Raw genomic sequence first — 55787 nt, forward strand, 5'->3', positions numbered from 1 at the left:
TGCTGCTTCTCTCAGCCGAAGGAGTTCCGAAATACATGCAACCCAGTGACGTCAAGGCGCTGCTCGAGGCACGCCTCGAGGATTGCGATTTTCATATCCAGGGTGAAGGCTGCAATTTCCAGGTCATCGCCGTGGGCGATGTCTTCGAAGGCCTGTCGCCGGTCAGGCGGCAGCAACTGATCTACGGTGCGTTGTCGGAGGAGATCGCTTCCGGCGCCGTGCATGCCGTGAGTATCAAGACCTATACGCCGGCGCAGTGGGCGGATGCGCCGGAAAATGCGGCTTCGCGCCGCCAGGGCGGCTGACGGTCGAATCTCCATGGACAAGTTGATCATTACCGGCAATGGCCCCGTCGACGGCGAGGTCTGGGCCAGCGGTGCCAAGAACGCGGCGCTACCCATACTATGTGCGACCCTGCTGGCCGACGAGCCGGTAACCATCGGCAACCTGCCGCATCTTCAGGACATCACCACCACCCTCGAACTGCTGGGGCGCATGGGCGTCGAGCCGGTCATGGGCGAGAAGATGACCATCCAACTCGACGGCTCCCAGGTGCGCGATTGCCATGCTCCCTACGAGCTGGTCAAGAAGATGCGCGCCTCTATCCTGGTGCTTGGCCCGCTGCTGGCGCATTTCGGTCACGCCGATGTCTCGCTGCCGGGCGGGTGCGCCATCGGCACGCGACCGGTGGACCTGCATATCCGCGGGCTCGAGGCCATGGGGGCCGAGATTGGTGTCGAGAGCGGCTATATCCGGGCCCGCGTCGACGGTCGCCTCAGGGGGGCCACCATCTTCTTCGATACCGTCACCGTGACCGGCACCGAGAACCTGTTGATGGCCGCGGCGCTGGCGGAAGGCACCACGGTGCTGGAAAATGCGGCGCGTGAGCCCGAGGTCGTCGATCTGGCCGAGTGCCTGATCAGGATGGGGGCAAAGATTCGGGGCCATGGCAGCAACACCATCGTCATCGAGGGTGTTGAGCGCCTGCACGGCGCCTACCATGACGTGATGCCCGACCGTATCGAAACGGGGACCTTTCTGGTAGCCGCTGCGCTGTCGCGCGGCCGTGTGCGGGTGCGCAATACGCGGGCAGACATTCTCGAGGCGGTGCTGGCCAAGCTGGAGGAGGCGGGTGCCCGGATCCGCACCGGCGAGGATTGGATCGAGCTGGACATGGAGGGGCGCCGGCCGCATCCCGTCAACGTGCGCACCGCCCCTTATCCCGGTTTTCCCACCGACATGCAGGCCCAGTTCGTGGCCCTCAATGCCGTGGCCGATGGCACCTCACGAGTGGTCGAGACCATCTTCGAGAATCGCTTCATGCACGTTCAGGAACTGAACCGCATGGGCGCGAATATTGCGCTGGAAGGCAATGCGGCGCTGATTACCGGGGTCGAACGGCTATCCGGCGCGCCGGTGATGGCGACCGATCTGCGCGCCTCGGCATCGTTGGTCATCGCGGCGATGATGGCGAGTGGCGAGACCCTGGTGGATCGCATCTACCACATCGATCGCGGCTACGAATGCATAGAAGAGAAGCTGCAGCTGCTGGGAGCGAAGATTCGCCGCATTCCCGGCTGAGTGAGCCGCGCAGCGTTCCGACCATAGGCGAGACCATGAGCAAGCAACTGATCCTGGCCCTGTCGAAGGGCCGTATTCTCGACGAGACCCTGCCGCTGCTGGCCGATGCGGGTATCGCGCCGGCGGAGAACCTGAGCAAGAGCCGCAAGCTGCTTTTCGACACCAATCTGCCCGACGTCAAGCTGGTGGTCATTCGCGCTACCGACGTGCCGACCTACGTACAACTGGGGGCGGCCGACCTGGGTGTGGCGGGCAAGGACGTGTTACTCGAGCACGGCGCCGAAGGACTCTACGAGCCGCTGGACCTCGAAATCGCGAAGTGCAAGCTGATGACCGCCGGCATCGACGGCGCCAGGCCGGCACGGGCGCGGCGCCGGGTAGCCACGAAGTTCGTCAATGTGGCGCGACGCTATTATGCCGAGCAGGGAATTCAAGCCGAGGTGATAAAGCTCTACGGCGCCATGGAGTTGGCGCCGTTGATGAATCTGGCCGACGAGATCGTCGATATCGTCGATACCGGCAATACCTTGCGCGCCAATGGCATGTCGCCGCGCGAACTGATCGCACCGATCAGTACCCGGCTGGTGGTCAACAAGGCGGCCATGACCATGAAGCACTCGCGCCTCAAGCCGTTGATCGCCCGACTCGCCGAGGCGGTGGAGCGGCGCCGGCCGAGGGCGGCATCGGCAGCCGGCTGATGCCGAACGGCATGCAGCGAAACGAAAACATTTCTCTGGAGGCGAAGGGATCATGAGCGAGACTCCTGCCGTTACCGTCGACATCGCCCGGTTGTCGACAGGCGACGCCGACTTCGAGGCGCGCCTCGAGACGCTGCTGGCATGGGAGGGCGTTTCCGATGCCGACGTGCAAGCGCGTGTGGATGAGATCCTGTTCGCGGTCCGCTCGCGTGGCGATGCGGCGCTGATCGAGTTCACCAACCGTTTCGATCGTCTGTCGGTATCGACCATGGGCGAGTTGACGCTTGATGCCGAACGGCTCGAGCGGGCCTTCACCGATCTACCCGAGGAACAGCGTGAGGCCTTGGCCCACGCCGCCGAGCGTATTCGCCTCTACCACGAACGTCAGAAACCGAGCTCATGGTCCTATGTCGAGGCCGACGGAACGGTGCTTGGCCAGCAGGTCATGCCGCTCGATCGGGCCGGCATCTACGTGCCCGGCGGCAAGGCGGCCTACCCCTCATCGGTACTGATGAACGCCATTCCCGCCCATGTGGCCGGCGTGCGCGAGATCGTCATGGTGGTGCCCACCCCCGATGGCGTGGTCAACGAGCTGGTGTTGGCGGCGGCGCATCTGGCTGGTGTGGATCATGTCTTCACCGTCGGCGGTGCCCAGGCGGTGGCGGCGCTGGCCTACGGGACCGAGAGCGTGCCTCGTGTCGACAAGATCGTCGGGCCGGGCAACATCTTCGTGGCCACCGCCAAGCGCGCGGTATTCGGTCAGGTCGGTATCGACATGATCGCAGGTCCCTCGGAGATTCTCGTCGTTTCCGATGGCGGCACCGATCCCGATTGGCTGGCCATGGATCTGTTTTCCCAGGCCGAGCACGACGAGGATGCCCAGGCGTTGCTGGTGAGCTGGGACGCCAGACACTTGGCCGAGGTCGAGGCCGCGATCGCGCGGCTGCTGCCGACATTGGATCGGGAGACGATCGTGCGTGAGTCGCTGTCACGCCGGGGTGCGCTGATCCATTGCCGTGATCGGGACGAGGCGGTGGCGCTGGCCAATCGCATTGCGCCGGAGCACCTGGAACTCTCCGTGGCCGATCCGGAAGCGCTGTTGCCGCAGATCCGCCATGCGGGGGCCATCTTCATGGGACGTTACACGGCCGAGGCATTGGGCGACTACTGTGCCGGACCTAATCACGTCCTGCCAACCTCCGGCACGGCGCGCTTTTCTTCGCCGCTGGGCGTATACGACTTTCAGAAGCGCTCGTCGATCATCCACTGTTCCGAGCGGGGGGCAGCGACGCTGGGCCGTGTGGCCTCGGTGCTGGCACGCGGCGAGTCACTGACGGCGCATGCCCGTTCCGCGGAGTATCGCGGCACGCCCGAGGCCTGACGCGCCAGCCTGGGGTGTCGCCTCAGGTGGGTCATCAGCGCTCGGTTCGTCGGCTTGGCGGTAGCGGGCGCTCGCCCACTTCCAGGTTGATCGTGAGCTTTTCGCCGCTGCGAACCACGGTCAGCGGTAGGGTGGCACCGGGCTGAATGGCGGCGATGTCGCTCATTGCCGCCCTGGCGTCGAGAATCGGTCGGCCATCCACTTCCAGCAGTACGTCGCCCGGACGCAGGCCGGCATGATCGGCGGGGCCGTCGGGCACCACACCGGAGATCACCACACCCCGCGGCGTCTGCAGGCCGAACGAAGCGGCCAGGTCGGATGTCATCTCCTGGGCTTCGATGCCCAGCCAGCCGCGGATGACTCTGCCCTGGGTCACCAGCGCTTCGAGGATGGTACGCGCCAAGCGTGTGGGGATGGCGAAGCCGACGCCCTGGGAGCCTCCTGAACGGGAAAAGATGGCCGTGTTGATCCCCACCAGGGCGCCCTCGGCGTTGATCAGCGCGCCACCGGAATTACCGGGATTGATAGCGGCATCGGTCTGAATGAAGTCCTCGTAGGCGCTCAGGCCCAGATGGCTGCGTCCCGTGGCGCTGATGATGCCCATCGTGACGGTCTGCCCCACGCCGAACGGGTTGCCGATGGCCATGGCGATGTCGCCTACCGCTACGCCCTCGCTGTCGGCGATCCGGATCACCGGAAGGTCATCCAGCTCGATGCGCAGTACGGCCAGGTCGCTTTCGGGATCGGTACCGATCACTTCCGCCAGCGTCTCGCGTCCGTCGCGCAACGCCACTTGGATCTCATCGGCGCCATCGATCACATGGTGGTTGGTCAGCACATAGCCGTCTTCGCTGACGATGACCCCCGAGCCCAAGCTCGACAGCAGCCGTTGCTGACTCGGTAGGTCCTCGCCGAAGAATTGACGAAAGAAGGGGTCCGACATCATGGGATGCTCTTCACGTGCCACCACCCGTGAGGAGTAGATGTTCACCACCGCCGGGGCCGCCTTCTCGACGGCTTCCGAATAGCTGACGGGGCCTTCTCGACGGCTCAACGGGGCGGCAGGCTGTAGCTCCGGAGCAGGGCGCGCTGCGCTCTGTCGAGCCTCGTCGGGGTCCGCTGGATGGCGTAGCAGTTGAGGAAAGGTGTTCAGCAGTACGATGGCCAGCAGCACGCCGATGACGACGGGCAGGGCATAGGCAATGAGAGAACGACGCATGCGGCGCTTTCCTGGTCGGCGGACGGTCGAAGGCATCCCGCCCAGTCGGTACAATGGCAAGAAGTGTAACATTGACACCGAACCGCTGTCCGGAGGGCTGGATGATTTCGCGAGACGATCTGGTGCGAGCTTGCGACACACTGCTCGATGCCGCGACCTTCAAGGATTACACCATCAACGGCTTGCAGGTGGCGGGGCGTGACGATGTCGGCCGTATCATGACTGGCGTGACCGCTTGCCAGGCCTTGCTCGACGAGGCGGTAGCATGGGAGGCGGACCTGCTGCTGGTCCATCATGGCTATTTCTGGAAGAACGAGCCGGTTCCCATTACGGGGATCAAGCAGCGCCGCATCCGGACCCTGCTGCTCGGCGACATCAACTTGCTGGCCTACCATCTGCCGCTCGACGCTCATGCGACGCTTGGCAACAATGCCGAACTTGGCCGACTCCTTGGCTTCGAGGTGGATGGCTGTGCCGATGACGAGCTCGGCAAAGGGCTGCTCTGGTTGGGTCGGCTGCCTGCGGCACGCTCTCCTGTGGCGTTGGCCGAGCTTGTCGGCGAACGCCTGGGACGTCGACCATTGCTGATCGAAGCCCCGGGGCGAGGCGAGATTCACCGCGTCGCCTGGTGTACCGGCGGTGCCCAGGACATGATCACTCAGGCCTGGGAGGCGGGCGCCGATGCCTTCGTATCCGGTGAGATTTCCGAGCGCACCACGCACTTGGCTCGCGAGCTTGGCATCCATTACTTGGCCGCCGGCCATCACGCCACGGAGCGCTATGGCGTGCAGGCACTGGGCGAGTGGCTGGCGCGGGAGTTCGGCGTCGAGCACCGTTTCGTCGAGATCGACAATCCGGCGTGAAGAGGGCGGTCGGCCCGTAGCAGGCGTTAGTAGCGAGGCGGCTGGGGCTCCTCGGCTCTGCTGCCGCTCGGCTTGAGGCCGAAGTCCTCCGAGAGGGTGCCACCGGTGCCGTCGGCGTAGTCGCGGGGAGCAGGAAGGTCGTCCTCCTGATCGGTGAGGGCGGGGCGGTCGGCAGCGTCGAGCCGGGCGCCGCCTGGCGGCTCGCAGTGCAGCGTGCTGGCATCTTCGGTCAGACGATGTTCCAGTGTGCGCATCTCTCGTTGAAGATTGCCCACCATCATGCCGACTTGGCTGAAATGCTCGTTCATGCCTTTGCGCATCTCGCCCAGTTCACGCTCGCGCTCTGCCAGTTGGCGGCGCAGGTTTTGTAGCTGGTTCGCCGACGTTGCGAAGTGGCGATAGCTTGCCGCTCCGACACCCAGGCCGACCAGTAGGCTGACGATGGCTACAATCCAGTTCACGTTGCCGTAATCCACTTGATTCTCCTGATGCTTGATACCCGCGGTACGTTGGGTCGCGAGCCGTTGGCGATGCGCAAGCCGCCTGGCGGCCCATTATAGAAGCGTTGACGGCGGGCGGGTCAACGCCGGGGCGGGGGCGACCATTTTCCTGCGCGCTACGGGCCGGACGCGTATAATGCTTGGCTTATCGATACGAGCCAAGATGAGCAAGGATTCTGTCATGAGCGCGACTGCGACTCCCGCGGAGCCCCGTTCGGCCGGCGCCGGCACGCCGATGGCGCGCTATCGCGCCGACCTCGAGCGTGACGACTTCCAGTACGATCCGGCCCAGGAGCGGGCAGTGGAGCACCTTCAGCGGCTCTACGACCAACTCGTAGCCTCGCCGCGCACCGAGCCGCGCGCGGTGACCACCGGGCGCGGGCTCAAGTCGAAGATGGCGGGGCTGTTCGGTAAGCGCGACAGGGAGGCGCAGGAGCCGGCGCTACCGACCGTACAGGGGCTCTATTTCTGGGGAGGCGTTGGGCGAGGCAAGACCTACCTGGTCGATACCTTCCACGACTCCCTGCCGTTTCCCGACAAGATGCGCACCCATTTCCACCGCTTCATGCAGCGGGTGCACAACGAACTCGAACACTACAAGGGTGAAAAGAACCCGCTTACGCTGATTGCCGGCAAATTCGCAGCCGAGGCGCGAGTGATCTGCTTCGACGAGTTCTTCGTCAAGGACATCACCGATGCCATGATACTCGCCAACCTGCTGGAAGCGCTGTTCGAGCGCGGCGTCGTGCTGGTGGCGACCTCCAACATCGTACCCGACGATCTCTACAAGGATGGCTTGCAGCGGGCGCGTTTCCTGCCGGCCATCGATCTGCTCAAGCGGCATTGCCAGGTGGTCAACGTCGATTCGGGTATCGACTATCGTCTGCGTGCGCTGGAGCGTGCCGAAATCTTCCATGCGCCACTTGACGAGGCGGCGGAGCGTGAGCTGGCGCGCAGCTTTCGTGAGATTGCCGGTCATGACGGCGAGACCGGCGTGCCGCTCGAAATCAACCGCCGCGTGCTTCATGCCCGGCGTCTTCACGACGATGTGGTCTGGTTCGAGTTTCGCGAGCTCTGCGATGGTCCGCGTAGCCAGAACGACTACATAGAGCTGGCGCGCGAGTTCCATACCGTGCTGGTATCCAACGTGACGCGCATGGGGGCGGCGAAGGATGATCAGGCCCGGCGCTTTATCAATCTCGTTGACGAATTCTACGATCGGGGCGTCAAGTTGCTGATGTCCGCCGAGGTGCCGGCCGAGCGACTCTACGCCGACGGGCGCCTGGAGTTCGAATTCCAGCGCACCCTGTCGCGGTTGCAGGAAATGCAGTCGCAGGCGTATCTGGCGCTGCCCCACAAGCCCTAGGGCGGAGCATGTCGGCTCTCGGGTGGAGCGTGTGGCGAAGCCGATTTTTCGCCATCCTTCCCCTTACTCCGTGCGCACGAGTCGTGTAGAATGTGCGCTCCTCGACCGTTGTCGTCGTTATCGGCGCCGACAACCAAGAAAAATAGGGACGATCCCAGGTGCGTTTCGGCGCGGCGGGGTCCAATACACTTGTTTGATTTGTGGTGATTTCTCCATGAAGACGTTTACTGCCAAGCCGCAGTCAGTACAGCGTGACTGGTACGTCGTCGACGCGACGGACAAGACGCTCGGCCGCCTGGCCACCGAAATCGCGCGCCGCTTGCGCGGCAAGCACAAGCCTGAATTCACTCCTCACGTCGATACCGGCGACTATATCGTCGTGATCAATGCCGAGAAGGTTCAGGTGACCGGCAACAAGGCCAAGGCCAAGACCTATTACCGTCATACCGGCTATCCGGGCGGCCTGCGCTCCATGAATTTCGAAAAGATGATTGCCCACGCTCCTGAGCGCGTGATCGAGTCCGCCGTCAAGGGAATGCTGCCGAAGGGCCCGCTGGGGCGCGCCATGTACTCCAAGCTCAAGGTCTACGCCGGCGCCGAACATCCGCACGCCGCCCAGCAGCCGCAAGAACTGAACATCTGAGGGGAATATCACCATGGCACAGCAGTATTACGGTACCGGGCGCCGCAAGACTTCAACCGCCCGTGTCTTCCTCAAGCCGGGCACCGGCAAGATCACCGTCAACAACCGTGATCTCGATCAGTATTTCGGCCGCGTCACCGGTCGCATGGTGGTTCGCCAGCCGCTCGAGCTGACTGAAACCACCGGTCAGTTCGACGTCTACGTTACCGTCAAGGGTGGCGGTGGTTCCGCTCAGGCGGGCGCCATTCGTCACGGCATTACGCGTGCCCTGATGGAGTACAACGAGGACTTCCGCCCGGCGTTGCGCGCCGCAGGCTATGTCACTCGCGACGCTCGTCAGGTCGAGCGGAAGAAGGTCGGTCTGCGCAAGGCGCGTCGCCGTCCGCAGTTCTCCAAGCGTTGATCGCGAGCTGTCTGCGACAAAAAGCCCGGGCCATTGCCCGGGTTTTTTTATTTTTATTTCAAGAAATTGCGGCTGAGATACCACCTTGGTCAGGCCCACGTTGTCTTGTGCGAAGCGGTGCGATTCCTTAATATATGCCGGATTTGGTATCCGTGGTCGCGGGAGTCATCCCGTGCTGGATCAACGGGTAAGCTGATGGGAGAAACCAGAAAATGGCAGACAACGGCGTGAACAAAGGGCGGCGCCGTCTCCTCCTGGGTGCGACAACCGTCATGGGGGCGGTGGGCGCAGTCGGAGTAGCGGTTCCCTTTGTGTCTTCCTGGCAGCCGAGTGCCAAGGCGAGAGCGGCGGGGGCACCCGTTCAAGCGGATGTGTCGAAACTCGAGCCGGGTCAGCGCATGACCGTCGAATGGCGAGGTCGTCCGGTGTGGATCATCAATCGCACCCCGGAAATGATCGAGCGGACCGAGGGTTTCGACCCCTCCCGTCTGGCCGACCCCAATTCCGAGGAGCCGCAGCAGCCGAATTATGTCGAAGGACCGTTGCGCTCGATTCGGCCCGAGATCGGCGTGCTGATTGGCATATGTACCCACCTGGGCTGTTCGCCGCTGTTCCGCCCCGAGCCGAATGCCGAGGGCGTTGGTACCGATGACTGGCCGGGCGGTTTCTTCTGTCCTTGTCATGGCTCTCGCTTCGACCTGGCGGGACGCGTGTTCCGCAACGTGCCGGCGCCGACCAATCTCGAAGTGCCGCCGTATCGCTTTGAAAGCGACAGCGTGATCGTTGTCGGCGAAGATGAGGAGGCCGCATAATGGGTAACCCGAATCGTGTCAAGGCAGAAAGCGGGTTCATGCGCTGGGTGGACGACCGCTTCCCCGCCACGCAGATGTGGCATGAGCATCTGTCGAAATATTATGCGCCCAAGAACTTCAACGTCTGGTATTTCTTCGGTTCTCTCGCTCTGCTGGTGCTGGTCAACCAGATTCTTACCGGTGTCTGGCTGACCATGAGCTACAATCCCTCTGCCGAGGGGGCGTTCGCTTCCGTCGAGTACATCATGCGCGACGTGGAGTGGGGTTGGCTTATTCGCTACATGCACTCCACCGGCGCCTCCGCCTTCTTCGTGGTGGTCTATCTGCATATGTTCCGTGCCATGCTCTACGGCTCCTACAAGGCGCCTCGCGAGCTGGTATGGATCTTCGGCATGGCCATTTATCTGGCACTGATGGCCGAAGCCTTCATGGGTTACCTGCTGCCCTGGGGCCAGATGTCCTACTGGGGGGCTCAGGTGATCATCTCGCTGTTCTCGGCGATCCCCGGTATCGGTCCGGACCTGGCCCAGTGGGTGCGCGGCGACTATCTGATCTCCGGCATTACGCTCAACCGTTTCTTCGCTCTCCATGTGGTGGCATTGCCCATCGTGATCCTGGCGCTGGTGGTGCTGCACATCATTGCCTTGCATGAAGTCGGTTCCAACAACCCTGACGGCATCGACATCAAGGCCAAGAAGGACGAGACCGGCAAGCCGGTCGACGGGATTCCCTTCCATCCGTACTATACCGTCAAGGATATCTTCGGCGTGGCCGTGTTCCTGTTCGTGTTCTGTGCGGTGCTGTTCTATTTCCCGGAAGGCGGCGGCTACTTCCTCGAGAAGCCCAATTTCGAGCCGGCCAACCCGTTGAAAACGCCGGACCACATCGCGCCGGTATGGTACTTCACCCCCTTCTACGCCATTTTGCGGGCCATTACCTTCTCGATTTTCGGGCTGGACGCCAAGTTCCTCGGCGTGGTTTTCATGGGCGCGGCCATCGCGGTGCTGTTCGTCCTGCCCTGGCTCGACCGCAGTCCGGTGAACTCCATGCGCTACAAGGGTTGGATCTCCAAGGTAATGCTGTTGCTGTTCGCGATCAGTTTCGTGATTCTCGGCGTGCTGGGTGTCCTGCCGGCGACCGATGGCCGCACCGTGCTGGCCCAGGTCTGCACCGCGATTTACTTCGCCTTCTTCCTGCTGATGCCGTTCTACACCAGGATGGAGAAGACCAAACCCGTTCCGGAGAGGGTGACTGGCTAATGAAAAAGCAACTGTTCGCACTGCTCTTCGCGCTGGTGCCCTTCACGGCGATGGCCGCAGGCGGCGAGAGCGTGCCGTATTCAATGACGCCGGACCTCCATGACAAGGCATCGCTGCAGCGGGGCATGCAGCTCTTCGTCAACTATTGCATGGGATGTCATTCGCTTGAGCATCAGCGTTTCGCCCGGGCCGCCGAGGATCTCGATATACCGCAAGACCTTATCGAGGAAAACCTGATCTTCTCCTCGGGTCTGGCTTATAACGACCAGATGCACAATGCCATGAGTACGGACGATGCGGAGAGCTGGTTCGGGGCGCCGCCTCCCGATCTGACCCTAGAGGCGCGCCTGCGCGGTACCGATTGGATCTACTCGTACCTGTTGACCTTCTATCGTGATCCCGAGCGTCCCAACGGGGTCAACAACGAAGTGTTCGACTTGGTGGCCATGCCCAACGTGCTGGAGCCGCTGCAGGGCGTCCAGGAGAAGGTGTGCGCCGAGACGGATCGTCCCGTCCACGGGGCCGAACTCGACCCGCTGACCGGCAAGTACCAGTCTTGCGAGGTGTTGCAAGTGACGCAGCCTGGGTCCATGGAACCCGATGAGTTCGAGGAGGCGGTCTACGATCTGACCAACTTCCTGGCTTACGTGGGGGAGCCGTCCAAGCTGCATGCGCAGGTGCTGGGTCCGAAAGTGCTGATCTTCATCTTCATTTTCGGTGTGCTGGCCTATCTGCTGAAGCGTGAGTACTGGCGCGACATTCACTGATTCCCACCGAATCGGTCCGTTGCGCGACAGGGGGCGTATGGCCATTGCCATGCGCCCCCTGCGTCTTGTCCATGTCTGAGCATGCCGAAGCACATCCCGAAGGCGGGTGCGTGTTATCATGCAGGTTCGAATTGATGCGAGGATTGTTACATGGGTGTAGTGGCCAAGCGGTCATCGATGATCTTCTACTCCGGAAGCGATGATCACTTCAGTCATCGCGTGCGTATCGTGCTCGCCGAGAAGGGCGTGGCGGTCGATATCGTCGAAGTCAACGGCGATCAACGCCCCGAGGAGCTCGCGGATCTCAACCCCTACAACAGCGTGCCCACGCTTGTCGATCGCGAGCTGGTGCTCTATGAATCCAAGGTAATGATGGAATACTTGGACGAGCGTTTCCCCCATCCGCCGCTGCTGCCGGTTTATCCGGTCGCGCGGGCCCAGAGCCGGTTATGGATGCACCGCATCGAGAAGGAGTGGTGTCCGCTCGTCGAACAGATTGAGCAAGGAAGCAAGAAGGACGTGGAGAGGGCTCGAAAGGAGCTGCGCGAGAGCCTTGTCGGTATCTCGCCGATCTTCGAGGACATGCCTTACTTCATGAGCGAGGAATTCTCGCTGGTCGACTGCTGCATCGCCCCGATTCTCTGGCGCTTGCCGGTACTGGGTATCGAGCTGCCGGAAAAGCAGGTGAAGCCGCTGGTCACCTACATGGAGCGATTGTTTGAGCGCGAGGCTTTCGTGTCCTCGCTGAGCGAGGGTGAGCGCGAGATGCGCGCCTGAACCCCTTTTCGCCGGGCCGTGGCCCGGCAAACGGCATGAGGAGGGCAGAGCATGTCATCGAGCCGTCCCTATCTCGCCAGGGCCCTTTATGAGTGGCTGCTGGACAATGAGCAGACTCCCTATATCGTGGTCGACGCCGAGCAATCCGGCGTCAGCGTGCCACGCCAGTTCGTGCAGAACGGTCAGATCGTGCTGAACGTGGGGCCCTCTGCGGTCAGGGAGCTGCGCATCGAGAACGATGCGATCTCCTTCAATGCCCGCTTCAGCGGCCAGCCGATGCAAGTGGTCGTTCCTACGCCGGCATTGGTGGCGATCTACTCGCGGGAGAACGGCGTGGGGATGGTGTTCGGTCACGAGCCGACGATGCCCGAGCCCCAAGCCGAGAGCGACGCCGAGCGGCCGGAACTGACCAGCGTTACCGGAGAGGGTGACTCTGGGCGGGAAAGCGAGCCGGGCGATAAACCCTCGCAGGATCCGCCGACGAAGGGGCGACCATCGCTGCGCGTCATCAAGTGAATGCAGTGGGCGATCCGTGAACGCAAACGGCAGGCATGGGCCTGCCGTTTGCGCATGCGCGGATGCGATACCGATCAGTCGAGGTAGTCGAAGACCTTGACGATGCGCTGGATGCCGCCCACATCGGCAACCGCCTCCACGATGCGGTCGGCCTCGGCACGTGTCACCATGCCCATGATGTAGACCGTGGCATTCTCCGTGATGAAGCGCAGGCGACCGGTGTCGATGCTTTGGTCAGCGGCGAGTGTGGTACGAATGCGAGTGTTGATCCAAGTGTCGGACAGCCGCTGGCTCGCCGGAAGGTTGGCTGCCACGGAAAGTTCGTTGTGCACGTCGCGGACGTTGCGCACCGCGAGAGCCACTTCGCTGGCCTTTTCCTTGAGCTCTTCGCTGGGCACTTGGCCGGTCAACAGGACGATGCCATTGTAGCTATCGACGTTGATGCGGGCGTCACCGAGCCGGGCGTCGGTGCGGCGCAGGTTGTGGGCAATCTTGGTCTCGATGCTCTCGTCCTCGACCTGGGCGCCTAACGTACGCTTGCCGTAGTTTTCGTCGATGGTGCCGGGATTGGTCACGCCGGTCATGGTGGTACAGCCACCCAGCGCCAGGGCGATAGCGACCGGGAACCACGCGAAACGTCTGATGTAAGCCATGAGAGTTACTCGCTGCTGCCGAAGAGTTGTTCGTCGATAAGGTCGCACAGACAGTGGATCACCAGCAGGTGAACTTCCTGAATGCGCGCCGTGGAAGTGGCCGGGACGCGAATCTCGCAGTCGTCCTGGCCAAGTAGGGAGGCCATGTTGCCGCCATCGCGGCCGGTCAGCGCGACGACCGCCATGTCACGGTCATGAGCCGCCTGGATGGCCTGGATCACGTTGCCCGAATTGCCGCTGGTGGAGATCGCCAGCAGGATGTCACCCGGCTGGCCGAGCGCGCGTACCTGCTTGGAGAATACTTCGTTGTAACTGTAATCGTTGGCGATGGAAGTCAGCGTCGAGGTGTCCGTGGTCAGCGCCAGGGCCGGCAGGCTGGGGCGCTCACGCTCGAAACGATTGAGCAGCTCGGAGGAGAAGTGCTGACTGTCCCCGGCGCTACCGCCGTTGCCGCAGGCCAGGATCTTGCCTTCGCTGATCAGGCACTGAACCATCATATGGCTGGCTACTTCGATAAAGGGTGGCAGCACTTCACTGGCATAGGTCTTGGTGTCGATGCTGGCGTTGAAATGGCCGAGTATGCGTTGTTGAAAATCCATTCTGTCGAATCCGGGTCGGAGGGTGCCCAGTAGCACCGTCAATAGGCTTCGAAGGCGCTCTGCACCCAATCGAAGTCTAGCGCTGGCGGGGTACCGGTCACGGCCAGCACGTCGAAACGGCAGGGACATGATAGCCGGTTGCGCAAGAGATAAAAACGCGCCGCATGGACCAGCCGGCGCTGCTTGGTGATGGTGACGGTTTCCAACGGATGGCCATGGCGAGTGTCGGCCCGGTGGCGCACCTCGACGAAAACCAGCGTCTCGCCGTCGGCCATCACGAGATCCAATTCTCCGCCCTTGAATTGCTGATTGCTGGCAATTAGTCGCAGTCCCCGGGCGGCGAGCCAATCGGCCGCCAGCCGTTCGATACGTGCGCCGCGGGCGCGAGCGTCAGCGGAGCGGCTCACTGCGACGTATCTCGGTGGAGAGGACGGGGCGAGGGACGCCGTCCTCGAAGCGTGCCCAGGGCAGGCGTCGTTGTATGCGGCCGTCACTGCCCGGAGTGAGGGCGCCCGTGGCGCCGAACAGCTCGCTTTCGGGGAGCAGCTGGAACTGGGGCAGTCGGCGCGCTAGCTCGTAGGCGTCGACCCCCATCGCCATCAGGCGGAAGGTGGCGGGGTCGGCGCTCTCCTGCAGCTCTCGGTAGCTGTCGAGGTAGGGCAGCGCCTCGACGCCACCCACGGCGGCATCGGGAATCTGCCAGGGGATGTCGAGGAAGTAGACCTCGTCGAGATCGTGATCCAGCAATGGCTGTGACCGCCCCTCATAAAGATGGGAAGTGGCGTAGATGGGCAGATCCTCGGCATTGTAGTAGTCCAGCGTCGGGGGAACCTGGCGAGCATAGCTGGGCAGCGCCAGCAGGAACAGCATGTCGGGGCGGCCGCCGGCCAACACGCGCCGAGTGCTCTCGGTGGCGGAGCCGCGCGGGTCGTAGGCGACGACATTGGTGATGGTGCCATCGCGGTCGCGCCACTCCCGCTCGAAGGCGCGGCCGACGCGAGCCCCCCATTCGTTGTCGGGCACCAGCATGGCACTGCTGCGATGGCCATCCTCGCGCCCGCGGCGCGCGACCTGGCGCGCCTCGTCCTCCGCCGACAGGCCGTATTGGAACAATCCTTCGGCCTGGCTGGTGGCGCCGGCGCCATAATTGAGCGCCAGGGTCGGCAGCGGCACCCGATCGCGGCTCTCGAGTTCGCTGACCTGCTCCTTGTCGAGGGGCCCGATCACTACCTGCGCACCCAGGTTGCGTGCTTCCTCGTAGAGGGCGTCGATATTGCCCTGGCTGGTGTCGAGAAAGGTGAGGCGTACGCCGCCACTTCGCTCGACGCTGTTGAGGTGATGGGTCCGCAGGCCGTTGCGAATCGGCTCGGCGACACTGGTCAGAGGGCCTGAGCCCGGGAGAAAGACGGCAATGTGACGAACTTCCTTGCCGCGAAGCTCGCGTAGTGCCAACAGTTCCGCGGGTACGCGACGCGCGGCCGGGTGCTGCGAATGACGCTCGCGCCACGTCTCCAGGCGTGCGAACAGGCGCTCGATGTCGCCGTCGCTCTCGCGGACCAGATTGGCAAGTCGCAGCCAGCCCAGGGTCAGTTCGTCGGCGCCTTCGCGCAGGCTGGCCAGCTCGCTGCGATCGAGGCGCGAGAGCGACGCCCAGATGGCATCATTGAGCGCCTCACGCTCGGTCTGCGCCTGAACGTGCAAGAGCATGACCGCAGCGGCGCGATGTTCGTCGACCTGGGCCAGCGCCCGGCCCATGCGAGTACGCAGAAGAAGACCGGCGTCGCGCGGCAGATCGACCTCATCGATCAACTGCCCGGCCTGGATTACCGCCCAGGGTTCGTCGAGCTCCTCGCCGAGCTCGGAGAGCAGCATGGCCCACTGCAGCCGATAATCCTCCGATAAACGGGTATCGTCGATCTCGGTGGCAACCTTCAACGCCTGGGTGCGCTGCCCCTGGCGTGCTAGGATATCGGCCGCTTCAAGTCGGCTGAGAGCCGCCTGCTCGGGAGGTTGCTGGCGTGCCTGTTCCAGCAGGTAGCCGGGGTCATCGTCGGGGATCCGTTCGACGATGCCGGGCGGGGCGCAGCCGGCCATCAGCAAGGCGAGAAGCACGAAGGCCAGCAGGCCGCGGGGCGTTTTCAGCATGAATCCTTCCTTGTGTACAGGGCTTCGAGGAGGCCGGTCGACCTCCGCAAACGATGGAGCTGTCACGTTCGGCCAAGCCCGACAGACTCCGAGGAGCCGACATGTCTGACACTGTTATTGGCACATTGTACGTGGTCGCCACGCCGATTGGGAATCTGGAGGACCTTAGCCCCCGTGCGGCCCGGTTGCTGGGGGAGGTGGCGCTGGTGGCCGCCGAGGACACGCGGCACACGGCGGGGCTGCTGCGTCGCCTGGGGCTCAGTGTGCCGCTGCTGTCGCTGCATGAGCATAACGAGACGGCGCGGGTCGACCAACTCGACGCCCGCCTCGTGCGCGGCGAGGACATCGCCTTGGTCAGCGATGCCGGCACGCCGCTGATCAGCGACCCTGGGTTCGTGCTCGTGCGGGAATTGCGCGTCAGAGGACGTCGCATCGTACCGATCCCGGGGGCCTGCGCGCTGGTGGCCGCACTCAGTGCGGCCGGCCTGCCCACCGACCGTTTCCTGTTTCAGGGCTTCCTGCCGGCCAAGGCCGGCGCGCGGCGGCAGCGTCTCCAGGCGCTGGCGAACCGTGAGGAGACGCTGGTCTTCTACGAGTCGCCACATCGTATTCGCGATAGCCTGGCCGCCATCGCCGATGCCTTCGGGGAGCGCCGGCTGGTGCTCGCGCGAGAACTGACCAAGACCTTCGAGACCTTTCTCGACGGTAACGCGAGGGACCTGTTGGCACGCATGGATGACGACCCGGACCAGGCGCGCGGCGAGTTCGTGATCATGGTCGCCGGCGCCGTGCCGGACAACGAGGCGGAAGCCGCCCATCTGGAGGCTGATGCGCTGCTCTCCGCGCTACTTGCCGAAGGGGTCGGGGTCAAGCAGGCGGCCGCAGTGGCGGCGCGGTTGCTGGGCGGGGCCAAGAAGGCGTGGTATGGCCGTGCCCAGGCGCTCAAAGAAGCGGGCTGACCCAAGCGGAAAGCCATTGAGAGGCCACCGGCACGCTGGTATTCTTGCGCTCGGAGTCGGCCAGACAGTCGCCGCTGACATGGATTACGATCGATGTCAGGGGAGGAAAGTCCGGGCTCCACAGGGCAGGGTGCCAGGTAACGCCTGGGCGGCGCGAGCCGACGGAAAGTGCAGCAGAGAGCAGACCGCCTACGTCTCCCTCGGAGACCGGCAAGGGTGAAAGGGTGCGGTAAGAGCGCACCGCACGGCTGGTAACAGCACGTGGCATGGTAAACCCCACCCGGAGCAAGACCAAATAGGAACCCGATGGCGTGGCCCGCGCTGGGTTCGGGTAGGTTGCTTGAGGAGCGTGGTGACGCGCCCCCTAGATGAATGACTGTCCCCGACAGAACCCGGCTTACCGGCCGACTCCTCCAATTCCTGTCGTCGCCCCGGCGTAGCCGGGGCGTTCATCGGATCGTGAGCCCTGGGAAGTGCATGTCGTCATCCGCCCCTGAATCGGCCCGTCGCGGCTTTCGTCATGCCAGTGTCCTGCTGGACGGTGCCGTGGAGGCGCTCGTTCACGATCCCCGTGGCGCTTACCTGGATGGCACCTTTGGCCGCGGAGGCCACTCTCGGGCGATCCTTGCCCGTCTCGCGCCGGAAGGACGCCTGCTGGCGATAGACCGCGATCCGCAGGCCATCGCCGAGGCGCGTGCCATCGACGATACCCGCTTTACCGTCGAGCAGGGCGAATTCGCCCGCCTGGGTGAGCTGGCCGACCGACACGGCTTGCATGGTCGGCTGGCCGGCGTGCTGCTCGACGTTGGCGTATCCTCGCCGCAGCTGGACGATCCGGAGCGCGGCTTCAGCTTTCTACGCGATGGTCCGCTGGACATGCGCATGGATCCGACCCGCGGCGTGAGCGCGGCAGAATGGCTGGCCCGCGCCAGCGAGACGGAGATCGCTCGGGTGTTCAAGACCTATGGCGAGGAGCGCTTCGCCAGACGCCTGGCCCGGGCGGTGGTGTCTCGGCGCGTCGAGCGTCCACTCCTGCGCACCGGCGATCTGGCCGAGCTGCTCAAGGCCGCGCATCCTGCCTGGGAGAAGGGCAAGCACCCCGCTACACGTGCCTTCCAGGCGTTGCGCATTCACATCAACGGTGAGCTGGAGCAGCTCGATGCCGCGCTGGATGCCGCGCTGGAGGCGCTGGCTCCAGGAGGGCGTCTGGTCGTCATCAGCTTCCACTCCCTCGAGGATCGCCGGGTCAAACGCTTCATTCGCGAGCACGTGCGCGGCGATACCGACCTGCCCCGCGCGATGCCGGTACGTGAGGATCAGTTGGCCAAGCGTATGGCGGCCCTGGGCAAGGCGCAGCGGCCGACGCCCGAGGAAGTGCAGAACAACCCCCGAGCCCGTAGCGCCGTGATGCGTGTGGCGCGCAAGCTGGCCTGAGGAACGGCATGAGCCAAGGAAGAAGCCTACCCCGTACCACGAAAGCGCTGCGTGCCGCCTGGCCTCTCGCCTGGCAGCCCAGTTGGCGTCTGCTGCTGATCGTCGGTCTCGTGCTGGCGTGCCTGCTCAGCGCCATCGCGGTCATCGCCACCAGCCATCAGACGCGCGCCCAATATGCCCGTCTGCAGCAGCTCGAGCGCGAGCGCGACCAGCTCCAGACGGAGTGGGGGCAACTGCTGCTCGAGGAGAGCGCCTGGTCGTCTCCGGCGCGCATTGAACGGCTGGCCGTCGAACGACTGGAGATGCGTCTGCCCGAGGTCGACGAAGTCGAGGTCATCCGCCCATGAGTACCGAGGTTCGCAATGGCGTCACGCCCCGCCGCCGTTCGCCGATGGCGCCGATGGGGGGCGTACGCTACGGTCTGGTGCTGGGGCTGGTCATTCTTGGCATGCTGCTGCTGGCCGGACGCATCGTCACCCTGCATGTCTTCGACCGTTCCTTTCTGCAGGGGCAGGGCGACGCACGCACGCTGCGCACTGAATCGCTGACCGCGCATCGGGGCATGATCACCGATCGTCACGGCGAGCCGCTAGCCGTCTCCACACCGGTAGTGACGCTATGGGCCAATCCGCAGGAGGTGCCTGGCGATCGCATCCAGCGGCTGATGCTATCCCAGGCGCTGGGCATGTCCCTCGACGACCTCGATGCCCGCCTGGAGCGCTTTGCCGAGCGCGAGTTCATGTACCTGCGTCGACAGCTGACGCCGGCCGCTGCGCAGCGGGTGCTGGACCTGCGCGTTCCCGGGGTCTATGCCCAGCATGAATACAAGCGATACTACCCGGCCGGTGAAGTGGTGGCGCAGCTTCTGGGCGTTACCAACGTCGACGACATGGGGCAGGAGGGCATCGAGCTCGCCTACCAGTCCTATCTTGCCGGGACGCCGGGCCTGCGTCGGGTAATCAAGGATCGTCGCGGGCGCCTGGTCCGCGATCTGGCGATATTGCGTGAAGCCCAGCCTGGCGGCGACCTGACGTTGGCCATCGACCAGCGGCTGCAGTACATGGCCTATCGTGAGCTCAAGGCGGCGGTGGCCGAGCACGACGCCGATGGTGGTGTCGTGGTGATGATGGATGCGCGCACTGGCGAAGTGCTGGCCATGGCCAACCAGCCCTCGTACAACCCCAACAACCGTGCCGGCTTGGATCCGCGCGGTTTGCGCAACCAGGCGATCGTCGACGTATTCGAGCCCGGGTCGGTCATGAAGCCGCTGGCGATGGCAGCGATCATGGAGAGCGGCCGCTTCGACAGCGATGTCGTGGTCGATACCTCGCCGGGCTGGATGCGCATCGATCGTTTCACGATCCGCGACATTCGCAACTACGGTGAACTCGACTTGGCGGGCATCCTCGAGAAGTCCTCCAATATCGGCATGTCCAAGCTGGTGCTCGAGCTGGATGACCCGCTGGTGCCCGATCTGTACCGTCGCCTTGGTTTCGGCCAGAGTACCGAGACCGGTTTCCCCGGCGAGGCCGTCGGTCATCTGCCGGCGCCGGTTCGTTGGTCGCGCAGCCAGTGGGCGGCGCTCTCCTATGGCTATGGCCTGTCGGCGTCAGCGCTGCAACTGGCCAGCGCTTACACCGCGCTGGCCAATGGCGGAGTCAGGCTGTCGCCCTCGCTGCTCAAGTTGGATGAGCCCCCGGAAGGCATCCCGACCATCGATGCCGACGTGGCGCACGAACTGCTTCGCATCATGGAACGCTCCGTGCAGCCCGACACGGGGGGGCGGCGCGCCTCGGTGCCGGGCTATCGGGTCGCCGGCAAGACCGGTACAGTGCGCAAGAACTCAGCGAGCGGCTACGAGGAGAATGTCTATCGCAGCCTGTTCGCCGGCATTGCGCCGGTTTCGGATCCGCGTGTCGTCACCATCGTGATGATCGATCATCCACGGGGAGAGAGCTATTTCGGCGGTGCGGTAGCGGCACCGGTCTTCTCGCGAGTGACGGGCAGCGCCTTGCGCCTGCTCGATGTACCACCGGATCAACGCGTAAGATGAACGCCCCTTTCCTCTTTTCCGAGGTTTGCCCATGCAGGTGAGTGCTTCCCGTCTCCAGGCTGCACTGAGCCATTGCTGGCCCAACCTGACGATACCCCTGCCCGAGCTCGGAGAGCGGGTTCGCCTGGTGCTGGATAGTCGTCACCTGGCGGCGGGTGACGTCTTCGTTGCCGTTCCCGGCGTCACGGTCGACGGCCGCGACTTTCTCGAAGAGGCCCTGCGCGCGAAAGCCGCCTGGGTCCTCTACCACCTGGAGGCGGACGACTCGTTACCCGCGTCCGCCAAGGGCCGGCCAGTGCTTGGGCTGCCATTTCTACGCCAGCGCTTGGGGGAGTTTGGTCGTGAACTCTTCGCCGTTCCCGAGTCGCTCGAGTTGATCGGCGCGACCGGCACCAACGGCAAGAGCTCGGTGGCGCATTATATCGCCGAGCTCAGCGTCGCCCTCGGCCAGGAGGCGGGGCTCATCGGTACCCTAGGCGCTGGCCGTCCCGGTCGTTTGCGGGCCTCGGGGCTGACTACGCCCGGCCCGTTGAACTTGCAGGCGATGCTGGGCGAGCTGGCTGCCGACGGCGTTGCGAGAGTCGCGATGGAGGTGTCTTCGCACGCTCTGGAGCAGGGGCGTCTCGATGGATGTCGCATCAAAGCGGCGGTTTTCACCAACCTGAGCCGCGACCATCTCGACTATCATGGCAGCATGGTGGCCTATGCCGCTGCCAAGGCCAGACTGTTTCGGCGCTCGGAACTCGAACTCGCTGTGGTCAACGCCGACGACTCGTTGGCGCGACTGATGCTGGCCGGCCTCGTCGACGGGGTGCGAGTGCTGGCGGTGGGCAACGAGCCGGCAGCCACTTTGCGCGTGCTCGACTGGCAGCCTTCACGCAGCGGCCAGTTGGCCCTGGTGGCGACGCCGGAGGGGGAGTACTCGCTCGAGTTGCCTCTGATGGGGCGCTTCAACTTGAGCAACGTGTTGCTTGCGATTGCCACGTTGTATGGACTGGGTGAAGAGCTCGACGGCCTGTTCCAGGCGGCAGCGCGATTGACGCCGGTACCGGGACGCATGCAGCCCGTGCTGCGTGCGGGCGCGCCCACGGTGATTGTCGATTATGCCCATACGCCCGATGCCTTGGAGAACGCCCTGAGCGCGCTGCGCGACCACATGCCCGGTGGCGGACAGTTATGGTGTCTGTTCGGCTGTGGAGGGGACCGGGATACCGGCAAGCGGCCGCTGATGGCCACTGCCGCCGAACGCTTCGCCGATCGCCTGGTCGTCACTGATGACAACCCGCGCGGGGAAGATGCCGGCAGCATTCGCGAGCAAGTACTCGCCGGGCTGTCGCCCGAGGCTCGGCGGATAGCCTGGAATATCGAGGGTCGCGGGACGGCAATCGCCCGCACCTTGGCCGAGGCGGGTAGTCACGACGTGGTATTGATCGCCGGCAAGGGGCACGAAGACTACCAGGAGGTTGCCGGCGTGCGTCACGCCTTCAGCGACGTGGCTGAAGCCGAAGTCGCCCTGGCGGCAAGAAACGAGGTACGCGGATGAGTACGTGCGGCCTGCAGAGCCTGACCGCCGTGGCGGAAGCGCTGGGCGTCGCATCGTCCCATCCAGATCTGGCGCTGACCGATATCGTCACCGACACGCGGCGACTTTCGTCCGGCGCGTTGTTCGTGGCGCTGCGCGGCGAGCGCTTCGATGCTCATGATTTCATCGCTCAGGCTCGTGCAGCAGGTGCCGCCGCCGCTCTCGTGGAGCGTGCTGTCGACGATGCCTTGCCGCAGTTGGTCGTGCCCGATACCCGGCTGGCATTGGGACTGCTCGGCCGGGCACGACGACGAAACTGGGGCGGATCGCTTGTGGCGGTAACCGGCAACAGCGGCAAGACCAGCGTCAAGGAGCTGCTCGCCCAACTGCTCTCCCGACGTGGCCCCGTTCTGGCCACGCGGGGGAATCTCAACAATGACATCGGCGCGCCGCAGACGCTGCTGGCGCTAACGTCGGAGCATCGCCAGGCGGTGGTGGAGCTGGGTGCCAATCATCTTGGCGAGATTGCCTGGACCGCAGCACTGGCCGAACCGCAAGTGGCCGTCATCACGAACGTCACCGGGGCCCACGTGGGGGAATTCGGCGGCATGGGACAGATCGCTCAGGCCAAGGCCGAAATCTTATCCGGTCTCGCGATGGACGGAGTGGCGGTACTCAATCGCGACGACATCTATTACCCGCTGTGGTCGCAGCTCGCCGCACCGCGTGAGGTGCTCGACTTCGGCTTTTCGCCGCACGCTCGCGTACATGCCGCCGAGCTGGCCTGCGACGCCCTGGGACGCTATGCTTTCACGCTTGTCGCGGATGGCCGTCGGGTGGGCCGGGTGCAGCTGGCACTGCTCGGGCACCATAGTGTCGCTAACGCTCTGGCTGCGGCAGCCGGGGCCATGGCCCTAGGGTTGGACGATGAGCGGGTGCTCGATGGCCTGGCGGCCGCGGCGCCAATGCCGGGGCGGCTTAGCGTTGAGCAGGGCGTACGCCAGTCCCGATTGCTGGACGATACCTATAACGCCAACCCGGGGGCGGTGAAAGCCGCGTTGTCGCTATTGGCCGAACTGCCGGCCCCACGCTGGTGCCTGCTCGGCGCAATGGGGGAGCTGGGAGCGGAATCGGCGCGCCTGCACGCCGAGGTGGGGCGCTATGCACACGAACTGGGGATCGACATGCTGTTGACCTGCGGCGAAGCGGCGAGGCCTGCCAGCGAGGCCTTCGGCGGCGGTCATTACAACGACTACGAGGCGCTAACGCGCCATGTCCTGAACCATCTGCCCACCGGGGCCAGCGTCCTGGTCAAGGGATCACGTAGCGCCGGCATGGAGCGAGTCGTGGCCGCGCTACGAGCAGACGCATCAAGGTGAACGCAACACATGCTGCTTTTTCTGGCTGAACTTCTGGCGCAGTACCAGAGCGCCTTCAACGTTTTCAATTATCTGACCCTGCGCATGATCCTGGGAACCATGACGGCACTGCTGCTGTGCCTGTGGCTGGGGCCATGGATGATCCGACGCCTGGTGGAACGTCAGATCGGCCAGGCGGTGCGTGACGACGGTCCGCAATCCCACCTGTCGAAAGCCGGCACACCCACCATGGGGGGAGCGATGATTTTGATGGCCATTGCCGTCAGCACGCTGCTCTGGGCCGACCTGACCAACCGTTTCGTGTGGATCGTACTGGCGGTAACACTGGGATTCGGCGCGATCGGTTGGGTCGACGACTATCGCAAGGTGGTGGAGAAGAATCCCCGCGGGCTGCCGGCGCGATGGAAGTACCTGTGGCAATCGGTGATCGGCCTGGCCACCGCCCTGGTGCTCTATACCACGGCCACCAGCGCATTGGAAACCAGTCTGATCGTGCCTTTGTTCAAGGACATCGTCGTTCCGCTGGGTGTGTTCTACGTCGCACTGACGTATCTGGTCATCGTCGGCAGCTCCAATGCCGTCAACCTCACCGATGGCCTCGATGGCCTGGCGATCATGCCAACCGTCATGGTGGCGATGGGGCTGGCGGTCTTCGCCTATGCCAGCGGCAACGCCGTGTTCGCCAATTATCTTCAAATTCCCGGCATCGCCGGCGCCGGCGAGCTGGCGGTATTCTGCTCCACCATCGCCGGCGCGGGGCTCGGCTTCCTGTGGTTCAATACTTATCCGGCCCAGGTATTCATGGGTGACGTGGGCGCTCTGGCGCTGGGCGCTGCCCTTGGCGTGGTTGCCGTCATCGTACGCCAGGAGATCGTGCTGTTCGTCATGGGCGGCATCTTCGTCATGGAAACCGTCTCGGTGATCCTGCAGGTAGGCTCCTACAAGCTGACCGGACGGCGCATCTTCCGTATGGCGCCGCTGCATCACCATTACGAACTCAAGGGCTGGCCGGAGCCGCGCGTCATCGTGCGATTCTGGATCATTACCGTAGTGCTGGTACTGGCCGGTCTGGCCACGCTGAAGATCCGCTAACGATGCGAAGCCAGCCGTTCCCGAGGGGCGAGGAGGCGAAAATGCACAAGGTGCCGAAGGGAATGACGCTGGTCGTCGGGCTTGGCATCTCGGGGCGCGCCATTTGTCGTCATCTGGCCCGACATGCGGTGCCGTTCATGGTGGCCGACACCCGCGAGGCTCCGCCGGGCGTTGACGATTTTCGCGCAGCGCATCCCGGCGTCGCCCTCCACTGCGGGTCCCTCACGGCGCTGGATCTGAGTGAGGCGGCAGAGGTGGTGGTAAGCCCCGGGGTGGACCCGCAGGCCCACGGCCTGGCCGAACTGTCGGGCGGGAGCGATACGCCGCGCGTGGTGGGCGAAATCGCGTTGTTCGTAAGGGCGTGCCGCGGACCGATCGCAGCAATTACCGGCTCCAACGCCAAATCCACCGTGACCACGCTGCTCGGAGAGATGGCCCAGGAGGCTGGGCTCCGAGTGGCGGTCGGTGGCAACCTGGGAACGGCGGCTCTCGACCTGCTTGCCGAAGCCCCGGAGGCAGAGCTCTACGTACTCGAACTCTCCAGCTTTCAGCTCGAGACCACCCCTTGCCTAGGCGCGGAAACTGCCGCCTTCCTCAATCTCTCCGAGGATCACCTGGACCGGCACGGCAACATGCGTGGCTATCGCACCGCCAAGCTGGGCATCTTCCGTGGCGCCCGCCATGCGGTGGTCAACGCCGAGGATGCCATGACCTGGCCGGAGGCGTCGCTACCCGCCATGGACCGCTTCACTACCCGCCCGCCCGAGGGCGACGAGTGGGGAATCGCCAGGCATGAAGGAGGCGACTGGCTGATGCATGGCGCCATGCCTTTAATGCCCATCGAGGACATGGGGCTGGCCGGGCGCCATAACCAGGCCAATGCCTTGGCAGCCATGGCCATGGGACATCGGCTTGGCTTTTCCCATGAGGACATGTGCCGCGTGCTGCGGCGGTTCACCGGTCTGCCCCATCGCAGCGAAACGGTAGCGGATATCGACGGCGTGCGCTGGATCAACGACTCGAAGGGCACCAACGTGGGCGCTACGTTGGCCGCCATCGACGGTCTGGGGCCGACCCTGGCGGGGCGCATCGTCCTGCTCGCCGGCGGTCTCGGCAAGGGGGCCGATTTCTCGCCCCTGGGCGATCCCCTGGCCCGCTACGGTCGCGAGGCGATCCTATTCGGCGCCGACGCCGGGCGTCTCCAGGCGGCGCTGGCGGAACACGTGAGCACCTCTCGCGTGCCGGACCTCGATGCGGCGATGCGACGGGCGCGTGAAATCGCCCAGGCCGGCGACTGCGTACTGCTCTCGCCGGCCTGCGCCAGTCTCGATCAGTTTCCCGGTTACCAGGCGCGTGGCGAAGCCTTTCGGCGCCACGTCAGACAATACGCCGAGGAGGCGCGGCATGGCAGCCAGTGACAAGCCCTCCCGACTGCGGCGACTGCGGCGACTGCGCGAGCGACTCTCGACACGCGATCATTCGTTCGATGGCTGGCTGCTGTTCGCTGCGCTATCGCTGATCCTGATCGGCTGGGTCATGGTGACTTCGGCTTCCACCGAGGTGGCCGCCGGGCTGACCGGCAATCCCTGGTACTTCAGTCAGCGCCATGCTGCCTTCGTGCTGGTGGCGTTAGTGGCGGCGGCGTTGACTCTGCGCTCGCCACTGGCTTGGTGGCGCGCCAACGGGCCTTTGTTGCTGCTGGTGAGCATGGCGTTGCTGGTGCTGGTGCTGGTGGTGGGGCGCGAAATCAACGGCAGCAAGCGCTGGCTGTCGCTGCCATTGTTACCCTTCAATCTACAGGTTTCGGAAATCGCCAAGCTGTGCCTGATCGTCTATCTGGCCGGATATCTGGAGCGCTTCCTGCCCGATGTGCGTCGTCAATGGGGAGCCTTCTTGCGCCCGCTGATGGTCATGGGCGTTATCGCCGTGCTGCTGATACTCGAACCCGACTATGGCGCGGTGGTGGTCATGATGGGGTGTGCCATGGGCATGCTACTGCTGGCGGGCGCCCCTTGGGGACGTTTCGCGCTGATACTTGGCGGACTCGGGCTGCTGGGTTTCTATGTCGCCATTGCCGAGCCCTACCGTCTGGCGCGGCTGACGAGCTTCGCCGACCCCTGGGCGGATCAATTTGCCAGCGGTTACCAGCTGACCCAGGCGCTGATTGCCTTCGGCCGCGGACACTGGCTGGGCATGGGGCTGGGCAATAGTGTCCAGAAGCTATTCTATCTCCCCGAGGCGCACACCGATTTCGTCTTTGCCGTGCTGGCCGAGGAGCTCGGCCTGTTCGGTGCGATCGGCGTGGTCGGACTGTTCGCGCTGCTGATCTACCGCGCCCTGGCGGTAGGGCGGCGTGCGGAGCTGGCGGGGCTCGCCTTTGCCGCCTTCGTCAGCTACGGCATCGCCCTGGTGATCGGTGCTCAGGCATTCATCAACATTGCCGTCAGCACCGGCATGCTGCCGACCAAGGGGTTGACCTTGCCGCTGCTCAGCTATGGCGGCTCGAGCCTGCTCGTCAGCTCGATGATGATGGCGCTCTTGCTGCGCGTCGACATCGATACGCGCAGGACCTTGCGGCGTGCCAGCCCGGCCGCACGGCGGCAGACCGCGGGACGGCGCGAGCCACGCCTCAACGGACAGGGAGTCGCTAAGTGACACAGGCGAAATCGAGGCGAGTTCTGATCATGGCGGGCGGCACCGGGGGGCATGTCATTCCGGCCCTTTCACTTGCCCGCGGTTTGCGAGACGAGGCGCTGGAAGTTCACTGGCTAGGCAGCCCGCGGGGCATCGAGAATCGCCTGGTGCCGCAGGCCGATCTGCCGCTGCATCGGATCTCGGTGGCCGGCCTGCGTGGCAACGGTCTGGCTGGCTGGCTGCTGGCGCCGTTCAATCTGACACGCGCGGTATGGCAAGCGGCGGGCATCATTCGGCGCCTGGATCCGGCATTGGTGGTCGGCCTGGGCGGCTTTGCCAGCGGTCCCGGAGGGGTGGCTGCCTGGCTGCTGCGGCGTCCGCTAGTGATCCATGAACAGAACGCCGTGGCGGGACTGACCAATCGGCTGCTGGCACGACTGGCCCACCGTGTCTATGCCGCCTTCCCTCAGGCATTCGGCAATCGCGGCGAAGTGGTCGGCAATCCGGTGCGGGCGGATATCGCCGCCCTGGGTGTGATGCCGCGCCTGGCACAACAGATGCAGGGGCGTCGCCTGCGGTTGCTGGTGGTCGGCGGTTCGCTGGGTGCGCTGGTACTCAACCAGCGTTTGCCCGAGGCGTTGGCGGCACTGCCCGAGGCCAGGCGTCCCGAGGTGCGGCACCAGGCCGGCCGCGACAAGGATGGCCCCACCCGCGCCGCCTACGCGGCTCAGAACGTTGTCGCCGAGGTGAGCGCCTTCATCGATGACATGGCCGCTGCCTACGATTGGGCCGATCTGGTGGTGTGCCGCGCCGGCGCTTTGACGGTGGCCGAGGTGGCAGCCGCTGCCAAGCCGGCGCTGTTCGTGCCCTTTCCTCATGCGGTTGACGACCATCAGACCGCCAATGCACGCACTCTGGTGGCGGCGGGCGCGGCCGAATTGATGCCGCAGCAGGAGATGACCGCGGCGTCGCTGGCCGCGAGCCTGACGATGCTGCTCGAACCCGACACACTTGCCGCCATGGCGCGACAGGCACGGCGCTGTGCGCATCTCGATGCCGTTGAACGCCTGGTGGCCGGCTGCTTGGAGACAGCGCTTGAGCGATAGCACCTTGAGACCGGTTCCCGGTCAGGCAACGTTGCCTCGCCACGGGCGGGGCCTGGGCATGCGCCGCATACGGCACATTCATTTCGTCGGCATCGGCGGCGCCGGCATGTGCGGTATCGCCGAGGTCCTGGCCAACCAGGGCTACCGGGTCAGTGGCAGCGATCTGAAGGCGTCGCCGGTGGTGGGCCGGTTGCGCGAACACGGCATTCGCGTCGCCATCGGCCACGCCCACGGAAACGTGGCGGGTGCCGATGTGGTCGTAGTCTCCACCGCCGTGGATTCGTCGAACCCCGAGATTCGCTGGGCGCAGGAGCATCGCGTACCGGTGGTGCGTCGAGCCGAGATGCTCGCCGAGCTGATGCGTTTCCGTCATGGCATCGCCGTGGCCGGTACGCATGGCAAAACCACCACCACCAGCCTGACCGCCACGCTGCTGGCGGAGGGAGGGCTCGACCCGACCTTCGTCATCGGCGGCAAGCTCACCAGCGCCGGCACCAACGCTCGACTGGGCGAGGGCGACTATCTGGTTGCCGAGGCCGACGAGTCGGATGCTTCGTTCCTCCACCTGCAACCGATGGTGTCCATCGTCACCAACATCGACGCCGATCATATGAGCACTTACGGCGGCGATTTCGAGCGACTCAAGGGCACCTTCGTCGAGTTTCTGCACAATTTGCCCTTCTATGGCCTGGCCATTCTCTGCATCGACGACGAACATGTCCGCGGTCTGCTGGATCGCGTGCATCGCCAGTTCGTCACTTACGGCTTCAGCGAGGACGCCGACTATCGCGTCGCGGAATTCACCCAGCAGGCCGGCGAGGTGCGTTTTACCGCGCTGCGACCGGATGGACTGGCCCCGCTGGCAGTGCGCCTGGCCATGCCTGGGCGTCATAATGCGCTCAATGCGCTGGCTGCGATCGCCGTGGCGACCGATGCGGGAGTCGACGATGCCGCCATCTTGCGTGGCCTGGCCAGTTTCGCCGGCGTTGGGCGCCGCTTTCAGGTGCATGGTCATTTTGCCCCTCCCGATGGTAGCGGGGAGGTCATGCTGGTCGACGACTACGGCCACCATCCGCGCGAGGTCGAGATGGTGATTCGCGCGGTGCGTGCCGGTTGGCCGGAGCGCCGACTGGTGATGGTGTATCAGCCCCATCGCTACACTCGCACGCGAGACCTCTACGAAGATTTCGTGCGCGTGCTGGCCGAGGTCGACGTCCTGCTGTTGCTCGACGTCTACAGCGCCGGCGAGTCATCGATACCGGGCGCCGACGGGAAGACCCTGGCGGGCTCGATTCGACAGCGCGGGTCGCTCGATCCGATCTTCGTGCGTGACAAATCGGAATTGCCGAGTCTGCTATCCACCGTCTTGCGCGCCGACGACATACTCATTACCCAGGGCGCGGGGGACGTGGGCGGCATTGCACTGGCCCTGGCCGAGAGCCGGCTGAATCTCGACGAGGTGGCATTATGAGACAGGCACAGCATTTCGGGCGCGTCGCGGTGCTCTATGGCGGCGATTCCGCCGAGCGCGACGTCTCTCTCAAGAGCGGGGCGGCGGTGTTCGCGGCACTGGAACGTAGCGGTATCGACGTGGTTGGCTACGATCCGTCCGAAGGCGGCCTGGTCGGACTCGAGGCGCTGGCTCCCGATCGCGTGTTCATCGCCCTGCACGGTCGCGGCGGCGAGGACGGCAGCCTGCAAGGGGCTCTCGAACTGCTTGGCATACCCTATACCGGCAGCGGCGTGCTGGCCTCGGCGCTGGGCATGGACAAACAGCGGACCAAGCAGATCTGGCGAGCCGTCGGGCTGCCGACGCCGGAGGCCGTGACATTGAGCGACGATGCCGTTTGGGATGACGTCGTTTCACGGCTGGGGCTGCCGCTGATCGTCAAGCCGGTCCATGAAGGATCGACACTGGGCATCAGCATCGTCGACAACCGCGACGCTCTCGAGGCCGCCTATCGCGAAGCGGCCCGCTTCGACGCCCGTGTCATGGCCGAGCGTTACATCCGCGGCGAGGAGTATACCGTCTCGCTGCTGGGCGACCGCGTGCTGCCCGCCATTCGCGTCGAGGTGCCGAGCGGCTTCTACGACTACGAGGCCAAATACCTTTCCGACGACACGCGCTACCATCTGCCCTGTGGGCTCGAGGCGGCGCAGGAGGCGGCGCTTGGCGAGCTGTGTCGCCAAGCCTTCGAATCCATCGGCGGCGAAGATTGGGGGCGAGTCGACGTGATGCGCGATGCCGAGGGGCGCTTCTGGCTGATCGAGGTCAATACTTCGCCGGGCATGACCGATCACAGCCTGGTGCCGCAGGCCGCCGCACATGCCGGCATCGGGTTCGACGAACTGGTGCTGCGCATTCTCGCGACGACGCTGGAGAGCCGCCGGGTATGACAGCGCGTGGCCCCACGCTCGGTGTCCTCCTGCTATTGATCTTGTTGGGTGCGGGGGGGCGGGCCCTATGGACCTGGCTCGATCGCCCCATCGAACGAGTCTCGATTCGCGGCGAGCTCCAGCATGTCAGCGCGGATTACCTGCGCTCCCAATTGGCGCCGCTGCTGCAGGGCGAAACCTGGCTGTCGGCGGATCTGCCCGCGCTTCGCCGGCGTGCGCGCGACATCCCTTGGCTTGCCGAGGTCAGGGTGGCGCGCGAGTGGCCCTATGCGCTGGCTTTCGAGCTGGTCGAGCAAATCCCGGTGGCACGCTGGAACGACGATTATCTGCTCAACGCCGAAGGTGAACCGTTCGCCTTCGCGCCGGTCGAGCCGCCGGGGGGGCTACCCGACCTGGCCGGGCCGATCGGCAGCGGGGCCGAGGTTCTGGCCTATCTTGACCGACTGTCGCCGCGATTCGAGTCGCTGGGGTTGGCGATCAGCCAACTGCGGCTCGAACCACGCGGTGCCTGGCGGTTCCAGCTCGACGACAGCGTCTGGGTCATGCTCGGGCGCAACGATCGCGAAGCGCGCCTGGCGCGCCTGACGGCAGCCTGGCGGCGCCAGCTCGGTCCCCAGTCCACGCATATTCGTTACATCGACCTGCGCTATCCCAATGGCGTGGCCGTGGCCTGGCATGGCGAAACAGAAGTCGAGGAGAACGACGAGGGGACAGGCTGAAACGTTTTGTCACGCAAACAATTCGATAAGCGGTATCATCGGTGTTTCCTTTGCCGTCGATAACCCGTATCGTGATCTGTGTTTTCCGTATTGGACTGGTGGTTTAACGCCAGTTCTTTCTATAATGGGCGCAATGACCATTTATAGCAGAATAATGGTAGTCCCAGCGGGTCAAGTTTCAGGAGACACTCCGTCGCATGGCAGTCACTTCCAACTCATCCAATATGGTAGTCGGGCTGGATATCGGAACATCCAAAGTGGTGGCCATCGTCGGACAAGCCACCGATGACGGCAGCATCGAAATCGCCGGCATCGGATCCCATCCTTCACGCGGGATGAAGAAAGGCGTGGTGATCAATATCGAATCGACGGTACAGTCGATTCAGCGTGCCGTCGAAGAAGCCGAACTGATGGCCGGCTGTGATATTCATTCGGTCTATGTTGGCGTGGCGGGAAGCCATATCAGTTCGATGAACTCGGATGGCGTAGTGGCGATTAAAGAGCGCGAGGTCACCCCCTCGGACATTGATAGAGTCATCGATTCCGCCCGAGCCCGTGCGATTTCCGAGGGGCAACGTGTCCTGCACGTGCTTCCCCAGGAATTCGCCATCGATACCCAGGGCGGCATTCGCGAGCCGCTGGGCATGTCGGGTGTGCGTCTTGAGGCGCGCGTTCACCTCGTCACGGCCGCCCTCAATGCGGTTCAGAATATCGACAAGTGCGTGCGCCGCTGCGGCCTCGAAGTCGATGCCATCATCCTCGAACAGCTCGCCTCCAGCATGGCCGTGCTGACCGAGGACGAGCGCGAACTCGGCGTCTGCATGGTCGACATCGGCGGCGGCACCACCGATATCGCGGTCTTTACCGAGGGGGCTATTCGCCACACGGCAGTCATACCCATTGCCGGCGATCAGGTCACCAACGACATTGCCATGGCGCTGCGCACCCCGACCCAATACGCCGAGGAGATCAAGGTCAAGTACGCTTGCGCCCTGACACAGCTCGCGGCGAGCGACGAAATGATCAAGGTGCCCAGCGTCGGCGACCGGCCTTCCCGCGATCTATCGCGGCAGGCCCTTGCCGAGGTGGTCGAGCCGCGCTACGAGGAGCTGTTCACGCTCATCCGCGACGAGCTGCGGCGCAGTGGGTACGAAGACCTGGTGGCGGCCGGCGTGGTGCTGACCGGCGGTACCTCACGCATGGAGGGGGTGGTCGAGCTGGCTGAGGAGATCTTCCACATGCCGGTGCGCATCGCCTGTCCCCACAACGTGCGCGGACTCTCCGACGTGGTGCGCAACCCAATTTATTCCACCGGCGTCGGTTTGCTACATTACGCCCTTCAGGAAGCGCGCCAGGGGCATGGCCGCAAGAGCGGGGTGGCAGCGGCACCGCCACCCAGGCGTGATGACGTCTCCCAGCGTGGTGGATGGGAAGGGATTCCGGCGCTGGCAAAACTCAAGAGCTGGTTGAAAGGAAATTTTTGACAGGGCCGCGGCGCGGTCCAGGAGACGGGGCTTATGTTCGAACTGGTAGATAGCGCACCCTCGAGCAGTGCGGTCATCAAGGTCGTTGGCGTGGGCGGCGGCGGCGGTAATGCCGTCAACCACATGGTCGAGAGTAATATCGAAGGCGTGGAGTTCATCTGCGCCAACACGGATGCCCAGGCCCTCAAGCGTGTGGCCGCCAAGACGGTGCTCCAGCTCGGCAACGAGATCACCAAAGGGCTTGGTGCCGGGGCCAATCCCGACGTGGGACGACAGGCGGCCATGGAGGACCGTGAGCGCATCGCCGAGCTGATCAGCGGTGCCGACATGGTCTTCATCACCGCCGGCATGGGAGGCGGCACCGGTACCGGGGGGGCTCCCGTGGTTGCTCAGGTGGCCAAGGAGCTAGGTATCCTCACCGTGGCCGTGGTGACGCGTCCGTTCCCCTTCGAAGGGCCCAAGCGCATGCGCGTGGCCGAGGAGGGCATGAAAGAGCTCTCCGAGCATGTCGACTCGCTCATTACTATTCCCAACGAAAAACTGCTCTCGGTGTTGGGCAAGAACGCCAGTCTGCTGACCGCGTTCAGTGCCGCCAATGACGTGCTGTTGGGAGCGGTACAGGGTATTGCCGAGCTGATCACCAGCCCCGGCATCATCAACGTCGACTTCGCCGACGTGCGCACCGTGATGTCCGAGATGGGCATGGCGATGATGGGCACAGGCGGTGCCACCGGCGAAAATCGGGCTCGTGAGGCCGCTGAGAAGGCGATCCGTAGCCCGCTGCTGGAGGATATCGACCTTCACGGCGCACGCGGCATTCTGGTCAATATCACCGCAGGGCCGGATCTTTCCATCGGCGAGTTCAATGATGTCGGGGCGACGGTGCAGGAGTTTGCCTCCCAGGATGCTACCATCGTCGTAGGCACGTCGATCGACATGGACATGACCGACGAACTGCGTGTGACGGTAGTGGCGGCAGGGCTGGAAGGACGCCAGGTCAAAGCGGCGGGCCGCGAAACCGTCAAGCGCAACGAGGGTAGCGAGTACCGTCAGCGTCCGCAGCCGGCCCTGCGTCAGCAGAGCGCCGTGCCCAAGTCCGAGCCCCAGGAAGCTGTCAAACCGCAACCGGAGAAGCGCCGATCGCCTCAGGAACTGGACGATTATCTGGACATCCCGGCCTTCCTGCGTCGTCAGGCTGATTGATAAAAGCTATTGCGCGATTGGGCGGGGCCAGAGATGTTTTTTTGTTGAAACACTTGTTCGGTGTTATAGTGAACGGTGTTTGATAACATACAACCGCCTGGCTACTGCCCATGATCAGACAACGCACCCTGCAAAACACCATCCGCGCCACCGGCGTTGGCCTCCATTCCGGCAAGAAGGTCTACTTGACGCTGCGTCCGGCTCCGGTGAACACGGGTATCGTGTTCGTGCGCACTGACCTCGACCCCGAGGTCCAAGTGCCGGCGAGTGCCATGCTGGTCAACGATACGACCCTATGTACTGCGCTGTCGCGTGATGGGGTCAAGGTCGCGACCGTCGAGCACCTGATGTCCGCGCTGGCGGGCCTGGGCATCGACAACGCTTACGTCGATCTCAGCGCCCCCGAGGTGCCGATCATGGATGGCAGTGCCGGTCCCTTCGTCTTTCTGATCCAGTCGGCGGGTATCGCCGAACAGGAAGCGCCCAAGCAGTTCATCCGCATCAAGCGTGAGGTCGTGGTGCAGGAAGACGGCAAAGAAGCTCGCTTCCTGCCGCACCAGGGCTTCAAGGTATCGTTTGCCATCGAGTTCGATCATCCGGTCTTCGAGGAGCAGAAGCAGACTGCCGTGGTGGATTTCTCGACCACTTCCTTCGTCAAGGAAGTGTCGCGTGCGAGAACCTTCGGTTTCATGCGTGATCTCGAATATCTGCGGGCCAACAATCTGGCGCTCGGAGGCAGCCTGGACAATGCCATCGTGGTCGACGACTACCGCATCGTTAACGAGGGTGGGCTGCGCTACGAGGACGAGTTCGTCAAACACAAGGTGCTCGACGCCATCGGCGACCTCTACCTGCTCGGCTATAGTCTGATCGGCGAGTTCCGCGGCCTGAAGTCGGGACATGCGCTGAACAACCAGTTGTGTCGGGCTCTGCTGGCCCAGCCCGATGCCTACGAAATCGTCACCTTCGAGAACGATCGTGAGCTGGCGCCGATCTCTTATGCCCAGCCGGCCATGGCCTGACGACGCAGCGAGCTGTGAAAATGCCTCGTGACGACAGCGCCGCCTTCGGGCGGCGCTGTCGCGTTCAACGCCGGAACGTTTCTTATTTCAGAAACCAGGCCTTCATCGTGCGTGTGATCAGACGCATGTCCGCCTCGGGCGTGATGTAGGCCGGCATGGTATAGAGCCAGCGCCCGAAGGGGCGCAGCCAGACGCCACGGCGATGGGCGAATGCCGCGACGCCCCCGAGGTGGGCGGCATCCGTCACTTCGATTACCGCGGTGGCTCCCAGCACCCGGACGTCCACTACCTGAGGGTGATGTCGCAGCGTGCGGACGTCCAGCAGCTCTTCGCACAGCACCCGGTTGAGGTCGGCGATCTTCTCCAGATAGTTCTCCTCCTCGAACACGGCGAGGCTCTCCAGCGCTACGCGGCAGGCCAGTGGGTTGCCCATGAAGGTGGGGCCATGCATGAAGGCGTGCTGTGCCGTGTCGCCGTTGAAGGCATCATGCACCCGGTCGGTGGCGAGCGTTGCCGCGTGGCCCAGGTAGCCGCCGGTCAGACCCTTGGAGAGCACCATGATGTCCGGCGTTACCCCGGCGTGGTCGGCGGCGAACAGCTTGCCGGTACGGCCGAATCCGGTGGCGACTTCATCGAATACCAGCAGTACGTCGTATTCGTCGCAGAGTTCCCGTGCACCCTTCAGGTAGAGCGGCGAGGTCATGTTGAGGCCGCCGGCGGCTTGCAGCAGCGGCTCCATCAGCAGCGCGGCAATGTCGAGGTGATGCCGTTCGAGTACGTTGCGCAGGGCAGCCAGGTCCCTTGCGACCTCGTCGGGAGCGGCATCATAGGCAGCCCTGGGCGCCGGGGCGAAGTGGTGACGCGGCAGGTAGCCGGAAAACAGACTATGCATGCCCTCTTCGGGGTCGCATACCGCCATGCAGCCGCTGGTATCTCCATGGTAGGCCTTCATCAGCGACAGCAGGCGATGCTTTTCGGGCTTGCCGCGCAGGTGGTGATACTGCACCGCCATCTTCATGGCGACCTCCATGCCCACCGAGCCGCTGTCGGAGAAGAAAACATGGTTGAGTCCCGCTGGCGTGATCCTGACCAGTTCCCGGGCCAGGCGGTCGGCGGGCTCGTGCGTGAGCCCACCCAGCATCACATGGCACAGGACGTCGGCCTGCGCCTTGATGGCGTTCACCAGGCGTGGGTGCGAGTAGCCGTGAATCATGCACCACCAGGAGCAGGTGGCATCGAGCAGCGTCTCGCCGCTCTCCAGGGTAAAACGCGGGCCTTCGCCGCCGACGACCTTGGGAGCGACCGGCTGGGTGAGCAGGTGAGCATAGGGATGCCAGACGGGGGATGTCATCGTGCCTCCGAATCGGACGAGGAGAAGAGTTCGAAAGAGGAAAGGCGCACGATTTCACAGCGGCAGCGTGGCGCTATCGCGGATGGGAACGCAGAAATCAATGGCGAAGGGATAAGCCGTGGCGAAGATGCCACGAAGGTGGGCAAGCGCGAGCCGTGATGGTGCGGATGGGGAGACTTGAACTCCCACGCCCGAAGGCACCAGAACCTAAATCTGGCGTGTCTACCAATTCCACCACATCCGCAGGGCTGGGCAGGCGTCCACATTGTACGGACCCTCGGTCGCAAGTCAATCGCCTTCGGGTAGCTTGAGATGTGCAACAGCGGCTTCGGGGCGCCTGGCCGGGGTCACCCGGCTCAGGCGTGGTACCACGCCCAGGCATGGCGCATCGAGGGTGTGCTGAAGCGTGGCCAGGTTGTCGGCATAGAGCGAGGCGTCACGGGCGAAGTCGGCTGCCAGCAGGTTACCGACCCAGCCGGCAAGTCTTGCCCCATCCGCGCGTATGGCCTCGGCCGTCAGGCGAGCGTGGTTGAGACAGCCGAGCCTGAGACCGACCACGAGGATCACCGGCAGGTCGAGATGTGTGGCCAGTCCAGAAATGTCCTCGCTGCCGTTGAGCGGTACGCGCCAGCCCCCGGCACCCTCCACCAGGATGAGGTCACGCGGCTCTTCCAGCAGCGGGGCAACCTGCTCGCCAAGCTGGGCGAGACCGATGTTCACGCCTGCCTGGCGGGCTGCCAGGTGTGGAGCGATGGCCGGCTCGAAGGCAAAGGGGTTGATCGTCTCGTAGGCCGGTGCCGGTACGCTGCGCGCCATCAGCGCGAGGGCATCGTCGTTGCGCAGGCCGGCCTCGGTACGCCGGCACCCCGAGGCGATGGGCTTGAGCCCCAGGGTGCTCAGGCCGCGCGAGCGGGCCAGTGCCAATAGCCCAGCGGTCACCAGGGTCTTGCCGGCATCGGTATCGGTACCGGTGACGAAATAACGCGTCATGCTTCCGCTTCCTTGTCGAGAATGAGGGTAAGACGTCGATAGCTGACCGGTAGCCCTGCTGGCTCGCGCAGTGCTTCGAAGCATCGCTGGGCCCGGGCCAGGTCGGAACGGGTCAGGCGCGTGGCGGGGCGTGGAGTCTGGGCACCGATCCCCTTGATCGAATCCATGACCGCCGCCAGGTCGGGATAGAAGAAGCGCTCGGTGACCTCGTGGCAGTGAACATGGATGAAGCCGGCCAGGCGTGCGCAGGTCAGGTGTCGCTCTCGCGAGCGAAAGTCGAGCAGGGCCTGGGGCGACGACCAGGCTTGGGCGATCTCGCTCAGCGTGCCGGGACCCAGCGTGTTGATCACCGCACGACCGCCGGGACGCAGCACCCGATGAAGTTCCGTCATCACGGCATCGAGATCCGGGCACCACTGGATGGCCAGGTTGGAGAACACCAGATCCAACTGGCCGTCGGCCAGGGGCAGGGCGGCAGCGTCTGCACACAGCCAGTCGACATTGGCGGGTGTTTCGCGGCGAGCGGCCTCGAGCATGCCAGGGGCCAGGTCGAGACCGAACACGCGACAATCCAGGTCGAACCGTGCTGCCAAACGCCGGCTCCAATGGCCGGGGCCGCAGCCCAAATCGAGCACGCGACTTGCCTGAGTCGGGAGCAAGGACCAGAGCGACTCGCCCATCCGCTGCTGCGCCTTGGCCAGGCGTGTGTAGCGTTCCGATGAGCGCGAGAAGGCGCGAGCCACTTGCCGGCGCCAGGCGCTGGCTTCGCAGGGGGCGGTGGCGTATCTCAGGGCCAATGTCATGGAGCGGCCTCGCCGGCTCCCGGTAAAGAAGCGATATCGCAAAGCAGCATGATTAGCTGATTCGCCAAGGCATCCGGTCGCGTCAACATCGGGCAGTGACCGTTGTCGGCGAGGAGCAGGTCAGCCTCCCGTTGGGCTGTCTGGCCTGCCAGCCTGTCCCGCTCGCCGATCATGCGACGGACCGGGCAGGGCGGTGCCCCGAGCGGCTCGGAGAGATCGAGTTGCGCCAGCCAGTCGAGGCCCAAGGCCAGCGTTTCATACGAAGCGCTGGGGTGACGACCCATCAAGCCGAGCAGACGGCGATGGGCCGAGCGCGAAGAAGGCTCCCCCTGTAGCTGCCAGCGCAGGAAGTGTTGCCAGGTGGCATGGGGCTCGCGTTCGAAGGCTCGGCGAAAGGTAGCCAATTCCGCTGGCGTTACGCCGTCTTCGCTGCAGAAGCGGTATCCGGCTCCTATCAGTATCAGAGCGCGAGGTGCCGGCAGGTGCGCCAGCAATGCGCCGGCAAGCAGGCCGCCGAGCGACCAGCCGACCCAGACGGCATTATCCGGCAGGTCATGGCGCATTGCGCTTGCCAGCTCGGCCAGCGTCGCCGGTGCCGCTTCGCCGACGCGGTTGCCGTAGCCCGGCCAGTCGGGAGCGCGCACCTCGACGCCTGACGGCCAGTAAGGGGTAAGCGGCTGCCAGATCCTGGCATCGATGCCCCAGCCCGAGAGCAGTACGAGCTGGGTCATGGCGCTTCCTCCCGCTGTAGGCGTGAGAGGTTTTCCAGCAGCCGGTCCAGCGCCGCCCGATCGTGCTTGGCGCAAAGGGTAATGCGTAGCCGGGCCTCGCCGCGTGGCACGGTGGGAGGCCGAATGGCGCCGACCGCCAGGCCCGCCTCATGCAGATCGGCGGCCCAGTGCATGACCCGCTCGGTGTCGGCCAGCATGAGCGGCTGGATGGGCGTGAACGAATCGGCCAACGGTAGCCCGAGCAGGGCCGCCTCATGGCGGAAGTAGCCGATGGCGTCACGCAGGCGCTCGCGACGCTCCGGTTCGCTGGCTAGTATGTCGAGCGATGCAAGGGTGGCGGCGGCCACGCCGGGCGGCTGGGCGGTGGTAAAGACATAGGGACGGGCGAACTGGATCAGATGCTCGGTCAGCGCCTCGCTGCCGGCAACGAAGGCGCCTCCGGTCCCCAGCGCCTTGCCCAGGGTGCCCACCAGTATCGGGACGCGCTCGACATCATGGGCACGGCCAACGCAGCCGTCGCCGTGAGCGCCGAGCACCCCCAGGCCATGGGCATCGTCGATCATCAGCCAGGCGTCGTGCCGGGCGCTGAGGTCCGCCAGTGCGCCGACATTGGCGACGTCGCCGTCCATGCTGAACACACCATCGCTGACCACGAGCTTGGCTGCCTTGGCCGGTGTCCGGGCGAGCAGGCGCTCGAGATCGTCGTGGTCACGATGATGAAAGCGCCGCGAGCGGGCTCCCGACAGCTTGGCGCCGTCGAGCAGCGAGGCGTGGTTGAGACGGTCCTGAAAGACGTGTGTGGCATCGTCGCACAGGGCTTGCAGCGTCCCAAGGTTGGCCATGTAGCCGGTGGAGAAGAGCAGCGCACGGGGACGTCCGACGAGTTCGGCCAAGCGCCGCTCGAGGACGTCATGCACTTCCAGATGGCCGCTGACCAGGTGCGAAGCCGCTGCCCCGCTACCAAAGCGGCGTGCCCCTTCCGCCTGGGCCTCGGCCAGTCGAGGGTCATTGGCCAGGCCAAGGTAGTCGTTGCCGGCAAAGTCGACCAGATCGGTGCCGCGCGTGCGTCGTTCGCGCCACAGGCCTTGGCCACGGCGCTCGGCCGCGGCCTCGGCGAGGCGCTGGGGCCACGCGGTCGAAAGCGTCGACATCGGCTCAGGCCTGGGTCGCGTCGTAGGCCAGCGCCGCGCTGCGGGCCTGCTGCGACTGGTGCGCCACGGCAGTCTCGAGTGCGGCCTGCTGCGCATCGTCGCCATGACAGGTGCTGCGCCGCTCGGGATGCAGGCCGAGCTTGGCGAACAGGGCCTTGTCGCGAGCGGCCTGAGGGTTGCCGGTAGTCAACAGCTTGTCGCCGTAGAAGATGGAGTTGGCCCCGGCGAGGAAGGCCAGCGCCTGGGTCGACTCGTTCATCTGCTCGCGACCCGCGGAGAGACGCACGTGGCTGGCTGGCATCAATATGCGTGCCACGGCGATGGCGCGTATTAACTCGATGGGGTCGAGATCTTCCACATCCTCCAGTGGCGTGCCGGGCACCTTGACCAGCATGTTGATCGGCACCGACTCGGGATGCGGATCGAGCCTGGCCAACTGCTGCAGCAGGGCGGCGCGATCGCGGGGGGCCTCGCCCATGCCGAGAATGCCGCCCGAGCAGACCTTCATGCCTGCCTCGCGAACGTTGGCCAGGGTCTCCAGGCGATCGGCATAGGTGCGGGTGGTGATGATCTCGCCATAGTATTCCGGCGAGGTGTCGAGATTGTGGTTGTAGTAATCGAGGCCGGCCTCGGCCAGACGGCTTGCCTGGTCCGCGTCGACCATGCCCAGCGTCATGCAGGTCTCGAGACCCAATGCCTTGACCTGGCGCACCATCTCCATCACCACGGTCAGGTCTTTCTCGCGCGGGCTGCGCCAAGCAGCACCCATGCAGAAGCGACTGGCGCCAGCCTCTTGGGCGGCCTTGGCCTGGGCGACCACCTTCTCGATCTCGAGCAGTTTTTCCTTGTCCAGGCCGGTGGCGTAGTGGCCCGATTGAGGGCAATACTTGCAGTCCTCCGGGCAGGCGCCGGTCTTGATCGACAGCAGCGTGGACACCTGCACGGCATTGGCATCGAAGTGGGCCCGGTGGACCTGCTGGGCTCGGAACAGCAAATCGTTGAAAGGGAGCGCGAAGAGCGCCTCGATCTCGGCCAGCGACCAGTCGTGACGGATCATGGCCTGACGGGACACATCGTACGTATTGGCGTGCTGGGCGTCGGGCATAGGGGCCTCGCTTGTTGTCAACCTAATGAAGACGTTGGGTTGACTGGCGAGGTTACGCGAAACGCTCCGACTGTCAACTCTTGTCGTATAGAAGGGTTCACGGTGCATCGCGTTGGAACGCTGACCACACAGGACGGATCGCAGGGAGGCAGAGCATGAAGACTCATCGCCGGCGAGGGCCCCTGGTACAGCGAGGCATGGCATGGCTGGCGCCCCTGTGTCGCGGTATCGACGCAACGCTTCGTCAAGCGATGCCGGGGCGCTGCGGTTTCTGCCTGGCGACGGCCGAACGGGATCGCCCCTGGTGCCAGGCCTGCTTCGAGTCGCTGCCTTGGAACCAGCCGGCCTGCCCAGGCTGTGCCGAGCCGCAGCCATCGGGATCGCTGGCGGAGCGGCACTGCGGCCGGTGCCTGCAACGACCCCCAGCCTTCGTGCGCGCCCGCGTGGCGCTGCGCTACGAGGGCGATGTGGCGCGATTGATGAAGCGATTCAAGTTTCACGCCTCCCCCCGCGCCGGCACGAGGCTACTGGAACTGCTCGAACTCAGCCTGTCACGGGAGGTTCCGGCATGGCCGGAGGCGCTCGTACCGGTGCCTTTGCATCCCAGGCGTGCCTGGGAGCGCGGCTTCGATCAGGCCGACTGGCTGGCCAGGCGCCTGGCATCGCGTCACGGCCTGGCGCTGGCGCGTGCGCAGCGGCGCCAGCATACCCGCTCGCAGCGCGGTCTTGATCGTGCCGAGCGTTACCACAACCTGCGCGGGGGCTCGTGGTCAAGGGAACACTGCCGTCCCGCGTGGCGCTGCTCGACGATGTGATGTCCGCTACCTAAGGTGCAACTTTACATCTCTTGCTTGTGTTCTATTAAACCCTTTAAAAACAAAATCTTATCCGCCTGGCATGGTGGAAGAACATATTGCGGTTACAAAAAAATAACACTAGTATGGGAAAAGTCTAAGTCAAAAACACTAAGGGGGACTGTTATGTTTATAGATAGTGTTGTGGCAGGAGTGGTAGCAAACATAGTTTGCGAAACTACTAAGAAAGGTTTTTCGCTTACAAAAGACTATTTGGTGAGAGAGCTTGCTAAAGCTATCAAGGCAGATCAAGCGAAGCTGGAGCATGTGGCAGATGAGATAGTTAAAATAGACCAAAGGGAGGATTTGGAAGAGCTAAATGAAAAAGGAGTAATAAAAAGAATGTCTAAATACCCTGAGCTTGTCGAGCTGTTGAATACTATTAAACAAGAAAATGTTCAAAATATAACAAATCAGTATCACTTTGGGAATGGTGATAATGTTGGTGGCGACAAATATTGCTAGCAAAGGAATGCTCTCATGTTAAGAATTTTCCGTAACCTGTTCCAGTTCAGCTTTAGAGGGGGTGATAATGTTGCGGGCAATAAGTATGAGCTCCAAGACCTCATGCCGGATGACCTGAAAGAATTATCTATTGAAGTTTTTTCCGATATTGGTAAAGGTGATGTTAAAAGTGCAAAAACGAGAATTCACACAATAGAAAGCACCGGTAGGCTTGGAAAAGATTCCCAGCCTTTTTTAGATGCTTTAAATCTTATCTCTGGCTTAACGGATAAGTCTGAAGCAGAGTCGATACAACCAAGAATATCAAGGGTATACACAGAGTCCAGAAGCCCTAAAGTAAAAGATATGTTTCTTGCAGCCTTGATTCGGCTGAGGCTGGTTCTAAAAAATGAAGAGGGTGCTATTGATGCTTTTAAAAATGCAGAAAACCCAGGATTCTTGTCACGGTGTCAATACCTAGAGTTTTTGGCAAGTAAGGAAGAGCTCGAAACCGAGAGCAACAGCTCTCATTATACGGATGTAGAGATGCTTTCTGTCGTCAGAGGGCTTCTTAGGATTGAGGACTCAGCAACAGCATTAAAAGTTTCTCGTAAGGCTAAAAATACATATCAAACTCATGATTTTGAAGTTGTATATTTGCAGGCTTTATACAAGAAGTTGATAGCTGAGATAGAGGGTCGTGCTTTTTGGTTTGTAGAGAAAAGCAAAAAAGATCAAATATTGCAGATTAGTCATGCACTGCAAAAGTTGATTGAAGATACCGAAGGGCAAGACAAAAGGCTTTTTAACATGGCCATACCTCTCCTTTCTTATTCTGCCTCAGCGAGTCAGATTCTCAACGATATATGCTGGAAATATATTGATAAATGGAAGGATGAATTTAAGGAAGCCGCTGCCTTATTGCATGCTACCGAAAATAAAAATTATGATGGTTTAGAAGGCGATATAAAGAGGAATTTCTTGCTTTTGGAAAGCGAGTCGGCTAGAAAAGAGCTGAAAGCAAAGGTTCTAGCTGAAGAGAAATTGGATATTGTAGATGCATTGCTAGCAATTGATGTTTTAGATTCAAGTGTGATCGATGAAATTGTTGCAAATAAAGTTTCAGTTATTTCCGACGACGAGACAGTAGTTCGGTTTGTTATTTTGTTGATGCATTCTGCTACATCTCTAGATTATAAGATGAAGAATAAGCATGTAATGCCAGAGCTTGTTCAAAATTTTCATGATATAGGTGGTGATTTCAATAAAATTAACCCTTGGCTTATCGCCAAGCTGGTTAGTAACCTGAACCGTCATGAGCTTTATAGTGAAACATGCGGAATATTAGGTGATTTACTTCCTCTTGAAAGCCCATGGCTGTCTCCTGTAATGAAGGAGTATCTTGTTGCACTCTATAACAGCAGTCAGTATCGAAGCTTTCATAAATTGCTAACAAAACTACATAATGATGCACAAGATTCAAGTTTTTATTGGTCGTTGAAATCTCATTATCAAGCAAATAAAGGTGAGCTTGACAAAGCCCTAAATTCAATTGATAAAGCTATTGCACTGAACAAAGCATCCTCTCAACTACTCCTGCAAAAAGCTAGAATATTGATAAGGCTTGATAAAGGGGTTGGTGAGTTTTTAGATGCGATAGATGTTTCTATAATTAGCATTGATGATGATGACTCGCTCCAGCTTCTAGCGATGATGCATCATTTTGTGAATTTTTCTAAAGTTGAACAAGTGGTCGTTGACCTTTTCTTACGCGAACCAGTTAAAGCTGCAAAAGTGGTAAGTGGTCTATACCTTGGATATAGCATTGCACATCGGACCTCAAATGATTTTGATCCGAAGCCTGAGAATGTAGGAGATGCCATTGTTGGAGTAGTATACAGGAAAGGAAATAAATCAATTCAGGCTATTATCGTCAATGACGAAAGCTACCCTGTTAATCAGTATGTGTTGAGCTCTAGCTCCAATTTGGCAAAAATACTAATGGCTCTTAAGCCGGGGGGTGTTGATAAGACGTGGGTTGAGGACATAACACTTTTGGAAAAAACCCCACCTTATGTTGCTGCTTTCCGCATATCTTGTGAAATAAGGCAGGAAATGAACGATGGAAGTGATGCATTTTTCATGCTTCAAGTTCCAAAGGGTGGTGATGAGCTTGTTGCTTTCATGGAGGAAAGCCTTAAGAGGCTCACACCAAGAAGAAATGAAGAAATATTCAGTGACGTTAATATACCTTTGCTGATGAAAGGTAATGCAATAAATTCACAAGATCCATGCAAGGCGGCACTTGAATTATTTACAGATCCTGCTATCCCCAAATTGGTTATTCCAGTTGAAACACCGAGTCAAGAATCTCTTGAATATATAGCTGATGCCTACACTGTTATTTATGCCTGTTTGGCTGGGTTGTCAAAGGGATTGTGTGAAAGCAAAATAAAAATCACTGAAGAAACCAAATCTTTGCTGAAGGAATCGGTTGAAAATATAGTTTCTTCAGACTACATGACTGTTGGCCTAAACGAGCAAGGACGGCTGTATAGGACATTAGGTGAGGATATCGAAAGAGAGTATGAATATTTTGTTTCTGGGCTAAGAAAATTTTTATCTCAAGTTGAGGTTATAGAAGGGGCAAAAATTCTAGAGTCTGACTTTCCTCATGACTTGAATGTTTTAAAAGATGGCATAGATAGGACTGTGCTTCAGACCATTATGGCATGCCATTCTTATAATTTAACTTGGCTGACAATTGATAATGCTATTGGTAGCCTAGTTGAGAGATATGGTATCGACGTTTATCCCATGCACATCTTAGCTACCAAAATCTTATCTAATGAAAAATTAGATACACGGTTGCATGGTTTAAAATTGCATGCTTTTTCTGGCCTCCCCTTTCCGGTTTATAACGAAGACATTGTAGATCTCCTTGTTAGGTTTGACTATGTTAGCCTGTCAATTCTTAAGAAAATATTCGAAAGACATGAGGCTTCTGTTCTGAATAATAAAGGGCTGCGATCTGCTCTTGACTCGATTCCGCTATATATTATTTACAAGCTGGGGAGAGAGGAAGATGTAAGAGTATATGAAATTGCTATTTCTCTCTTAAACACTGTTTTCCGTCTCCAGATATCAAAAAAGGATGGAACTTCTGCCGAGTATAAAATGGCTATGTCAATTAAGGAGTCGGCATTTAAAGCACGTAGGGCTGACATCAATGTAACTCGGCTAAATCCTTTTTATGAAAATTTTGTTTTTGGCCACTTTCTTGATCGTCAGGCAATTATTGAATATTTGCATGATAAGCAGGCTGCTCCTTATGAGCATAGCTCTTAATCTGAAGGCTTGAATAAAAAAAGAGGTGGTGAGTCCTGTATAGCTGAAAAGGAGAAGGTAGCCTATGAAATTTTTTGGAAACAAAATTAACGGTCATTACCTTCGGGACGTTCTTCCCTCGTCTGATGACGAGATAGAGTTTGTCAAGGCAGCCATTGCCTATGGAAGCGATGCATCCACTCTTCTCCAAAACTGTCTTGATAACAAGCTTCGGCTCGATATCTGGATGCGATATGACCACACTGTTCCAGTGGCACCCGTTCTGCTAAGGAAATTGCTGGCAAACGTAGGGAATAATATCTTCTGCAACCTAGTGCCAGACATACTTCATTCCAAGGTGATCTGGTGGAAAGGCTATGGAGCATATATCGGCTCAGCCAACCTCACGGATAGGGCTTGGTTTACGAACATCGAGTTCGGTGTGTTCCTCAGTGAAGACGAGCTTTCTGCTGATGATGCATTGTCAGAGCTAGAATTATTCTTTGAAAACTTGGCTTCGTTTGAAGAAATCTTTGAGTTGACGGAAGAGGTTGTAGTAGAGCAAGAAGCTCTACACAAGCTCAGGCAAGCCCAGCTGAAAGTAATTGATGAGGCTAGCCTTAAGAAGAGGAAGCATCAGGTATGGGAAGGACCAACCACTCACACGACCCCAGAGAAAGCCTATGATGCTCACAGAGCCCGTTTTATAAGGGAGTGGGGTAATGGCCTATCTTACCTGCGGAACATTGCTAGCAAGGCTCCTGACTACCGCCCTGCATGGCTCAATGAAGACGTTCCCCGAGCATGGCAGGCTGATCAGTTCCTACATGCCTACTACTACAATGAAGTGAAGGATGGGGCAAAGCATCCATACAATGACTTCTACAACAAAAATAAAGCCGATCCAGCCAAAGCCTTGCAAGATGGTCTCATTTGGTGGTCACGACTGCCAGAGCCACCTTCAGATGAAGACTACAACTGCCACCATAGAGCCCCGGTAATCCATGAGTTGCTGTCAAAAGAGAACATAGGCAACTTGACCGTCGAGGATTTTGCCGAGATCTGCAAAGCCAACCACTCCACGGCGGACCATGTTAAACGTATGCGGTTAGAAGTTTTGGACATTGATGATGCCTATACGGCCCTGGATGGCCGTGTTGAAGCCTTCGCAGAGTGGTTGTGGACAAAGAAAAATCAATCAGGACAGACGATAAAGAACCTACTGATATACGTCATGGACTCAGGCAAGCCAGAAGATATCGTAGAAAGGCTTTTCGAGGCTGCGTATAGCTCGAAGCGAAAATTCCCTCATTTTGGTATCAACCAGATATCCGAGATGACTGGCTGGGCTAGGCCGGAGCTTTGTCCGCCTCGCAATGGTAGGACGAGTAAAGGACTGAGAGCTCTTGGGTATGATGTGAAAATTCATTGATTTTGTTAATTAAAATCTTTCTATTTTTTTAAAAGGTGACTCTATGGAGAGGGCAGAACAGGTTCTGATGGATAGTGATAGCCTTGCTCTCTTTACAGCTAGGGCAGATGAGCTGATTGATAGCAAAGATCATCAGGCGATAAAAACAATCTGTGATGTGGCTGAAGAAACTGATTTCGTGTTTCAGTCACCTTATGATGAGTCTCGCTATTATTATTCAGTAGGCAACCTTTATGAAGAGCTGTATAAATATTCTCGGACAGACTGGTTTTCCGATGATCTCAGTATGGCTGTTCTCTATTTTCGCAAGGCACTTCATGCTATTGGTGAATCTCCTTGGGATAGAGAAGAAAGCCATCTTAAATCATGCATAGAAACGAATCTTGCTAACAACCTGTCTTCACAAGGTAGAGCACTATGTGCTATTCCATTTTATGACTCAGCCATAAAGCAAGGAAACCCAATAGCTTTTGTTTCAAAAGCAAACAACGAAATTTTCATAGCTGGCTCCCTCTACGATCAAGACCATGCTATATATCATTTAAGATGTGCTTACAATAATTTCCTTGAGCCAGAAAAGCGGAAGCATTTAATGCATCCGTCTCAAAGAAAGAGTGTTGCTGAAGGTGGTCGTCTCAAAGATTTCAGCAAGTGGTATCAAGAAAAAAGTGGAGATTTTTATTTCAACGACGAGTTCAAGCTAGGCGGTATAGATAGAAAGGAAAGAGAATACTTGGACTGGGTAGATGCAGAAAAGCTATTTTTAAATGATTTGAATGATATTCTATCTGGTGATTTGGTTAAGCAAGATGTTTTGTCCTTGCCGAGCTTTGTGTCTTATATAAATCAAACCCTTTCGCTGAGCGAGGGCCTAGCATATCACGGTAATTTTGATGAGCTTAAAAATGATTTTTGTTATGCTAGGTATTTATTGTTTGTTGGTCTGAGCATCCCTGAAGATGTTGATCATTTTTACAACAGCACATATAGACATATTGAGGATTTTTCATACACTATCAACAACCTGAAAACCTCGCACTATAAAAACTCTTTTAGGATTTTTTACTCGCTGCTAGATAAAATAGCTTATTTTATTTATAGGTTTTTTGATCTTGGCCCTATTGATAATGATGGTAGAGTTAGCTTTATAAATATTTTTGTGAATACGAGTGGCAAGACTTCAAAGCCTAATAAGGCTCTAGAAAATAGTAAAAACCCTTTCATTCATGCACTGTTTTTTATTCTTAAAGATATCCGTGAGTTAAAGTCATACACAAACATCAGTAAATGGGTTGATCCTGATGTGGCTAGTTATGATGAGATCAGAAATGCAATGGAGCATAGGTCTCTTAAAATTGTAGATGATTTCGGTAAAGAGTCTGTGAGTCGAGATTATAGGCTTCATGAGAATGAAGTTGAAAAGGTAAAAGAAGAGATAAGGTTGTTGCGGTGTGATATCGAAGGAATCTTTCCTAAGATTAGAGAAGCTAAGCAGTCTGGCGAGGTAAATAAAAGAAAAGAAGCTGAGACGGAAAAGAGTTCTTTGGAGTCTCAGGTGGATGTGCTCCAGAAAAAATTACATGAGAAAGAAAAGCTTTCTTCGCACTCTGTATTGGTTTCAATAACTGAGTTCGAAAGGAGGCTCAAAGGCTTGGCTAAGCTCTGTAGGAATTCGCTAATGTACCTTTCTCTTGCTATTGAGTTTGAGGAAAGCCAGAAGGAGAGTGATGGCTTAGTGATACCAAGGGAGGTTCCTTTAAAATAATGTTTCTCCTTACCTGCCACAACGAGTTACGTAAATTCTAAAAACCTGTTGGTTGATGTCATGGGCTCAGTAAGTCGGAAAATAATATTGTCATTAGCATGTTTGAGGCAGTCTATAGCGAGAAATGAAAGCTCCCCCATTTCGGTATCAACCAGATATCCGAGATGACTGGCTGGGCTAGGCCGGAGCTTTGCCCGCCTCGTAATGGTAGGACGAGTAAAGGGCTGAGAGCTCTTGGGTATGATGTGAAGATCCATTAAGGCTTTACGGTGATGATATTGGCTTGACATATACTCTCGTGGTGTAGTGGATTCCAGCCTTATCTTGGCAGGGAGCGTTGATGCTGGTGAAGTCCGGTGATAATGATATTCAAGGGACCCCGGAAGGACAGGTCAGCTGGCTGCGCTCGCTCTGGCATGGCCTCGACGCCACGCTACGCCAGGCGCTGCCAGGGCGTTGTAGTTTCTGCCTGGCACCGGGCGAGCGGGATCGTCCCTGGTGCGAGGCCTGCTTCGAGTCGCTGCCGTGGAACCTGCCGGCTTGTCCCAACTGCGCCGAACCGCAGCCACCGGGGTCGCTGGCGGGCAAGCGCTGCGGCCACTGTCTGACCCGGCCGCCGCTGTTCATTCGTTCGCGAGTGCCGCTGCGCTACGAGGACGAAGTGGCCAGGTTGATGCAGCGCTTCAAGTTTCATGCCTCGCCGCGTGCCGGCAACGTACTGCTCGAGCTGTTCGAACTCGGCCTGTCGCCTGAGGCGCTGGCCTGGCCCGAGGCGCTGATACCGGTGCCGCTCCATCCCCGGCGGGCCCGGGAGCGCGGCTTCGATCAGGCCGACTGGCTGGCCAGGCGCCTGGCATCGCGTCACGGCCTGGCGCTGACGCGTGCGCAGCGGCGCCAGCATACCCGCTCACAGCGCGGTCTCGATCGCGCTGAGCGTTACCGCAACCTGCGTGGGGGCTTCGTGGTCAAGGGAACGCTTCCGTCCCGCGTGGCGCTGCTCGACGATGTTATGACCACTGGGGCTACGCTGGATGCCCTGGCACAAGCCTGCCTGGCCGCCGGAGCCCGAGAGGTCGAGGCCTGGGCAGTGGCGCGTACGCCGCTGGCGGGCGGGTGATCCCCTCATCCGCGTTTGGCTGTTACCATGACAAACCCATAGTCGATTTAGAGCATGCAGAGCGTGACACATCCCTTCGCCACCCTTTCCCCTGCCCGCGTCGTGGCGGCCATCGAGTCGCTCGGCTTCTGGTTGCCCGGGGAGCCGTTCGCGCTGAACAGCTACGAGAACCGCGTCTACCTGCTGTATGACGATGAAGGACAGCGCTGGGTGGCCAAGTTCTATCGACCCGAGCGCTGGAGTGACGAGCAGATTCAGGAGGAGCACGACTTCCTCGCTGAGCTGAGCGGGGAAGGCGTGGCCGTGGCGGCGCCCTGGCGCGACGAGGCCGGGCGTAGCCTGCATCACGTGGAGGGGTTTCGGCTGGCGCTGTTTCCCCACTTGCCGGGGCAGGCGCCGGAGTTGGAGAACCCCGCCCACCTGTTCGCCCTGGGCGAGCTGATTGGAGCCGTGCACGCGGTAGGGGAGCGCGGCGAGTTCCGGCATCGCGTCAGGCTCGACCTGGATGGCATGGTGCGCGAGGCGCAGGCACGCGTGTTGGCTACGCCCTGGCTGGAACGGCGCCAGCGCCAGGCGTATGAACGCATCTCGGATGCGCTGCACGATGAACTCGCGGCATACGCCTGGTCACTCAGGCAGACGATCCGGACCCAGGGAGATTGCCATATCGGCAACCTGCTGGGGCGTGACGACAACTTCGCCCTGGTGGATTTCGACGACAGCCTGATGGCGCCTGCCGTGCAGGATGTGTGGATGTTCCTCACCGCCGAGCATGAAGCCGAATGGCAGATGCAGCTATCGGAAGTGTTGGAGGGCTACGAGCAGCATCGTGAGTTCGATCGTCGCGAACTGACGCTCATCGAACCGTTGCGGACGCTGCGGCTCATGCGGCATAGCGCATGGTTGGTAGCACGCTGGCAGGATCCGGCGTTTCCACTGGCCTTTCCCTGGGTGGCGGACAGCGGTTACTGGGAGGGGCACATTCGACAGCTGGAACAGCAGCGGCAGGCACTCGAACGAGCACCGCGCTGGTTGGCAGAGTGACGCTCCCGCCGGGACGGGAGCGTCGTCGTGCTCATTCGTCGTCGGGGTCCGGGCGCTGGGCGGGGATAGGATTGGCGACACCGGATCCGTCGGCCTGGCGACGCTGTTCGTTGAGGCGTTCGGAGGGGTTGTCCTGTTCCTCGATGGTCACCTCGTCGGCCAGCCTGAGCAGGAAGGCGTGATCGGGCGGTAGCGAGCAGCGACCGGAGTCACAGGCGGCAATGCCGTAGCTATCATCCAATTCGTAGGCGGCAGCGGATATCTCGCCGCTGTAGACGCGGCTGTCGTCGCCGCTGGTTTCGATGCAAGTGAGGGCCTTGGCCGTAATGCGCAGGCGAGCACCTTCCTGCCGGGCATCGGCGATGACGACGCAATACTCCGGGAGCGTATGGCTGGACTCGGCGACGCCACTGACAGGGCGGAGCAGGATATCGTCACGCCGATCGCTGCCGTCCTCAATAATCAGCTCGTCAACCGTTTGCACGGCAATGCGAGCGTCCGTGGGCAGTGACAGGGTGGCGGCGGCGGCACTCAAGGGAAGGAGAAGAAGGGCCAATCCGGTGGCGGTCGATCGGGCGTCCGGGATTTGGATCATATCGGGCTCTCGGTAAATGGTATCTGCGCGTGAGCAGTATCGATAGCGCGAGTCTACCATAGGCACTTCGCACCGGCAGCGGAACAAATGTCGCAGGGAAGCTCGATGCAGGCCACCTTCGGCCTGCGCGTGAATGTCGGTTACGATAGAATGATGCCTTGGGAAAAACATTTTTGTACAAAAAAATTATTTTGTATAGCATTTATGTGATCACGGTGATGGCCAGGCCATCACGAACGACCGACAACCCTCGGCACGGGGCCTGACCATGACCGAAGAACTTGCCCATCATTACCGTCAGATCATTCTTGAGCTGGGTGAGAATCCCGATCGAGAGGGCTTGCGTGATACGCCCAGGCGGGCCGCGAAGGCCATGCAGTTCCTGACGCGCGGTTATGCTCAGACACTGGAGGAGATCGTCAACGGCGCCGTTTTCGAGTCCGAGACGGATGAGATGGTGCTAGTCAAGGACATCGAACTCTATTCGATGTGTGAACATCACCTGTTGCCCTTCATCGGCAAATGCCACATCGCCTATCTGCCGAGTGGTAGAGTGTTGGGGCTTTCCAAGTTCGCCCGCATCGTCGAGATGTTCGCGCGGCGCATGCAGATTCAGGAGAACCTGACCCGGCAGATCGCCGAGGCCGTGCAGCAGGTGACGCAGGCGCGTGGTGTCGCCGTGGTGGTCGAGGCGCGACACCTGTGCATGATGATGCGCGGCGTGGAGAAACAGAACTCGAGCATGACGTCCTCGGTGATGCTGGGCGCTTTCCGTAACAACCTGACCACACGGCAGGAGTTCCTGACGCTGGTCAGCGGTCGCTGAGCATGCGCTCGCGGTCTCCTAAGGCTGCCATGAGCGGCCGACTCTCCACTGGAGCTTGACGACATGACGCTGCACGCCCTCGACGACCAGCATCTCGATCACGGCATGGCGACGATTCGTATCAAGAACCTGCGGCTGCGCACCTTCATCGGTATCAAGGAGGAGGAGGTGATCAATCGTCAGGATGTAGTGATCAATGCCGTGATCCGCTACCGCGCCGACAGGGCGGTCGAATTCAATCGAATCGAGCAGGCACTCAACTATCGGACCATCACCAAGGCGGTGATTGGCCTGGTGGAGGGGGGGCGATTCCAGTTGCTCGAACGCATGACGCGCGAAGTGCTGGATCTGATCATGTCCCACGAGCCGGTGCTTACCGCACAGGTCGAGATCGACAAGCCGCATGCACTCCGTTTTGCCGATTCGGTTTCCGTTACCCTCTCGGCAAGTCGCGAACTGCGACGCGAGCGTTGAGCGAATGCCACCTGCGGCAACCGCTCCGGGAACGTTTGGCCATGGCCCGGCTTTACGCTTAGCATGGAGATTCTAAAGCCGATAGAGAGACGCAGCGTTGGCAAGCGAAACTCCTTCCCCCGCCCCATCCCGACGGCGCTACTCGCCCTGGGCGATGGCGGCCATCGTCACGGCGCTCGTCGCTCTGCTGTTCGAGGGCAGCCTGTTACCAGTGAACTTCGCGGCTGCCATCTTCGCCCTCATTGGGCTGCGCCAGATACATCGCCAGCCCGAACGCTACATGGGCCGCCTCTTCTGCTGGATCGCCATCGCGCTGGTGCTGATACTTGCCATACTGACGGCCATGTTGCAGCCAACGCTACCGGAGGAGGATGCGCCCCGAGAGGCACCCGGGCAGCACGCTACCGAAACGCCGTGACAGGGACAGGTTTCGACACGACCACGCATCGCTGACATCGAGGCCTACGAGGCCGGGAGACACGACATGGAAGCTCTCAAGGAAACACAACTCTATTGCCCCTTCGCTTATATCGACGGTAGCTGGGTCGCCGCCGATAGCGGCGAACAGATCGAGGTCACCAACCCCGCGACGGGGGAGACGTTCGGCACCGTGCCAAGGCTGGGGCGGATCGAGACCGAACGGGCGATCGCCGCGGCGGATGCGGCATTGGTCGGCTGGCGCGGACTCACCGCCCAGGAGCGGGCCGATATCCTAATGAAGTGGCACGACCTGATGTTCGAGCATCAGGACGATCTGGCCTTGATCATGACCTACGAGCAGGGCAAGCCGCTCAAGGAAGCAGCCGGCGAGATTGCCTACGCTGCCAGTTTCATTCGCTGGTATGCCGAGGAGGCGCGGCGGATCTATGGCGAGACCATTCCTGCTGGCAAGCCGAACCAACGTATCGTGATCACCAAGCAGCCGGTGGGTATTGTCGGCGCCATCACCCCCTGGAATTTCCCGGCGGCGATGATCACGCGCAAGGCCGGCGCGGCATTGGCGGCAGGTTGCACCATCGTGATCAAGCCCGCCAGCCAGACGCCGTTCTCGGCCACAGCGCTGGCATTGCTGGCCGAGCGTGCCGGGATTCCTCGAGGCGTGTTCAATGTGGTACCGGGGCGTGCCGGCGAGATCGCGGCAGCGCTCACCGAATCGCCACTGGTACGCAAGATCACCTTCACCGGATCCACCGAAGTCGGCCGCGAGCTGATGGCGCGCGCCTCGCAGCACATCCAGAAGATCTCGCTGGAGCTGGGGGGTAATGCGCCCTTCATCGTCTTCGAAGATGCCGACCTGGATGCCGCGGTGGAGGGCGCCATGGCGGCCAAGTTCCGCAATGCCGGGCAGACCTGTATCTGTACCAATCGTTTCCTGGTGCAATCCAGTGTCGTCAATGCCTTCTGCGAGAAGCTGGCCGTGGCGATGAACAGCGAGTTGAAAGTGGGCGACGGCACCGAGCCGGACATCAACATCGGCCCGCTGATTGACGAAAATGCGGTGAGCAAGGTCAGTGAGCACGTGCACGATGCGGTCGACAAGGGCGCCGAGCTGCTGCTGGGGGGGCATCCGCACCCGCTGGGCGGCAATTTCTTCACGCCCACGCTGATCAGCTTTGCCAACGGCGACATGAAGGTGGCGCACGAAGAAACCTTCGGTCCACTGGCCGCGGTGTTCCCCTTCGAGGACGAGGAGGACGCCGTGCAGATGGCCAACGACACCCAATACGGGCTCGCCTCCTACTTCTACTCCCGCGATCTGGGCCGCGTATGGCGCGTCGCCGACGCGCTGGAGTACGGCATGGTGGGTATCAATACCGGACTGATCTCCAATACGGCGGCACCGTTCGGCGGCGTCAAGGCCTCGGGGCTCGGCCGTGAGGGTGGCCATCAGGGGATCGAGGAGTTTCTGGAGACCAAGTACCTCTGCATCGATCTGGGGTAAACGCTTTACGCCATACGCGGTAAGCCGTAAGACACGAAAACCCCATCGGCTCCAGCCAATGGGGTTGTTGGTATCAGCGTCTTCAATGCCTAAAATGGCGCATGCCGGTGAACACCATGGCGATTCCCGCCTCGTTGGCGGCATCGATCACTTCCTGGTCGCGCATCGAGCCGCCGGGCTGGATCACTGCGGTGATACCGGCCGCCGCCGCAGCGTCGATACCGTCGCGGAAGGGGAAGAAGGCATCGCTGGCCATGACCGAGCCGGGTACTTCGAGTCCTTCGTCCGCCGCCTTGATCCCGGCGATCTTCGCCGAGTAGACGCGGCTCATCTGGCCGGCACCGACGCCGATGGTCTGGCCGTCCTTGGCGTAGACGATGGCGTTGGACTTGACGTACTTGGCTACCTTCCAGGCGAAAGCCAGGTCGCGCAGTTCCTGTTCGCTGGGAACGCGCTCGGTGACCACGGTGAGCTCATTGCGGCCGACCGTGCCCAGATCGCGGTCCTGCACCAGCAATCCGCCGGTGATGCGCTTGAAGTCGTGGGCGTGCTCGCGCTCGCCGGGCCAATTGTCGCCGACGTCTAGCAGGCGCACGTTCTGCTTCCCGGCGACGATGGCGGCGGCCTTTTCCTCGACGCCGGGGGCGATG

The 55787-nt window shown here is 61.2% G+C and carries 54 protein-coding genes, 1 tRNA gene and 1 other RNA gene (1 of these 56 only partly in view); 41 read left to right on the top strand and 15 right to left on the bottom strand.

Annotation, left to right across the window (positions count from 1 at the left end):
* Window positions 1-35 precede the first annotated feature (35 nt).
* Genes F0A17_RS00835 through hisD form a run of 4 tightly spaced genes read left to right on the top strand, consistent with a single transcriptional unit; the run spans window position 36 to window position 3660 of the window.
* Complete coding sequence (locus F0A17_RS00835; protein WP_149326452.1) at window positions 36-305, top strand: BolA family protein; 270 nt, start codon at window positions 36-38, stop codon at window positions 303-305.
* 13 nt (window positions 306-318) lie between these two features.
* On the top strand, window positions 319-1581 hold the full coding sequence (murA, locus tag F0A17_RS00840; protein WP_149326453.1) for a UDP-N-acetylglucosamine 1-carboxyvinyltransferase: 1263 nt from the start codon (window positions 319-321) through the stop codon (window positions 1579-1581).
* Window positions 1582-1616: 35 nt separating this feature from the next.
* Window positions 1617-2279, top strand: a complete 663-nt coding sequence (hisG, locus tag F0A17_RS00845) for an ATP phosphoribosyltransferase (protein ID WP_149326454.1) — start codon at window positions 1617-1619, stop codon at window positions 2277-2279.
* A gap of 52 nt (window positions 2280-2331) precedes the next feature.
* Window positions 2332-3660 carry a histidinol dehydrogenase gene (gene hisD / locus F0A17_RS00850; protein ID WP_149326455.1) on the top strand — a complete coding sequence of 443 codons (1329 nt, stop codon included), beginning with the start codon at window positions 2332-2334 and terminating at the stop codon, window positions 3658-3660.
* Between the two features lie 34 nt (window positions 3661-3694).
* Here the strand turns inward: hisD and F0A17_RS00855 are convergent, their stop codons facing one another.
* The gene (locus F0A17_RS00855; protein ID WP_149326456.1) at window positions 3695-4879 is read right to left on the bottom strand and encodes a Do family serine endopeptidase; all 1185 of its coding nucleotides are present in this window, start codon (window positions 4877-4879) and stop codon (window positions 3695-3697) included.
* A gap of 101 nt (window positions 4880-4980) precedes the next feature.
* Here F0A17_RS00855 and F0A17_RS00860 point away from each other — a divergent pair, with 101 nt between their 5' ends.
* Window positions 4981-5742, top strand: a complete 762-nt coding sequence (locus F0A17_RS00860) for a Nif3-like dinuclear metal center hexameric protein (RefSeq protein WP_149326457.1) — start codon at window positions 4981-4983, stop codon at window positions 5740-5742.
* Between the two features lie 26 nt (window positions 5743-5768).
* Here F0A17_RS00860 and F0A17_RS00865 read toward each other — a convergent pair whose 3' ends face one another.
* Entirely contained in the window at window positions 5769-6218 is a 450-nt protein-coding gene (locus F0A17_RS00865) for a Z-ring associated ZapG family protein (RefSeq protein ID WP_187774580.1), read from the bottom strand.
* Between the two features lie 205 nt (window positions 6219-6423).
* On the opposite strand from F0A17_RS00865, the gene zapE reads away from it, so the two are divergent.
* From zapE to F0A17_RS00905, 8 genes are all read left to right on the top strand, one after another.
* Window positions 6424-7608, top strand: coding sequence for a cell division protein ZapE (zapE, locus tag F0A17_RS00870; RefSeq protein ID WP_149326459.1), 1185 nt, complete (start codon window positions 6424-6426; stop codon window positions 7606-7608).
* 214 nt (window positions 7609-7822) lie between these two features.
* Window positions 7823-8251 (top strand): 50S ribosomal protein L13, encoded by a 429-nt coding sequence (gene rplM, locus F0A17_RS00875; protein ID WP_149326460.1) that lies wholly within the window; start codon window positions 7823-7825, stop codon window positions 8249-8251.
* A 13-nt stretch (window positions 8252-8264) separates the two neighbouring features.
* Window positions 8265-8654 (top strand): 30S ribosomal protein S9, encoded by a 390-nt coding sequence (gene rpsI / locus F0A17_RS00880; RefSeq protein ID WP_149326461.1) that lies wholly within the window; start codon window positions 8265-8267, stop codon window positions 8652-8654.
* Between the two features lie 212 nt (window positions 8655-8866).
* The gene (petA, locus tag F0A17_RS00885; protein WP_149326462.1) at window positions 8867-9466 is read left to right on the top strand and encodes a ubiquinol-cytochrome c reductase iron-sulfur subunit; all 600 of its coding nucleotides are present in this window, start codon (window positions 8867-8869) and stop codon (window positions 9464-9466) included.
* Window positions 9466-10725 carry a cytochrome b gene (locus F0A17_RS00890; RefSeq protein ID WP_149326463.1) on the top strand — a complete coding sequence of 420 codons (1260 nt, stop codon included), beginning with the start codon at window positions 9466-9468 and terminating at the stop codon, window positions 10723-10725. The genes petA and F0A17_RS00890 overlap by 1 nt, the downstream gene beginning before the upstream one ends.
* The gene (locus F0A17_RS00895; RefSeq protein WP_149326464.1) at window positions 10725-11492 is read left to right on the top strand and encodes a cytochrome c1; all 768 of its coding nucleotides are present in this window, start codon (window positions 10725-10727) and stop codon (window positions 11490-11492) included. Before F0A17_RS00890 ends, F0A17_RS00895 begins: the two co-directional genes overlap by 1 nt.
* A 150-nt stretch (window positions 11493-11642) precedes the next feature.
* Window positions 11643-12269 carry a stringent starvation protein SspA gene (gene sspA, locus F0A17_RS00900; protein ID WP_149326465.1) on the top strand — a complete coding sequence of 209 codons (627 nt, stop codon included), beginning with the start codon at window positions 11643-11645 and terminating at the stop codon, window positions 12267-12269.
* 51 nt (window positions 12270-12320) lie between these two features.
* Window positions 12321-12785: a ClpXP protease specificity-enhancing factor gene (locus F0A17_RS00905; protein ID WP_149326466.1), complete on the top strand. Its 465-nt coding sequence runs from the start codon at window positions 12321-12323 to the stop codon at window positions 12783-12785.
* Window positions 12786-12859: 74 nt separating this feature from the next.
* On the opposite strand, the gene F0A17_RS00910 is transcribed toward F0A17_RS00905, so the two are convergent.
* Genes F0A17_RS00910 through F0A17_RS00925 form a run of 4 tightly spaced genes read right to left on the bottom strand, consistent with a single transcriptional unit; the run spans window position 12860 to window position 16182 of the window.
* Complete coding sequence (locus F0A17_RS00910; RefSeq protein WP_149326467.1) at window positions 12860-13438, bottom strand: BON domain-containing protein; 579 nt, start codon at window positions 13436-13438, stop codon at window positions 12860-12862.
* 5 nt (window positions 13439-13443) lie between these two features.
* Window positions 13444-14037 carry a phosphoheptose isomerase gene (locus F0A17_RS00915; RefSeq protein WP_149326468.1) on the bottom strand — a complete coding sequence of 198 codons (594 nt, stop codon included), beginning with the start codon at window positions 14035-14037 and terminating at the stop codon, window positions 13444-13446.
* Between the two features lie 38 nt (window positions 14038-14075).
* On the bottom strand, window positions 14076-14444 hold the full coding sequence (locus tag F0A17_RS00920) for a YraN family protein (RefSeq protein WP_149326469.1): 369 nt from the start codon (window positions 14442-14444) through the stop codon (window positions 14076-14078).
* Window positions 14428-16182, bottom strand: coding sequence for a penicillin-binding protein activator (locus tag F0A17_RS00925; protein ID WP_149326470.1), 1755 nt, complete (start codon window positions 16180-16182; stop codon window positions 14428-14430). Before F0A17_RS00925 ends, F0A17_RS00920 begins: the two co-directional genes overlap by 17 nt.
* 101 nt (window positions 16183-16283) lie before the next feature.
* Here F0A17_RS00925 and rsmI point away from each other — a divergent pair, with 101 nt between their 5' ends.
* From rsmI to lpxC, 17 genes are all read left to right on the top strand, one after another.
* Window positions 16284-17141: a 16S rRNA (cytidine(1402)-2'-O)-methyltransferase gene (gene rsmI, locus F0A17_RS00930; protein ID WP_149326471.1), complete on the top strand. Its 858-nt coding sequence runs from the start codon at window positions 16284-16286 to the stop codon at window positions 17139-17141.
* A 52-nt stretch (window positions 17142-17193) separates the two neighbouring features.
* Window positions 17194-17557: RNase P RNA component class A (rnpB, locus tag F0A17_RS00935), an RNA gene on the top strand.
* 61 nt (window positions 17558-17618) lie between these two features.
* A complete protein-coding gene (gene rsmH / locus F0A17_RS00940; protein WP_149326472.1) occupies window positions 17619-18575 on the top strand; it encodes a 16S rRNA (cytosine(1402)-N(4))-methyltransferase RsmH in 957 nt (318 codons plus the stop codon).
* 8 nt (window positions 18576-18583) lie between these two features.
* Window positions 18584-18922 (top strand): cell division protein FtsL, encoded by a 339-nt coding sequence (gene ftsL, locus F0A17_RS00945; RefSeq protein WP_149326473.1) that lies wholly within the window; start codon window positions 18584-18586, stop codon window positions 18920-18922.
* Window positions 18919-20628: a peptidoglycan D,D-transpeptidase FtsI family protein gene (locus F0A17_RS00950; protein WP_149326474.1), complete on the top strand. Its 1710-nt coding sequence runs from the start codon at window positions 18919-18921 to the stop codon at window positions 20626-20628. The genes ftsL and F0A17_RS00950 overlap by 4 nt, the downstream gene beginning before the upstream one ends.
* Window positions 20629-20659: 31 nt before the next feature.
* Window positions 20660-22171 (top strand): UDP-N-acetylmuramoyl-L-alanyl-D-glutamate--2,6-diaminopimelate ligase, encoded by a 1512-nt coding sequence (locus tag F0A17_RS00955; RefSeq protein ID WP_149326475.1) that lies wholly within the window; start codon window positions 20660-20662, stop codon window positions 22169-22171.
* Complete coding sequence (locus F0A17_RS00960) at window positions 22168-23529, top strand: UDP-N-acetylmuramoyl-tripeptide--D-alanyl-D-alanine ligase (RefSeq protein WP_149326476.1); 1362 nt, start codon at window positions 22168-22170, stop codon at window positions 23527-23529. The genes F0A17_RS00955 and F0A17_RS00960 overlap by 4 nt, the downstream gene beginning before the upstream one ends.
* Before the next feature lie 9 nt (window positions 23530-23538).
* On the top strand, window positions 23539-24621 hold the full coding sequence (mraY, locus tag F0A17_RS00965; RefSeq protein WP_149326477.1) for a phospho-N-acetylmuramoyl-pentapeptide-transferase: 1083 nt from the start codon (window positions 23539-23541) through the stop codon (window positions 24619-24621).
* A 41-nt stretch (window positions 24622-24662) separates the two neighbouring features.
* Window positions 24663-26039, top strand: coding sequence for a UDP-N-acetylmuramoyl-L-alanine--D-glutamate ligase (gene murD, locus F0A17_RS00970; RefSeq protein ID WP_149326478.1), 1377 nt, complete (start codon window positions 24663-24665; stop codon window positions 26037-26039).
* A complete protein-coding gene (gene ftsW, locus F0A17_RS00975; protein ID WP_422670308.1) occupies window positions 26026-27276 on the top strand; it encodes a putative lipid II flippase FtsW in 1251 nt (416 codons plus the stop codon). Before murD ends, ftsW begins: the two co-directional genes overlap by 14 nt.
* 29 nt (window positions 27277-27305) lie before the next feature.
* On the top strand, window positions 27306-28361 hold the full coding sequence (gene murG, locus F0A17_RS00980; protein ID WP_267285427.1) for an undecaprenyldiphospho-muramoylpentapeptide beta-N-acetylglucosaminyltransferase: 1056 nt from the start codon (window positions 27306-27308) through the stop codon (window positions 28359-28361).
* A 58-nt stretch (window positions 28362-28419) separates the two neighbouring features.
* Window positions 28420-29832 carry a UDP-N-acetylmuramate--L-alanine ligase gene (murC, locus tag F0A17_RS00985; RefSeq protein ID WP_149326947.1) on the top strand — a complete coding sequence of 471 codons (1413 nt, stop codon included), beginning with the start codon at window positions 28420-28422 and terminating at the stop codon, window positions 29830-29832.
* Entirely contained in the window at window positions 29829-30758 is a 930-nt protein-coding gene (locus F0A17_RS00990; protein ID WP_149326480.1) for a D-alanine--D-alanine ligase, read from the top strand. The genes murC and F0A17_RS00990 overlap by 4 nt, the downstream gene beginning before the upstream one ends.
* A complete protein-coding gene (locus F0A17_RS00995; RefSeq protein ID WP_149326481.1) occupies window positions 30755-31477 on the top strand; it encodes a cell division protein FtsQ/DivIB in 723 nt (240 codons plus the stop codon). The genes F0A17_RS00990 and F0A17_RS00995 overlap by 4 nt, the downstream gene beginning before the upstream one ends.
* Window positions 31478-31674: 197 nt before the next feature.
* Window positions 31675-32961, top strand: a complete 1287-nt coding sequence (gene ftsA, locus F0A17_RS01000) for a cell division protein FtsA (RefSeq protein WP_149326482.1) — start codon at window positions 31675-31677, stop codon at window positions 32959-32961.
* Window positions 32962-32994: 33 nt separating this feature from the next.
* The gene (gene ftsZ, locus F0A17_RS01005; RefSeq protein ID WP_149326483.1) at window positions 32995-34164 is read left to right on the top strand and encodes a cell division protein FtsZ; all 1170 of its coding nucleotides are present in this window, start codon (window positions 32995-32997) and stop codon (window positions 34162-34164) included.
* 110 nt (window positions 34165-34274) lie between these two features.
* Window positions 34275-35186, top strand: coding sequence for a UDP-3-O-acyl-N-acetylglucosamine deacetylase (lpxC, locus tag F0A17_RS01010; protein ID WP_149326484.1), 912 nt, complete (start codon window positions 34275-34277; stop codon window positions 35184-35186).
* 82 nt (window positions 35187-35268) lie between these two features.
* On the opposite strand, the gene bioA is transcribed toward lpxC, so the two are convergent.
* From bioA to bioB, 7 genes are all read right to left on the bottom strand, one after another.
* Window positions 35269-36537, bottom strand: a complete 1269-nt coding sequence (gene bioA, locus F0A17_RS01015) for an adenosylmethionine--8-amino-7-oxononanoate transaminase (RefSeq protein ID WP_149326485.1) — start codon at window positions 36535-36537, stop codon at window positions 35269-35271.
* A 159-nt stretch (window positions 36538-36696) separates the two neighbouring features.
* Window positions 36697-36781 (bottom strand) — tRNA-Leu (locus F0A17_RS01020).
* Between the two features lie 44 nt (window positions 36782-36825).
* Complete coding sequence (gene bioD / locus F0A17_RS01025) at window positions 36826-37527, bottom strand: dethiobiotin synthase (protein WP_149326486.1); 702 nt, start codon at window positions 37525-37527, stop codon at window positions 36826-36828.
* Window positions 37524-38330 (bottom strand): methyltransferase domain-containing protein, encoded by an 807-nt coding sequence (locus tag F0A17_RS01030; protein ID WP_149326487.1) that lies wholly within the window; start codon window positions 38328-38330, stop codon window positions 37524-37526. Before F0A17_RS01030 ends, bioD begins: the two co-directional genes overlap by 4 nt.
* The gene (locus F0A17_RS01035; RefSeq protein WP_149326488.1) at window positions 38327-39061 is read right to left on the bottom strand and encodes an alpha/beta fold hydrolase; all 735 of its coding nucleotides are present in this window, start codon (window positions 39059-39061) and stop codon (window positions 38327-38329) included. Before F0A17_RS01035 ends, F0A17_RS01030 begins: the two co-directional genes overlap by 4 nt.
* Window positions 39058-40212, bottom strand: coding sequence for an 8-amino-7-oxononanoate synthase (bioF, locus tag F0A17_RS01040; protein WP_149326489.1), 1155 nt, complete (start codon window positions 40210-40212; stop codon window positions 39058-39060). Before bioF ends, F0A17_RS01035 begins: the two co-directional genes overlap by 4 nt.
* A gap of 4 nt (window positions 40213-40216) precedes the next feature.
* Entirely contained in the window at window positions 40217-41317 is a 1101-nt protein-coding gene (gene bioB, locus F0A17_RS01045) for a biotin synthase BioB (protein WP_187774581.1), read from the bottom strand.
* A 155-nt stretch (window positions 41318-41472) separates the two neighbouring features.
* Between bioB and F0A17_RS01050 the strand changes: the two genes are divergently transcribed.
* The 7 genes from F0A17_RS01050 (at window position 41473) to F0A17_RS01080 (ending at window position 51300) form a co-directional block, all read left to right on the top strand.
* Window positions 41473-42132: a ComF family protein gene (locus F0A17_RS01050; RefSeq protein ID WP_187774582.1), complete on the top strand. Its 660-nt coding sequence runs from the start codon at window positions 41473-41475 to the stop codon at window positions 42130-42132.
* Window positions 42133-42297: 165 nt separating this feature from the next.
* On the top strand, window positions 42298-42636 hold the full coding sequence (locus tag F0A17_RS01055) for a hypothetical protein (protein WP_149326490.1): 339 nt from the start codon (window positions 42298-42300) through the stop codon (window positions 42634-42636).
* Between the two features lie 15 nt (window positions 42637-42651).
* On the top strand, window positions 42652-45963 hold the full coding sequence (locus tag F0A17_RS01060; protein ID WP_149326491.1) for a tetratricopeptide repeat protein: 3312 nt from the start codon (window positions 42652-42654) through the stop codon (window positions 45961-45963).
* 64 nt (window positions 45964-46027) lie between these two features.
* Entirely contained in the window at window positions 46028-47374 is a 1347-nt protein-coding gene (locus F0A17_RS01065; RefSeq protein WP_149326492.1) for a phospholipase D family protein, read from the top strand.
* 43 nt (window positions 47375-47417) lie between these two features.
* Window positions 47418-49139 (top strand): LA2681 family HEPN domain-containing protein, encoded by a 1722-nt coding sequence (locus tag F0A17_RS20635; protein WP_223111483.1) that lies wholly within the window; start codon window positions 47418-47420, stop codon window positions 49137-49139.
* Between the two features lie 340 nt (window positions 49140-49479).
* Window positions 49480-50256, top strand: coding sequence for a ComF family protein (locus F0A17_RS01075; RefSeq protein WP_149326493.1), 777 nt, complete (start codon window positions 49480-49482; stop codon window positions 50254-50256).
* A gap of 54 nt (window positions 50257-50310) precedes the next feature.
* Window positions 50311-51300, top strand: a complete 990-nt coding sequence (locus tag F0A17_RS01080; protein ID WP_187774583.1) for a serine/threonine protein kinase — start codon at window positions 50311-50313, stop codon at window positions 51298-51300.
* Window positions 51301-51331: 31 nt separating this feature from the next.
* On the opposite strand, the gene F0A17_RS01085 is transcribed toward F0A17_RS01080, so the two are convergent.
* Window positions 51332-51895, bottom strand: a complete 564-nt coding sequence (locus tag F0A17_RS01085) for a hypothetical protein (protein WP_149326494.1) — start codon at window positions 51893-51895, stop codon at window positions 51332-51334.
* A gap of 268 nt (window positions 51896-52163) precedes the next feature.
* On the opposite strand from F0A17_RS01085, the gene folE reads away from it, so the two are divergent.
* From folE to F0A17_RS01105, 4 genes are all read left to right on the top strand, one after another.
* Window positions 52164-52721, top strand: coding sequence for a GTP cyclohydrolase I FolE (gene folE / locus F0A17_RS01090; protein ID WP_149326495.1), 558 nt, complete (start codon window positions 52164-52166; stop codon window positions 52719-52721).
* Window positions 52722-52784: 63 nt separating this feature from the next.
* A complete protein-coding gene (gene folX / locus F0A17_RS01095) occupies window positions 52785-53195 on the top strand; it encodes a dihydroneopterin triphosphate 2'-epimerase (protein WP_149326496.1) in 411 nt (136 codons plus the stop codon).
* 97 nt (window positions 53196-53292) lie between these two features.
* On the top strand, window positions 53293-53613 hold the full coding sequence (locus F0A17_RS01100) for a hypothetical protein (protein ID WP_149326497.1): 321 nt from the start codon (window positions 53293-53295) through the stop codon (window positions 53611-53613).
* 66 nt (window positions 53614-53679) lie between these two features.
* Window positions 53680-55137 (top strand): NAD-dependent succinate-semialdehyde dehydrogenase, encoded by a 1458-nt coding sequence (locus F0A17_RS01105; RefSeq protein WP_149326498.1) that lies wholly within the window; start codon window positions 53680-53682, stop codon window positions 55135-55137.
* Between the two features lie 82 nt (window positions 55138-55219).
* On the opposite strand, the gene purH is transcribed toward F0A17_RS01105, so the two are convergent.
* A protein-coding gene (purH, locus tag F0A17_RS01110) for a bifunctional phosphoribosylaminoimidazolecarboxamide formyltransferase/IMP cyclohydrolase (RefSeq protein ID WP_149326499.1) crosses the window boundary here: on the bottom strand, window positions 55220-55787 show its 3' portion. 1016 nt of this gene lie beyond the right edge of the window; only the last 568 of its 1584 coding nucleotides appear in the window; the start codon falls outside the window, past its right edge; it ends in the stop codon at window positions 55220-55222.

The sequence above is a fragment of the Billgrantia pellis genome, from assembly GCF_008297955.1.
In the GTDB taxonomy this organism is placed as follows: Bacteria; Pseudomonadota; Gammaproteobacteria; order Pseudomonadales; family Halomonadaceae; genus Halomonas; species Halomonas pellis.

What these genes read in the sequence shown, in the direction of transcription:
- murG (WP_267285427.1), top strand. Translation starts at nt 27,306, where the DNA reads ATGGCGGGCGGCACCGGGGGGCATGTCATTCCGGCCCTTTCACTTGCC.
- hisD (WP_149326455.1), top strand. Translation starts at nt 2,332, where the DNA reads ATGAGCGAGACTCCTGCCGTTACCGTCGACATCGCCCGGTTGTCGACA.
- ftsL (WP_149326473.1), top strand. Translation starts at nt 18,584, where the DNA reads ATGAGCCAAGGAAGAAGCCTACCCCGTACCACGAAAGCGCTGCGTGCC.
- murA (WP_149326453.1), top strand. Translation starts at nt 319, where the DNA reads ATGGACAAGTTGATCATTACCGGCAATGGCCCCGTCGACGGCGAGGTC.
- F0A17_RS00960 (WP_149326476.1), top strand. Translation starts at nt 22,168, where the DNA reads ATGAGTACGTGCGGCCTGCAGAGCCTGACCGCCGTGGCGGAAGCGCTG.
- murD (WP_149326478.1), top strand. Translation starts at nt 24,663, where the DNA reads ATGCACAAGGTGCCGAAGGGAATGACGCTGGTCGTCGGGCTTGGCATC.
- folX (WP_149326496.1), top strand. Translation starts at nt 52,785, where the DNA reads ATGACGCTGCACGCCCTCGACGACCAGCATCTCGATCACGGCATGGCG.
- F0A17_RS01105 (WP_149326498.1), top strand. Translation starts at nt 53,680, where the DNA reads ATGGAAGCTCTCAAGGAAACACAACTCTATTGCCCCTTCGCTTATATC.
- F0A17_RS01085 (WP_149326494.1), bottom strand. Translation starts at nt 51,895, where the DNA reads ATGATCCAAATCCCGGACGCCCGATCGACCGCCACCGGATTGGCCCTT.
- F0A17_RS01055 (WP_149326490.1), top strand. Translation starts at nt 42,298, where the DNA reads ATGTTTATAGATAGTGTTGTGGCAGGAGTGGTAGCAAACATAGTTTGC.
- F0A17_RS00910 (WP_149326467.1), bottom strand. Translation starts at nt 13,438, where the DNA reads ATGGCTTACATCAGACGTTTCGCGTGGTTCCCGGTCGCTATCGCCCTG.
- lpxC (WP_149326484.1), top strand. Translation starts at nt 34,275, where the DNA reads ATGATCAGACAACGCACCCTGCAAAACACCATCCGCGCCACCGGCGTT.
- rpsI (WP_149326461.1), top strand. Translation starts at nt 8,265, where the DNA reads ATGGCACAGCAGTATTACGGTACCGGGCGCCGCAAGACTTCAACCGCC.
- F0A17_RS00990 (WP_149326480.1), top strand. Translation starts at nt 29,829, where the DNA reads ATGAGACAGGCACAGCATTTCGGGCGCGTCGCGGTGCTCTATGGCGGC.
- F0A17_RS00905 (WP_149326466.1), top strand. Translation starts at nt 12,321, where the DNA reads ATGTCATCGAGCCGTCCCTATCTCGCCAGGGCCCTTTATGAGTGGCTG.
- F0A17_RS01075 (WP_149326493.1), top strand. Translation starts at nt 49,480, where the DNA reads ATGCTGGTGAAGTCCGGTGATAATGATATTCAAGGGACCCCGGAAGGA.
- bioB (WP_187774581.1), bottom strand. Translation starts at nt 41,317, where the DNA reads ATGCCCGACGCCCAGCACGCCAATACGTACGATGTGTCCCGTCAGGCC.
- murC (WP_149326947.1), top strand. Translation starts at nt 28,420, where the DNA reads ATGCGCCGCATACGGCACATTCATTTCGTCGGCATCGGCGGCGCCGGC.
- mraY (WP_149326477.1), top strand. Translation starts at nt 23,539, where the DNA reads ATGCTGCTTTTTCTGGCTGAACTTCTGGCGCAGTACCAGAGCGCCTTC.
- F0A17_RS20635 (WP_223111483.1), top strand. Translation starts at nt 47,418, where the DNA reads ATGGAGAGGGCAGAACAGGTTCTGATGGATAGTGATAGCCTTGCTCTC.
- F0A17_RS01035 (WP_149326488.1), bottom strand. Translation starts at nt 39,061, where the DNA reads ATGACCCAGCTCGTACTGCTCTCGGGCTGGGGCATCGATGCCAGGATC.
- F0A17_RS00835 (WP_149326452.1), top strand. Translation starts at nt 36, where the DNA reads ATGCAACCCAGTGACGTCAAGGCGCTGCTCGAGGCACGCCTCGAGGAT.
- F0A17_RS00925 (WP_149326470.1), bottom strand. Translation starts at nt 16,182, where the DNA reads ATGCTGAAAACGCCCCGCGGCCTGCTGGCCTTCGTGCTTCTCGCCTTG.
- F0A17_RS00915 (WP_149326468.1), bottom strand. Translation starts at nt 14,037, where the DNA reads ATGGATTTTCAACAACGCATACTCGGCCATTTCAACGCCAGCATCGAC.
- ftsW (WP_422670308.1), top strand. Translation starts at nt 26,026, where the DNA reads ATGGCAGCCAGTGACAAGCCCTCCCGACTGCGGCGACTGCGGCGACTG.
- F0A17_RS00955 (WP_149326475.1), top strand. Translation starts at nt 20,660, where the DNA reads ATGCAGGTGAGTGCTTCCCGTCTCCAGGCTGCACTGAGCCATTGCTGG.
- F0A17_RS01050 (WP_187774582.1), top strand. Translation starts at nt 41,473, where the DNA reads ATGAAGACTCATCGCCGGCGAGGGCCCCTGGTACAGCGAGGCATGGCA.
- F0A17_RS00950 (WP_149326474.1), top strand. Translation starts at nt 18,919, where the DNA reads ATGAGTACCGAGGTTCGCAATGGCGTCACGCCCCGCCGCCGTTCGCCG.
- hisG (WP_149326454.1), top strand. Translation starts at nt 1,617, where the DNA reads ATGAGCAAGCAACTGATCCTGGCCCTGTCGAAGGGCCGTATTCTCGAC.
- sspA (WP_149326465.1), top strand. Translation starts at nt 11,643, where the DNA reads ATGGGTGTAGTGGCCAAGCGGTCATCGATGATCTTCTACTCCGGAAGC.
- F0A17_RS00855 (WP_149326456.1), bottom strand. Translation starts at nt 4,879, where the DNA reads ATGCGTCGTTCTCTCATTGCCTATGCCCTGCCCGTCGTCATCGGCGTG.
- folE (WP_149326495.1), top strand. Translation starts at nt 52,164, where the DNA reads ATGACCGAAGAACTTGCCCATCATTACCGTCAGATCATTCTTGAGCTG.
- ftsA (WP_149326482.1), top strand. Translation starts at nt 31,675, where the DNA reads ATGGCAGTCACTTCCAACTCATCCAATATGGTAGTCGGGCTGGATATC.
- rsmI (WP_149326471.1), top strand. Translation starts at nt 16,284, where the DNA reads ATGTCTGACACTGTTATTGGCACATTGTACGTGGTCGCCACGCCGATT.
- zapE (WP_149326459.1), top strand. Translation starts at nt 6,424, where the DNA reads ATGAGCGCGACTGCGACTCCCGCGGAGCCCCGTTCGGCCGGCGCCGGC.
- F0A17_RS00890 (WP_149326463.1), top strand. Translation starts at nt 9,466, where the DNA reads ATGGGTAACCCGAATCGTGTCAAGGCAGAAAGCGGGTTCATGCGCTGG.
- F0A17_RS01030 (WP_149326487.1), bottom strand. Translation starts at nt 38,330, where the DNA reads ATGACATTGGCCCTGAGATACGCCACCGCCCCCTGCGAAGCCAGCGCC.
- petA (WP_149326462.1), top strand. Translation starts at nt 8,867, where the DNA reads ATGGCAGACAACGGCGTGAACAAAGGGCGGCGCCGTCTCCTCCTGGGT.
- bioD (WP_149326486.1), bottom strand. Translation starts at nt 37,527, where the DNA reads ATGACGCGTTATTTCGTCACCGGTACCGATACCGATGCCGGCAAGACC.
- F0A17_RS01065 (WP_149326492.1), top strand. Translation starts at nt 46,028, where the DNA reads ATGAAATTTTTTGGAAACAAAATTAACGGTCATTACCTTCGGGACGTT.
- F0A17_RS00995 (WP_149326481.1), top strand. Translation starts at nt 30,755, where the DNA reads ATGACAGCGCGTGGCCCCACGCTCGGTGTCCTCCTGCTATTGATCTTG.
- ftsZ (WP_149326483.1), top strand. Translation starts at nt 32,995, where the DNA reads ATGTTCGAACTGGTAGATAGCGCACCCTCGAGCAGTGCGGTCATCAAG.
- rplM (WP_149326460.1), top strand. Translation starts at nt 7,823, where the DNA reads ATGAAGACGTTTACTGCCAAGCCGCAGTCAGTACAGCGTGACTGGTAC.
- F0A17_RS00895 (WP_149326464.1), top strand. Translation starts at nt 10,725, where the DNA reads ATGAAAAAGCAACTGTTCGCACTGCTCTTCGCGCTGGTGCCCTTCACG.
- F0A17_RS01080 (WP_187774583.1), top strand. Translation starts at nt 50,311, where the DNA reads ATGCAGAGCGTGACACATCCCTTCGCCACCCTTTCCCCTGCCCGCGTC.
- F0A17_RS00860 (WP_149326457.1), top strand. Translation starts at nt 4,981, where the DNA reads ATGATTTCGCGAGACGATCTGGTGCGAGCTTGCGACACACTGCTCGAT.
- rsmH (WP_149326472.1), top strand. Translation starts at nt 17,619, where the DNA reads ATGTCGTCATCCGCCCCTGAATCGGCCCGTCGCGGCTTTCGTCATGCC.
- bioA (WP_149326485.1), bottom strand. Translation starts at nt 36,537, where the DNA reads ATGACATCCCCCGTCTGGCATCCCTATGCTCACCTGCTCACCCAGCCG.
- bioF (WP_149326489.1), bottom strand. Translation starts at nt 40,212, where the DNA reads ATGTCGACGCTTTCGACCGCGTGGCCCCAGCGCCTCGCCGAGGCCGCG.
- F0A17_RS01060 (WP_149326491.1), top strand. Translation starts at nt 42,652, where the DNA reads ATGTTAAGAATTTTCCGTAACCTGTTCCAGTTCAGCTTTAGAGGGGGT.